General features: G+C 57.5%; 60 protein-coding genes, 1 tRNA gene and 1 other annotated feature (1 of these 62 running past the window's edge). Of the genes, 26 read left to right on the top strand and 35 right to left on the bottom strand.

Going from position 1 to position 57,287, the window contains the following annotated elements; translation table 11 throughout:
* Window positions 1-31: 31 nt before the first annotated feature.
* The 5 genes from BGO89_04235 to BGO89_04215 form a co-directional block, all read right to left on the bottom strand.
* Window positions 32-493 (bottom strand): GNAT family N-acetyltransferase, encoded by a 462-nt coding sequence (locus tag BGO89_04235; GenBank protein ID OJX60780.1) that lies wholly within the window; start codon window positions 491-493, stop codon window positions 32-34.
* 666 nt (window positions 494-1,159) lie between these two features.
* Window positions 1,160-1,561 carry an acyl-CoA thioesterase gene (locus BGO89_04230; protein OJX60971.1) on the bottom strand — a complete coding sequence of 134 codons (402 nt, stop codon included), beginning with the start codon at window positions 1,559-1,561 and terminating at the stop codon, window positions 1,160-1,162.
* Window positions 1,562-1,671: 110 nt separating this feature from the next.
* On the bottom strand, window positions 1,672-4,023 hold the full coding sequence (locus tag BGO89_04225) for a ribonucleoside-diphosphate reductase subunit alpha (protein OJX60779.1): 2,352 nt from the start codon (window positions 4,021-4,023) through the stop codon (window positions 1,672-1,674).
* Window positions 4,024-4,047: 24 nt separating this feature from the next.
* Window positions 4,048-5,055, bottom strand: coding sequence for a ribonucleoside-diphosphate reductase (locus BGO89_04220; protein OJX60778.1), 1,008 nt, complete (start codon window positions 5,053-5,055; stop codon window positions 4,048-4,050).
* A 145-nt stretch (window positions 5,056-5,200) separates the two neighbouring features.
* Window positions 5,201-5,447: a binding site (cobalamin riboswitch), on the bottom strand.
* Between the two features lie 128 nt (window positions 5,448-5,575).
* Complete coding sequence (locus tag BGO89_04215; protein ID OJX60777.1) at window positions 5,576-6,229, bottom strand: hypothetical protein; 654 nt, start codon at window positions 6,227-6,229, stop codon at window positions 5,576-5,578.
* 138 nt (window positions 6,230-6,367) lie between these two features.
* Here BGO89_04215 and BGO89_04210 point away from each other — a divergent pair, with 138 nt between their 5' ends.
* On the top strand, window positions 6,368-7,171 hold the full coding sequence (locus BGO89_04210; GenBank protein ID OJX60776.1) for a hypothetical protein: 804 nt from the start codon (window positions 6,368-6,370) through the stop codon (window positions 7,169-7,171).
* A 96-nt stretch (window positions 7,172-7,267) separates the two neighbouring features.
* On the top strand, window positions 7,268-7,720 hold the full coding sequence (locus BGO89_04205; protein OJX60775.1) for a hypothetical protein: 453 nt from the start codon (window positions 7,268-7,270) through the stop codon (window positions 7,718-7,720).
* Between the two features lie 4 nt (window positions 7,721-7,724).
* On the opposite strand, the gene BGO89_04200 is transcribed toward BGO89_04205, so the two are convergent.
* Window positions 7,725-8,930, bottom strand: a complete 1,206-nt coding sequence (locus tag BGO89_04200) for a hypothetical protein (protein ID OJX60774.1) — start codon at window positions 8,928-8,930, stop codon at window positions 7,725-7,727.
* Between the two features lie 167 nt (window positions 8,931-9,097).
* Here BGO89_04200 and BGO89_04195 point away from each other — a divergent pair, with 167 nt between their 5' ends.
* The gene (locus BGO89_04195) at window positions 9,098-9,808 is read left to right on the top strand and encodes a disulfide bond formation protein DsbA (GenBank protein ID OJX60970.1); all 711 of its coding nucleotides are present in this window, start codon (window positions 9,098-9,100) and stop codon (window positions 9,806-9,808) included.
* Between the two features lie 29 nt (window positions 9,809-9,837).
* Window positions 9,838-10,524, top strand: coding sequence for an endonuclease V (locus BGO89_04190; GenBank protein ID OJX60969.1), 687 nt, complete (start codon window positions 9,838-9,840; stop codon window positions 10,522-10,524).
* 100 nt (window positions 10,525-10,624) lie between these two features.
* On the opposite strand, the gene BGO89_04185 is transcribed toward BGO89_04190, so the two are convergent.
* From BGO89_04185 to BGO89_04165, 5 genes are all read right to left on the bottom strand, one after another.
* Window positions 10,625-12,130, bottom strand: a complete 1,506-nt coding sequence (locus BGO89_04185; GenBank protein ID OJX60773.1) for a hypothetical protein — start codon at window positions 12,128-12,130, stop codon at window positions 10,625-10,627.
* 13 nt (window positions 12,131-12,143) lie between these two features.
* Window positions 12,144-13,022 carry a hypothetical protein gene (locus BGO89_04180; protein ID OJX60772.1) on the bottom strand — a complete coding sequence of 293 codons (879 nt, stop codon included), beginning with the start codon at window positions 13,020-13,022 and terminating at the stop codon, window positions 12,144-12,146.
* A 220-nt stretch (window positions 13,023-13,242) separates the two neighbouring features.
* The gene (locus BGO89_04175; protein ID OJX60771.1) at window positions 13,243-14,538 is read right to left on the bottom strand and encodes a hypothetical protein; all 1,296 of its coding nucleotides are present in this window, start codon (window positions 14,536-14,538) and stop codon (window positions 13,243-13,245) included.
* Window positions 14,539-14,814: 276 nt separating this feature from the next.
* Window positions 14,815-15,168: a hypothetical protein gene (locus BGO89_04170; protein OJX60770.1), complete on the bottom strand. Its 354-nt coding sequence runs from the start codon at window positions 15,166-15,168 to the stop codon at window positions 14,815-14,817.
* Window positions 15,169-15,191: 23 nt separating this feature from the next.
* Window positions 15,192-15,815 carry a hypothetical protein gene (locus tag BGO89_04165; protein ID OJX60769.1) on the bottom strand — a complete coding sequence of 208 codons (624 nt, stop codon included), beginning with the start codon at window positions 15,813-15,815 and terminating at the stop codon, window positions 15,192-15,194.
* 143 nt (window positions 15,816-15,958) lie between these two features.
* Between BGO89_04165 and BGO89_04160 the strand changes: the two genes are divergently transcribed.
* Window positions 15,959-17,200 carry a hypothetical protein gene (locus BGO89_04160; protein ID OJX60768.1) on the top strand — a complete coding sequence of 414 codons (1,242 nt, stop codon included), beginning with the start codon at window positions 15,959-15,961 and terminating at the stop codon, window positions 17,198-17,200.
* Here the strand turns inward: BGO89_04160 and BGO89_04155 are convergent, their stop codons facing one another.
* On the bottom strand, window positions 17,201-18,973 hold the full coding sequence (locus tag BGO89_04155; protein OJX60767.1) for a hypothetical protein: 1,773 nt from the start codon (window positions 18,971-18,973) through the stop codon (window positions 17,201-17,203).
* Between the two features lie 265 nt (window positions 18,974-19,238).
* Here BGO89_04155 and BGO89_04150 point away from each other — a divergent pair, with 265 nt between their 5' ends.
* A complete protein-coding gene (locus BGO89_04150) occupies window positions 19,239-19,424 on the top strand; it encodes a hypothetical protein (protein OJX60766.1) in 186 nt (61 codons plus the stop codon).
* Between the two features lie 71 nt (window positions 19,425-19,495).
* Complete coding sequence (locus tag BGO89_04145) at window positions 19,496-20,086, top strand: hypothetical protein (protein OJX60968.1); 591 nt, start codon at window positions 19,496-19,498, stop codon at window positions 20,084-20,086.
* A gap of 7 nt (window positions 20,087-20,093) precedes the next feature.
* Here the strand turns inward: BGO89_04145 and BGO89_04140 are convergent, their stop codons facing one another.
* Window positions 20,094-20,675, bottom strand: a complete 582-nt coding sequence (locus tag BGO89_04140) for a protogloblin ApPgb (protein OJX60765.1) — start codon at window positions 20,673-20,675, stop codon at window positions 20,094-20,096.
* Between the two features lie 157 nt (window positions 20,676-20,832).
* Window positions 20,833-21,477: a hypothetical protein gene (locus tag BGO89_04135; protein OJX60764.1), complete on the bottom strand. Its 645-nt coding sequence runs from the start codon at window positions 21,475-21,477 to the stop codon at window positions 20,833-20,835.
* Window positions 21,478-21,999: 522 nt separating this feature from the next.
* On the opposite strand from BGO89_04135, the gene BGO89_04130 reads away from it, so the two are divergent.
* Window positions 22,000-22,419, top strand: a complete 420-nt coding sequence (locus tag BGO89_04130) for a polyketide cyclase (GenBank protein ID OJX60967.1) — start codon at window positions 22,000-22,002, stop codon at window positions 22,417-22,419.
* Window positions 22,420-22,734: 315 nt separating this feature from the next.
* On the opposite strand, the gene BGO89_04125 is transcribed toward BGO89_04130, so the two are convergent.
* The gene (locus BGO89_04125) at window positions 22,735-23,364 is read right to left on the bottom strand and encodes an SAM-dependent methyltransferase (protein OJX60763.1); all 630 of its coding nucleotides are present in this window, start codon (window positions 23,362-23,364) and stop codon (window positions 22,735-22,737) included.
* A gap of 58 nt (window positions 23,365-23,422) precedes the next feature.
* On the opposite strand from BGO89_04125, the gene BGO89_04120 reads away from it, so the two are divergent.
* Window positions 23,423-23,671, top strand: coding sequence for a hypothetical protein (locus BGO89_04120; GenBank protein ID OJX60762.1), 249 nt, complete (start codon window positions 23,423-23,425; stop codon window positions 23,669-23,671).
* Between the two features lie 51 nt (window positions 23,672-23,722).
* Here BGO89_04120 and BGO89_04115 read toward each other — a convergent pair whose 3' ends face one another.
* The 3 genes from BGO89_04115 to BGO89_04105 all read right to left on the bottom strand — a co-directional run bounded on the left by BGO89_04115 (window position 23,723) and on the right by BGO89_04105 (window position 26,277).
* Complete coding sequence (locus BGO89_04115) at window positions 23,723-24,484, bottom strand: hypothetical protein (protein ID OJX60966.1); 762 nt, start codon at window positions 24,482-24,484, stop codon at window positions 23,723-23,725.
* A 178-nt stretch (window positions 24,485-24,662) separates the two neighbouring features.
* Window positions 24,663-25,478, bottom strand: coding sequence for a hypothetical protein (locus BGO89_04110; protein ID OJX60965.1), 816 nt, complete (start codon window positions 25,476-25,478; stop codon window positions 24,663-24,665).
* A 454-nt stretch (window positions 25,479-25,932) separates the two neighbouring features.
* Window positions 25,933-26,277: a hypothetical protein gene (locus BGO89_04105; protein OJX60761.1), complete on the bottom strand. Its 345-nt coding sequence runs from the start codon at window positions 26,275-26,277 to the stop codon at window positions 25,933-25,935.
* 249 nt (window positions 26,278-26,526) lie between these two features.
* On the opposite strand from BGO89_04105, the gene BGO89_04100 reads away from it, so the two are divergent.
* The 5 genes from BGO89_04100 to BGO89_04080 all read left to right on the top strand — a co-directional run bounded on the left by BGO89_04100 (window position 26,527) and on the right by BGO89_04080 (window position 29,739).
* On the top strand, window positions 26,527-26,871 hold the full coding sequence (locus BGO89_04100; GenBank protein OJX60760.1) for a hypothetical protein: 345 nt from the start codon (window positions 26,527-26,529) through the stop codon (window positions 26,869-26,871).
* A 187-nt stretch (window positions 26,872-27,058) separates the two neighbouring features.
* Entirely contained in the window at window positions 27,059-27,340 is a 282-nt protein-coding gene (locus BGO89_04095; protein ID OJX60759.1) for a hypothetical protein, read from the top strand.
* Between the two features lie 327 nt (window positions 27,341-27,667).
* Window positions 27,668-28,048 carry a hypothetical protein gene (locus BGO89_04090; GenBank protein ID OJX60758.1) on the top strand — a complete coding sequence of 127 codons (381 nt, stop codon included), beginning with the start codon at window positions 27,668-27,670 and terminating at the stop codon, window positions 28,046-28,048.
* Window position 28,049: 1 nt separating this feature from the next.
* A complete protein-coding gene (locus tag BGO89_04085; protein ID OJX60757.1) occupies window positions 28,050-28,688 on the top strand; it encodes a hypothetical protein in 639 nt (212 codons plus the stop codon).
* Between the two features lie 106 nt (window positions 28,689-28,794).
* Window positions 28,795-29,739, top strand: coding sequence for a hypothetical protein (locus BGO89_04080; GenBank protein OJX60756.1), 945 nt, complete (start codon window positions 28,795-28,797; stop codon window positions 29,737-29,739).
* A gap of 833 nt (window positions 29,740-30,572) precedes the next feature.
* Here the strand turns inward: BGO89_04080 and BGO89_04075 are convergent.
* The 7 genes from BGO89_04075 to BGO89_04045 form a co-directional block, all read right to left on the bottom strand.
* Window positions 30,573-31,451, bottom strand: coding sequence for a hypothetical protein (locus BGO89_04075; GenBank protein OJX60755.1), 879 nt, complete (start codon window positions 31,449-31,451; stop codon window positions 30,573-30,575).
* A 78-nt stretch (window positions 31,452-31,529) separates the two neighbouring features.
* Window positions 31,530-32,366 (bottom strand): hypothetical protein, encoded by an 837-nt coding sequence (locus tag BGO89_04070; GenBank protein OJX60754.1) that lies wholly within the window; start codon window positions 32,364-32,366, stop codon window positions 31,530-31,532.
* A gap of 47 nt (window positions 32,367-32,413) precedes the next feature.
* Window positions 32,414-32,704 carry a hypothetical protein gene (locus BGO89_04065; protein OJX60753.1) on the bottom strand — a complete coding sequence of 97 codons (291 nt, stop codon included), beginning with the start codon at window positions 32,702-32,704 and terminating at the stop codon, window positions 32,414-32,416.
* A 269-nt stretch (window positions 32,705-32,973) separates the two neighbouring features.
* A tRNA-Phe gene (locus BGO89_04060) sits at window positions 32,974-33,049 on the bottom strand.
* A 590-nt stretch (window positions 33,050-33,639) separates the two neighbouring features.
* On the bottom strand, window positions 33,640-34,014 hold the full coding sequence (locus BGO89_04055; GenBank protein ID OJX60752.1) for a DoxX-like family protein: 375 nt from the start codon (window positions 34,012-34,014) through the stop codon (window positions 33,640-33,642).
* Between the two features lie 3 nt (window positions 34,015-34,017).
* Window positions 34,018-34,485: an ATPase gene (locus BGO89_04050; protein ID OJX60751.1), complete on the bottom strand. Its 468-nt coding sequence runs from the start codon at window positions 34,483-34,485 to the stop codon at window positions 34,018-34,020.
* Window positions 34,486-34,721: 236 nt separating this feature from the next.
* A complete protein-coding gene (locus BGO89_04045) occupies window positions 34,722-35,054 on the bottom strand; it encodes a transcriptional regulator (GenBank protein ID OJX60750.1) in 333 nt (110 codons plus the stop codon).
* 452 nt (window positions 35,055-35,506) lie between these two features.
* Between BGO89_04045 and BGO89_04040 the strand changes: the two genes are divergently transcribed.
* The 9 genes from BGO89_04040 (at window position 35,507) to BGO89_04000 (ending at window position 42,915) form a co-directional block, all read left to right on the top strand.
* Window positions 35,507-35,941 (top strand): hypothetical protein, encoded by a 435-nt coding sequence (locus BGO89_04040; GenBank protein OJX60749.1) that lies wholly within the window; start codon window positions 35,507-35,509, stop codon window positions 35,939-35,941.
* A gap of 80 nt (window positions 35,942-36,021) precedes the next feature.
* Window positions 36,022-36,732 (top strand): hypothetical protein, encoded by a 711-nt coding sequence (locus BGO89_04035; protein ID OJX60748.1) that lies wholly within the window; start codon window positions 36,022-36,024, stop codon window positions 36,730-36,732.
* Window positions 36,732-37,181 carry a hypothetical protein gene (locus BGO89_04030; protein ID OJX60747.1) on the top strand — a complete coding sequence of 150 codons (450 nt, stop codon included), beginning with the start codon at window positions 36,732-36,734 and terminating at the stop codon, window positions 37,179-37,181. Before BGO89_04035 ends, BGO89_04030 begins: the two co-directional genes overlap by 1 nt.
* On the top strand, window positions 37,178-39,130 hold the full coding sequence (locus BGO89_04025; protein ID OJX60746.1) for a nitrous oxide reductase: 1,953 nt from the start codon (window positions 37,178-37,180) through the stop codon (window positions 39,128-39,130). Before BGO89_04030 ends, BGO89_04025 begins: the two co-directional genes overlap by 4 nt.
* A gap of 10 nt (window positions 39,131-39,140) precedes the next feature.
* Window positions 39,141-39,719, top strand: a complete 579-nt coding sequence (locus BGO89_04020; protein OJX60745.1) for a hypothetical protein — start codon at window positions 39,141-39,143, stop codon at window positions 39,717-39,719.
* Window positions 39,716-40,210 (top strand): hypothetical protein, encoded by a 495-nt coding sequence (locus BGO89_04015; GenBank protein ID OJX60744.1) that lies wholly within the window; start codon window positions 39,716-39,718, stop codon window positions 40,208-40,210. Before BGO89_04020 ends, BGO89_04015 begins: the two co-directional genes overlap by 4 nt.
* A 4-nt stretch (window positions 40,211-40,214) precedes the next feature.
* On the top strand, window positions 40,215-41,459 hold the full coding sequence (locus BGO89_04010; GenBank protein ID OJX60964.1) for a hypothetical protein: 1,245 nt from the start codon (window positions 40,215-40,217) through the stop codon (window positions 41,457-41,459).
* Entirely contained in the window at window positions 41,456-42,142 is a 687-nt protein-coding gene (locus tag BGO89_04005) for a hypothetical protein (GenBank protein ID OJX60743.1), read from the top strand. The genes BGO89_04010 and BGO89_04005 overlap by 4 nt, the downstream gene beginning before the upstream one ends.
* Window positions 42,139-42,915: a hypothetical protein gene (locus BGO89_04000; protein OJX60742.1), complete on the top strand. Its 777-nt coding sequence runs from the start codon at window positions 42,139-42,141 to the stop codon at window positions 42,913-42,915. The genes BGO89_04005 and BGO89_04000 overlap by 4 nt, the downstream gene beginning before the upstream one ends.
* A gap of 37 nt (window positions 42,916-42,952) precedes the next feature.
* Here BGO89_04000 and BGO89_03995 read toward each other — a convergent pair whose 3' ends face one another.
* Entirely contained in the window at window positions 42,953-43,336 is a 384-nt protein-coding gene (locus tag BGO89_03995; protein OJX60963.1) for a hypothetical protein, read from the bottom strand.
* Between the two features lie 286 nt (window positions 43,337-43,622).
* On the opposite strand from BGO89_03995, the gene BGO89_03990 reads away from it, so the two are divergent.
* On the top strand, window positions 43,623-44,120 hold the full coding sequence (locus BGO89_03990) for a damage-inducible protein DinB (protein ID OJX60741.1): 498 nt from the start codon (window positions 43,623-43,625) through the stop codon (window positions 44,118-44,120).
* A gap of 299 nt (window positions 44,121-44,419) precedes the next feature.
* Here BGO89_03990 and BGO89_03985 read toward each other — a convergent pair whose 3' ends face one another.
* The 6 genes from BGO89_03985 to BGO89_03960 all read right to left on the bottom strand — a co-directional run bounded on the left by BGO89_03985 (window position 44,420) and on the right by BGO89_03960 (window position 49,666).
* Entirely contained in the window at window positions 44,420-44,737 is a 318-nt protein-coding gene (locus BGO89_03985) for a QacE family quaternary ammonium compound efflux SMR transporter (protein OJX60740.1), read from the bottom strand.
* Window positions 44,738-44,952: 215 nt separating this feature from the next.
* A complete protein-coding gene (locus BGO89_03980; GenBank protein OJX60739.1) occupies window positions 44,953-45,921 on the bottom strand; it encodes a hypothetical protein in 969 nt (322 codons plus the stop codon).
* Between the two features lie 39 nt (window positions 45,922-45,960).
* Entirely contained in the window at window positions 45,961-47,061 is a 1,101-nt protein-coding gene (locus BGO89_03975) for a 23S rRNA (adenine(2503)-C(2))-methyltransferase (GenBank protein ID OJX60738.1), read from the bottom strand.
* Between the two features lie 17 nt (window positions 47,062-47,078).
* A complete protein-coding gene (locus tag BGO89_03970) occupies window positions 47,079-48,224 on the bottom strand; it encodes a hypothetical protein (protein OJX60737.1) in 1,146 nt (381 codons plus the stop codon).
* A complete protein-coding gene (locus BGO89_03965; GenBank protein OJX60736.1) occupies window positions 48,214-48,903 on the bottom strand; it encodes a hypothetical protein in 690 nt (229 codons plus the stop codon). The genes BGO89_03970 and BGO89_03965 overlap by 11 nt, the downstream gene beginning before the upstream one ends.
* A gap of 43 nt (window positions 48,904-48,946) precedes the next feature.
* On the bottom strand, window positions 48,947-49,666 hold the full coding sequence (locus tag BGO89_03960; protein OJX60735.1) for a hypothetical protein: 720 nt from the start codon (window positions 49,664-49,666) through the stop codon (window positions 48,947-48,949).
* Between the two features lie 133 nt (window positions 49,667-49,799).
* Here BGO89_03960 and BGO89_03955 point away from each other — a divergent pair, with 133 nt between their 5' ends.
* Both BGO89_03955 and BGO89_03950 read left to right on the top strand, forming a co-directional pair.
* Window positions 49,800-50,354, top strand: a complete 555-nt coding sequence (locus BGO89_03955; GenBank protein OJX60734.1) for a hypothetical protein — start codon at window positions 49,800-49,802, stop codon at window positions 50,352-50,354.
* A complete protein-coding gene (locus tag BGO89_03950) occupies window positions 50,351-51,268 on the top strand; it encodes a hypothetical protein (GenBank protein OJX60733.1) in 918 nt (305 codons plus the stop codon). Before BGO89_03955 ends, BGO89_03950 begins: the two co-directional genes overlap by 4 nt.
* A 73-nt stretch (window positions 51,269-51,341) precedes the next feature.
* Here the strand turns inward: BGO89_03950 and BGO89_03945 are convergent, their stop codons facing one another.
* The 3 genes from BGO89_03945 to BGO89_03935 form a co-directional block, all read right to left on the bottom strand.
* On the bottom strand, window positions 51,342-53,339 hold the full coding sequence (locus tag BGO89_03945) for a hypothetical protein (GenBank protein OJX60732.1): 1,998 nt from the start codon (window positions 53,337-53,339) through the stop codon (window positions 51,342-51,344).
* 23 nt (window positions 53,340-53,362) lie between these two features.
* Window positions 53,363-55,159 (bottom strand): hypothetical protein, encoded by a 1,797-nt coding sequence (locus BGO89_03940; GenBank protein ID OJX60731.1) that lies wholly within the window; start codon window positions 55,157-55,159, stop codon window positions 53,363-53,365.
* A gap of 62 nt (window positions 55,160-55,221) precedes the next feature.
* A protein-coding gene (locus BGO89_03935) for a hypothetical protein (protein OJX60730.1) crosses the window boundary here: on the bottom strand, window positions 55,222-57,287 show its 3' portion. 7 nt of this gene lie beyond the right edge of the window; the window shows 2,066 of its 2,073 coding nt (coding positions 8-2,073); the start codon falls outside the window, past its right edge — the gene reads right to left on this strand; its stop codon occupies window positions 55,222-55,224.

Raw genomic sequence — 57,287 nt, 5'->3', positions numbered from 1 at the left:
CGGGCGCTGACGGCGGCGGATTCACCGTTCGCTACGGAATATCCTTCTTCATGCAGACACTGTTGATCACACCGACGTACTGGTCGTAGTTCGGGATGATGTGGAAGCCCGATCCACGGTAGAGTCCGATGGCGGCCGTCTGCGTCTTTCCCGTTTCGAGAATCAGTGACGTATATCCCAGGTCCCGGGCCCATCGTTCGAGTTCGGAAAGTACTGCTCTCGAAATGCCCTTGCCTCTGTGTTCACGGGATACGAACATGCGTTTGACTTCGATCGCCGCATCGTCATACCGCTTCAGTGCGCCACAGCCCGTCGGTTCGCCGTCGTAGTAGGCAATGACGACATACCTGATGTCGTCGACCTGGTTGTACTGGGCGTAGTAGTCCGCTTCGTCTCCGTCATTGTCCCTCAGTTCGCGATCGAGATGCAGTATGAGGGACCGGAAGTCCGCATTCGTGGAGTCCGAACGAACGAGGAGCACATGCTGATCCATTGTTTCCCGCGATGAATGGTCACCCGACGATGCACGAAACTATGGAATCATGGACAGTTCCGGATCGTGCGCCCGGAACATATGATTCTATCGATATGGAACATCGCACGATGTTTTCATGCCGATGATGCCACGCAGCAGACGGATCCGCAGAATCCCCTGACCTGACTGACTGCGTGGCCGGGTAAAAGGTGAGAATGGAATCATCGTCGGTCATCGGTCGACCGATACCGTCGTTCGTGATCGCTTCGTCCTGCCATGTCGTGTACTGCACCGATCCCGTCCACCGGATCGAAGACGGGAGAGCTCGATTGCCGGCATACCGTTGAACGCCGGTATGTCTATCGAGCATGAATCACTGTGCGATGTGACCGGATCGTTCACCGGATGTCATCGCCTGCACCATGCACGGCAATATTAGGCAGACATGATTACCCGATGCAAGCCGCGACGACGAGCAACACACATGCTACGAATGCGGCCGAGACGTCGACGTCATACATGCAACGACGATGATCGGATTGGACCACCCTATCGATCAAATGATCGTCCTCCTTCATCAAGAGAACCTCATCATTCATCGATTCTCGGTGAATGGCGGCGATGGATATCCTATGGCGGATCGATCGACATATCGAGGCATGGAAAGTTTTCCACACGGCCCGTTCATTCGCCGTCCTGCCCTGTCAGGATCTTCGTCGGACGTTTGTTCTCGTCGAGTGCGACGAACGTGAACATGCCTCCGACGGCTTTCTCGCGGCTGTGCGAATACATCTGTTCCACGATGACGTCGACCTGGATCTTCAGGCTCGTGTTCCCGACGTGTACGACCTTCGCGATGAGTTCGATGATGGTTCCCGCCGGTATCGGTTGCTTGAAGTCGACCCTGTCCGACGATATCGTCACGACACGCATGCGCGTGAATCGTGTCGCGGCGATGAAGGCGATCTCATCCATCATGTAGAGAACGGCACCGCCGAACATCGTGTCGTAGTGATTGGTCGTATCGGGAAAGACGGCCTTGAAGACGCGTGTCTCCGATTCAACGATACGTTGCTGCAGATCCATGTCGATATCCTTTTCGTGTTGTCCTGTCCGTTCGGATGTACGATGCTCTATGGAACGCATCGACGAAGCACAGGCAGGTATTCATGTATCGTCGATGCATGACGTCGAACTCAGGCACTGCATGCGAGGCATGCCGGATCGTCGATCAGGCATGCCTGTGCTTCCATGACGGTTGCATCCGTACCTGCGGTCCTGAGCGCTTCCACGTCGACGGTGAACTTGATGGCGTCGGCCGCGGCCTTCGTCCTCAGATAGTACATGCCGGTCTTGAGACCGAGCTTCCAGGCATGGAAGTGCATCGACGTCAGACGCGCCGGCGTAGGGTCCTGCAGATGGATGTTGAGACTCTGGCTCTGATCGATATAGGCTCCTCGCGCCGCGGCCATGTCGAGAATCGTTCTCTGCTTGATCTCCCACACCGTCTTGTACAGTTCCCTGATGTGGAGTGGGATCTCGTCGATGTGCTGGACTGATCCGTTGGCGGCGATGAGCTTCTGCTTCATACCCTCGTTCCACAGTCCGAGGCCGATCAGGTCATTGAGAAGATACTTGTTGACGACGATGAACTCGCCCGCAAGAACACGACGGGTATAGATGTTGGACGTGAAGGGTTCGAAGCATTCATTGTTGCCCATGATCTGCGACGTGGAGGCCGTCGGCATCGGAGCCACCAGAAGGGAGTTCCTCACACCGTGTCGTACGATGCGCTCCTTGAGTAAGGCCCAGTCCCATCGCGACGACGGCACGGCATCCCACATGTCGTACTGAAGCACTCCCTTCGATACCGGTGATCCTTCATACGTTTCGTATGGACCGTCGCGCTCGGCGAGCTCGTTCGACGACGTCAGTGCCGCATGATAGATGGTCTCGAAGATCTCCGCATTCAGCCTCTGTGCTTCATCGGACTCGAACGGAAGACGCAACATGACGAAGACATCGGCCAACCCCTGGACGCCGATGCCGATCGGGCGATGGCGCATGTTCGACCGTCTCGCTTCTTCCACGGGATAGTGGTTCCGGTCGATGACGGCATTGAGATTCCGGGTCACGGTCTTCGTCACGTCGAACAGCACGTCGTGATCGAACCGCCCGTCGACGACGAACCTGGGCAAGGCGATGGAGGCGAGGTTGCAGACGGCTACCTCATCGGGCGACGAATACTCGATGATTTCCGTACAGAGATTGCTCGACCGTATCGTTCCGAGGTTCTGCTGATTGGACTTTCCGTTGGCGTGATCCTTGTACAGCATGTAGGGCGTGCCCGTCTCCGTCTGCGCTTCGAGGATGGCGAACCACAGTTCCTGCGCCTTCACACGCCTGCGGGCACGGCCTTCCATTTCGTACCGTTCGTACAGACGTTCGAAGTCCTCGCCCCAGCAGTCCGCGAGGCCCGGTGCTTCGTGTGGGCAGAACAGCGACCAGTAGTCGTCGGCCTCGACGCGCTTCATGAACAGATTCGGCGTCCACAAGGCGAAGAACAGATCACGTGCCCGCAGCTCCTCCGCGCCGTGGTTCTTCTTGAGGTCGAGGAATTCGAAGACGTCGGCGTGCCAGGGCTCGAGGTAGATGGCGAAGGCTCCCTTGCGCTTGCCGCCACCCTGATCCACGTAGCGCGCGGTGTCGTTGTAGACGCGCAGCATCGGGATGATGCCGTTCGACGTACCGTTCGTACCGCTGATGTAGGAGTTTGTTGCGCGGATGTCATGGATGCTGAGGCCGATGCCGCCGGCCGACTGCGAGATTTTCGCGCATTGCTTGAGCGTGTCGTAGATACCGTCGATGCTGTCTTCCTTCATCGTCAGAAGGAAGCACGACGACATCTGCGGCTTCGGCGTACCGGCATTGAAGAGCGTCGGCGTGGCATGCGTATACCATCGCTCGGAAAGGAGACGATACGTTTCCATGACGGCATCGATATCGTCGAAGTGGATTCCGACGGCGACACGCATGAGCATATGCTGCGGACGCTCGACGATCTTGCCGTCGAGACGTATCAGATAGGACTTCTCCAGCGTCTTGAATCCGAAGTAGTCGTACGAGAAGTCGCGATCGTAGAGAATCGTCGAATCCAGTACTTCGGCATGGGTCCGTACGACGTCGTACGCTTCGTCCGACAGCAGACCGGCACGTTCTCCCGTCTTCGGATTGACGTAACGATGGATCCGCTCCATCGTCTGCGAGAACGACTTCAGCGTCTCCTTGTGCAGGTTGGAAACGGCGATGCGTGCCGCGAGGATTCCGTAATCCGGATGCGTCGTCATCATCGAGGCCGATACTTCGGCGGCGAGCTGATCCAGTTCGATCGTCGTGACACCGTCATAGAGCCCGTCGATGACCTTCTTCGTGACGATGATGGGATCGACGTGGCGTCGATCGAGACCATAGCTCAGTCGTTCGATCCGCGAAGTGATCTTGTCGAACTTCACGGATTCCATTCTGCCGTCGCGCTTCTGAACGTACATGATTCGTATGCTTCGTAAGTGGTGTCAAAAATCCTCGTCCAGCGTGAAGCTCCTGCCCTCGCCGCCTGCCACGCTGGCCATCACTCCCGACTTCTGGTATTCGCCGACGCGCTTCTCGAAGAAGTTCGTCTTCCCCTGGAGCGAGATCATGTCCATGAAGTCGAAGGGATTCTTCGCATTGTATCGTTTCTTACAATTCAGTGCCACCAGCAATCTGTCCGCAACGAACTCGATATAGTCGCACATCAGATTGGCATTCATGCCGATGAGGGCGACGGGCAGGGCATCCGTGACGAATTCCTTCTCGATCTCCACGGCATCGCAGATGATCCGGGCGACCTGCTCTTCGGGCAGCTTGTTCACGACGTAGTTGTTGTAGAGCAGGCAGGCGAAATCGCAGTGCAGTCCTTCGTCGCGCGAGATCAGCTCGTTCGAGAAGCTGAGTCCCGGCATCAGTCCGCGTTTCTTCATCCAGTAGATGGAACAGAAACTGCCCGAGAAGAAGATACCTTCCACCGCCGCGAAGGCGATCAGGAGTTCCTGGAAATCGGCCCGTTCGATCCAGCGGAGGGCCCACTCGGCCTTCTTCCGTACGCAGGGTACGGTGTCCACGGCATGGAGCAGACGATGCTTCTCCTTCGGATCGCGGATATAGGTGTCGATCAGCAGCGAATACGTTTCCGAGTGCACGTTCTCCATCATGATCTGGAAGCCGTAGAAGAAACGCGCCTCGGGATACTGGACCATCGACAGGAAGTTCTCGGCGAGATTCTCGTTCACGATGCCGTCGCTCGCCGCGAAGAAAGCGAGCACGTGGGAGATGAAATGTCGTTCGCCGTCGGTAAGACGTTCCCAGTCACCCAGGTCATGACTGAGGTCTATCTCCTCGGCCGTCCAGAAACTGGCCTGGGCCTTCTTGTAGAAGTGCCAGATGTCGTGATATCTGATGGGAAAGATGACGAAGCGATCCTTGTTCTCCATCAGGAGCGGTTCGGTCGGTAGTCCAGCGCGTTCCTGCGATTCGGTATGCATGGCTGTCGAAGGATGATGTGAAGGGACATCGATCCTCGCTCGCGGAGGTAACGGGAAGGGGTGGACGATACGTCTCCGCACCTGCTATACAGGTAGGGCATCGCCTGGACAACTTCTCATCACATCCGTTAGCGCGGATGATCGTGAATTGATGAGCGCTGCAGGCAGGTCGTCCGGCTAAGGGGTCGTTCGATCCGGTTCGGCCTTCCCGTCGCACGACACGTGTCGTGTTCTACAGTGGCCTCGTTACATGAACCGGAGCGTCTCCCAATACGGCGGCGCAACCACGCGGGAGTTGGAGCCACGCGGCTCCGCACCCGTCTTCCCTATTATCACCATATCCGCTAAGAATCATGAGCGTGATACGGTGCACCTGCAACGGCGATACGAATTTGTCGAAAAGCGGATAACGCGCACCATGAATATCCGGTGAAGTTATCAACAGGTGGGCCGTGCATGCCGCTGCGGCGTACTCATGAGCATCCGGAAGCCATGGATGAAGGACGCGGACCGTACCTCATCACCCGTACCACTTCACGCGCCATGCCTGGAGCTCCTTCATCCCTCTGCGGAGATTGATGGCGAGCTCCTCGGCGAGTTCGCGCATCTTCGGATGCGCCGTCTTCTCGAGCGCGTCGATGGCCATGTCGATGCCGATACGGTGATGGATCAGCATCATGTCCGTGAAACGGAGATCGTAGTTCGGATCCTTGGTACCGAGCTTGAAGGCCATCGTCGTATCCATCTCCGTCATGACCTTCAGGAGCGAATCCGCGTACGTGCCCTTCGCAGGACGTTCCTCGTCGTACCACGTCCTGCGCCATGCCTTCATCTGGTCGATATTCATCTGGAACATGAGCGACATGTCCTCGGCGAACGTGATGGACTCGGCATGGGCGGCGTTCTGGATGGCGCTCTTCGCCGCCATGATGCCGCATTCGTGATGATTGATCATCATGTCGATGAAGCGCAGGTCGTAGTATCGATCTCGCTCTTCGAGGTGCTTCGTCATCATGGTGTCCATGCGGAGCAGGATCCGGGCGATGTCCTTCGATGTCTCCTTCGAGTCCTCGAGAGCCTCACTGCGATTCATCGGCTCCTTCTGTGGCACGGGCTCTTCGCGGTAGCAGGCCGCCGCGAGTATGGCGACGACGACGATCGATGACAGTTTCATCGGAACCTCCGATCGTTGTGACCGATACGGGAACGCTCATCGTTACAGGCGGTGATATTTACCTGTCGATACAATAGTTCCACCCCTCCGCACTATTTTCGGGTTCCGAACTGGCATCGGCTTCACCCGGATTCCCGCATGCTCTACCGCAAGATTCCACCACCGCCACGACTGACGCCCTTCGTCCGGTTCTTCTGGGTGCTGGAATGCTCCGTATCCGACGTCCCGTATGTCCATCGCACGATGGCCGACGGATGCGCCGAGCTGATCGTCCACTACAAGGGACGCTTCGAAGAGCTCGATGCACCGGGCACGTCCGATGGATATCGTTCCATGGTCCATGCGCAATCACGAACCTTCCGACGCTTCCGCACGAAGGAGGACTTCGGCATCTTCGGCGCCTACCTCTATCCGTTCACCGTTTCCTTCCTGACACGCACACCATCCGTCGATACGAGCGATCATCTCATCGATCTTTCCTCGCTCTTCGGCAGCGATGGCCGTGAGCTCGAGGAACGGTTGATGCTCGCGGAAACGACGGCGCTGCGCGTAGGACTGCTGGCCGGATTCCTCGACAGGAAGCTGTCGGCCATCTCTCCGATGGAAGAACGGATCTTTTCGTCCATCCGACATGTCGTCCACTCTCACGGATCGGACAACGTCGGTCGTCTCGCAGAACGCTTCAACATGTCCACGCGTCAACTGGAGCGAACATTCAAGGATCATGCGGGCTTCAGTCCGAAACTCTTCTCACGCATCGCACGATTCCAGTCGGCGATACGCGAAGGATACGGACCGATCCGCTCGCTGACCGACCTTGCACTGAACTGCGGTTACTACGATCAGTCGCATTTCATCCACGAGTTCAAGGCATTCTCGGGGCATCATCCACGAGCCTTCTTCATCGACAACGGCGAAGGCAGGTTGATCGCCGAAGCCTGACGCCGTATCGTACGATGTCGCATTCGTACAATTCCCGTGCTATCCCGCCCTGTAGCTTTGTCGCGTATCGTTTCAACTACAACCAGGAGTGTCATCATGGCCTCGTCGACGAAGAACAATCCAGCACCGCCCGACCACAGTATCGTCGCACCCTATCTCATGGTGGACAACGTGGAAGCACAGATCGCCTTCCTCCAGACCGTCTTCGATGCCGAAGCCGGAGAAGCGCTGAAGGATCCGCAAGGAATCATCCAGCACGGTGAAGTACGGATCGGCGATACCAACATCATGATGGGAACGTCGTCGGAACGCTGGCCGGCGACCAGGACGATGTGCTACATCTTCGTCGACGACGTCGACGACACCTATAGACGTGCGCTCGCAGCCGGTGCCACGTCGGTCATGGAACCCGATGACCGTTTCTACGGACATCGTGAAGGTGGGGTCCTCGACATGCACGGCAATACGTGGTGGATCGCCCGATTCCTCCGCGAAGTTCCGATGGAGGAAATGGAGCGCAAGCTCGCAGAGATGTATTCGAAACCTTGACGGATCAATCCGTGGCCGGCCGTTCGAAGGGCGACGTCATCGCATCCCATGGCGTGGGGCCCGATGCGCGGCCGGCACCGGTGGAATCGAGTCGATGCATCCAGCCCTCGTTGAACAGCTCGGCAGCGGCAGGATCATCGGGAAGACCGGCAGGAATGGATGTGTACCGGAGTTCCATGCTCAGGCCGGGTATCGTGGCATTGACCGCGGTGGAGAGGAGGTCGAGATGCGATACTATCTGCGGCGCCTGGGCTACGAGCAGGAGCATGTTACCGCGACGCGAGATCTCCGAGCGACTTGCGATATCCATGACCTTGACCGGTACATGCATCCGGAGATTCATGATGATCCAGATACGCACCTTCACCGGCGTCGATACGCCATAGTATCGCATACGATCCACCAGACGCCTGTAGTCCGAAATCGTAAGCGCCGTAAGAATGTTGGCAACCGTACCACCGTCCGAATGGACATGGTTGTCGATCAACAGCGATGGAAAGATTCCCGGAATCGCAGACGATGCCTGGAGCAGGGTATGGACGCGTCGCCGTGAGGCCTCGGCCGTATCCTTCAGCTCGTCGGAGAAACTCCATATCCTCCCGACTCCGAGATCCATGTCGGCTGTCGATACGGCTACCTGGCGATCCTTGTCGAACTCCGAACGCAGGCGGGTAGCGAGTCGGGCATCGACGACCCGGGCCAGCGTGGCCTCGTATCGCTCGACGTTCAGAACACCGCCATTGGGATGCAGCCAGAACAGATAGTCTATCGATGGCGTGATCGTTCTCGTCGCCTCGCGATAGAGGGAGGACAACTGCTCGAGGTCGTCCCGGGTTCCGAGCAATGCGAGTGGCGCTTGCAGGGCGCCCGTACTGACACCGGTCACGAGGTCGAAGTCCGGCATCCCGCCGTCGCTCCTCCCCTTCCATGCCTTGAGAAAGCCTGCGCCGTAGGCGCCATTCTGTCCGCCACCCGACAGCATCAGGATATCGAGGGTCCCGTCGTTCCGGCGTGCCGCACGCCGGGCCAGACGCTCGATGATGCTGTCGACCGTAGCCCGATTGACCGAACGAGCCACGTTGGCGTCGGATCGCAGCTCCGGTACCGTGATATCGGGACGATGGACGGAGGCACAGGAGATACCGACGAGGGTCGTGGTCAGAATAGCCAGGTATACGGAAACCGATATCGTCCGATCGTGATTCGTCATCGATGATAATCCAGTGATGTAATGAATATCCACCCTCGTTCGTCATAGCAGTGCAAACGTACGCATGTAACCACGTTGCCTCGGCATTCACGATCGTTCATGAACGTCCGGTAACGATTCCCGCATACATCGTCATCATCATCGCAATACGAATCATGTCATCTCCCATCACCGTCGAAATCTGGTCCGACATCGTATGTCCGTTCTGCTACATCGGCAAACGGCATTTCGAACAGGCTCTGCAACGCTTCGATCATGCCGCCGACGTGAAGATCGTCTGGCGCAGCTATCAGCTCGATCCCGACGCCACGTACGTCGCAGGACGCAGCGTCCATGAAGCCCTTGCCGAGAAGAAGGGATGGACGCTCGACCATGCGATGCAGGCCGGTGCACACGTGACGTCCATGGCCCAGCAGGCCGGGCTGAACTACGATTTCGACCGCACCATTCCTGCCAATACGTTCGATGCGCATCGCCTCATCCATCTCGCTGCGAAGCACGGACTCCAGGATGCAGCGGAAGAGCGCCTCTTCTCGGCCTATTTCACGGAAGGCAGGAATATCGGTGACCGCGATACGCTCGTAGCACTTGGTGTCGAGCTCGGTCTCGATGCGGGCGAGGTAGGACGCATGCTCGACGACGGTTCGCTTGCCGACGAGGTTCGGCAGGACATCGTCGAGGCTTCCCGCATCGGCGTACGCGGTGTACCGTTCTTCGTCTTCGATCGCAAGTATGCCGTCTCCGGTGCGCAACCGAACGACGTCTTCCTCCAGACCCTCCAGCGCTCATGGGATGAAGCCCATCAGGCGATGACCATCGTCGATGTCCCTTCGGCCTCCGGTGCCGTGTGCACCGACGAAGGTTGTACGACGGACTGACGAGCTGCAGGTATCCGAACGGCACCACGATGAACGAATCCGGACAACTCCATCCATGGAACGTCACACCGACCGAAGCTGTCGCTCTCCAGCGACAGCTTCGGGAGCGTATCCGCGTCGAGCCGTTGAGGCATCCGGTGCGGACGATCGCCGGTTGCGACATCTCGTTCAACAAGTTCGAGGAAGCCGTCTATGCCGGAATCGTCGTCCTGAACATCGATACGCTCGAAGTCGTCGATCAGGCAGGCATCGTCTCCACGACGACGTTCCCCTACGTGCCGGGCCTCCTCACCTTTCGGGAAGGTCCATCGTTGCTGGAGGCCTGGAACGGTCTCCACACATTGCCCGACGTCGTCATGTTCGACGGTCACGGCATGGCTCACCCGCGACGCATGGGCATCGCAGCACATATGGGTCTCTGGCTCGATCGCCCGACCTTCGGCTGCGGCAAATCGATCCTCGTCGGTGCATTCGATGATCTCCCACCCGAGCGTGGATCGCGGTCACCACTCGTTCACAAGGACGAGGAAATAGGCGTCGCCCTGCGTACGAAGAACAAGGTCGGTCCGGTCTTCATATCGACCGGCCACCTCATCGATCTCGATTCGGCCGTCGACCTTACGCTACGATGCCATACGGGATATCGCATTCCCGAACCGACACGCAGGGCACACCTGCTCGTGAACGAATTACGGCTGGCGCACAAGACGCGGTAGCATCTACCTCTGAGCCTGGCCCCAAACGGAACATGCCGTACCCATATCCTGAGTACGGCATGCATCGACGATATACGTGATTACTATTCGGCCTGGGCGCCTATTCCGCTCCGTCCTGCACCGCCCGTGCGACGGCCACGGCACCGATGTCCTGTCCTTGCTTGAGACCGACGGTACAGTCGATACGCACATGGATGCAGCCATAGACGCGGCTGTCACCCGCTTCACGGGCCATCATCATGTAGCCCTGGCTGTACGACGGGAAGAAGTGTCCGAGTACCGTCGCAGCGGCACCGCTGAAGGTCGAGTGGCCGCTGGAGTATCCGGGGAAGTTCGGCAGACCGATCGGCATACGGACGACGTTGTCGATCGTGATCGGGCGCGCCGTGTTGTACTTGTACTTCGTATACCAGCAGACGACGGCGGCATCGTGGAGCGACGTCGAGGTATAGGCCATGACGCGAGCCATGCGGATCATGCTGAAGCGTGCTTCGCGCAGGCGCTCGGCCGCGAAGAGGTGCCAGTGGATCGGAGGCGTGAACGTTCCCTCTCCATCGGACCAATAGTTCGCGATACGTATCTGTTCGCGTGTGCGGCCCACCGAGATGCTGCGCATCTCATCCATGTCCGTGTCGTAGACGGCCGTTCCTTCGGATGGAGGCGGCCCCGGATCGAAGGATGCGGCATCGGTGATGTTCCACGGCTTCACTTCGCCGAAGAACGGAAGCATGGGCGGGCGCGTCGGCGTTTCGGTGCTTCTCCATTTCGGCCACGTCGTCACCATCGCGGCGTCCACGGCCTTCCATCGAGCCTGATCGTCGGCCTTGCTGAAGCCGTCGTTCTTCGCACGATCGATGAGCAGCGCCGCAACGCGGCGTCCGAGCGAGTCGCCTCCGGCGATATCGGATGGACGAGCCAGACCTGCCGCCACTCTCGACGACGTACATTCCTGCAACTGCGCTTCGAGATAGGCGCGTTCACCCGGATAGAAGAACGACACGATTTCTACCGTGACGCGGGACACGACGGCATCCTCATTGGGATAGGATGGTGTACCCGACGATGGGCCTGCCGTCACGATCGTCGGATCGACGGTCGACGGCGCCGGACGACGGTGTTGATACTTCAGCCTCCACGCCCAGATGAGAGCGTCGTACTGCCCGGCATTCACGAGTGCATAGAGACGTGCGGTGAAGGGCGGTGAAGCGAAGGGCTTGTTGGGATCGGGAAGGAAACGTCCGGTGAACGTACCATTCGGCGTACGCTCGGCGAGCGGCGCAACATTATAGCGGGCAACGATGTTACGCGTCAATTCGTTCCATCGCAGGTAGGTACCGGTATTCCACGTGCGGATGGCCTTGTTCTGGGCTTCCGTCCGGTTGGCGATGGCTTCCTTCACGGCGCTGATGCCTTCATCGGCGGCGGGTGGAGCGGAGATCAGGCTATCGCCTCCGCTCAGGACGAAAAGGGGATTCCATGCGATGGCAGCGCTGTCCGTCGACGAGGGAACGAGGTCGCCGTATTGCGGTCCCTCTACGGGCGAATCGCAGGAAATGCAGATTCCCACCACAAGAACGCAGGCGAGTACGAGACGTATCATGGACATTCAGGTCTGATTGTTAAAGTCCGCCCCACACGGGCAGATTGTAGATGATGCCACCGCTGACGCGGGTGGCCTGGCCGACGTTGCGGCCGTCCAATGTTCCGGCGATACCGGCCATCAGCGAGAAGTTCGGGATCAGGTTGTAGACCAGCGTCCCACCCACGCGAACGAAGTTCTGTCCGTTCGACGGGAAGGCCACGCCTGGACCGATACTGGTACCGGACTGTGCGACCTGGCTCTGTACCCATACGTCGCCGTACCATGACGTAAGGGCGATGCCCGCACGCGCCGAAATCTCGAACGCATCGGGAACGTCGACGTCGAAGCCTCTGTCGACCGATACCTTGCCGCGACCGATGTAACCCGCCTGGGCGGAGATGAAGGGTCCGGACCAGGCGCGATACTGGACGATCAGCCGTCCATCGATCGACGTCGCCCCATGTCCCACCGTCACCGGTTGATCCGTAGGATAGTTCGTTACGGGAAAGCCTACGGCACCGGCTACCATGACGTCCAACTGTCCGTCATCGAACGTCGTGTAGTACGGTCGTGCCCGCAGGGCGAAGGAAAGATCCTGGAGTGCACCCACGGGCGCCCAGAATCCGGCATTGGACGAAGCCCGTACCCAGGGAACGTTGGCCACGACGTCAAGCCAGGATGTGATGCCGGATACGGCATACATGCTCACGCTCGACGTGCTGATGGTCCCCAGACCAGGATTCGTCGTTTCACGATTGGCGATGTAGTACTTGTCGTACCATTCGCTCGAATAGGAAAGGGCAACGGTCGTTCTACCTGCCCCTTGCATGAAGCCCCCGAGCAACCCCTGGGCATGGAGTGCCGGCGCCAGGCATAACCACAGTGCGGCACCGATACAGCATGATTTGATGTTCATGGGCCCAAACTTAGACGTTGACCCTGCCTTCCTCAAGAATTATTGCACGGAATAGAACATATATTCCTTAACTGCCGTGATTCGAAGTGGGGTGAGGCGATCACGTGCTCGAGGGCAAATCAATCGACATGCGTCGAACCCCGCCGAACGCATCCCTATGACTTCCACTCCAGAGCCACCCTGCTGATCACGTTCCGCAGCGGATCGGGATGACGGGCTGTTATCGCAGGAAGCTGAGATGGAGACGTGAGGACTCGGGATTGAGGCATTCCCTGATCCGCCTGAATGACGTATATCCCGAACGACCACTAGAGTAGCCGGCTTCGTAATAGTATGAAAGTTCCTTACTCGCGACGAGATCACGGCCTTCGACGTCAATCATCGCATCGCCTTTCTCCGTATAACGGATTGGAACGTCCATCAAATCCAGCCTCAACGTCCCCGTCGCCCAGCTCACTCCACGCGAGTCATAGTCTACGATTTTCAGATGCATGCTGGCAAGACCACTCTTGCTCTTGTTCACAAACCATCCCGCCAGCTCCACCGACCCACCACGCCCAGTGATACGGATAGTATCTCCATCCTTGACGCTATTCGATTGGATCCAGAACGTAATGGGCCGCCATACGTACTCCCCCTCTGTGATATCGGCCTCGTGACTTGAAGGTATGACACGCCAATGAACGTTGAAATCACCCTCCACGAGCAGGTGCATCATGAAGGTACCGGGCTTGGATACAGGATCTCCATTCCGGATGGAAACGGTTGCGATCGTTCCGCGTTCGCTGCCGGATTCGAGTTCCACATCGTATGTACCCGGGTCGAGATCCGAGAACTGCACCGATATCGCTTTGTCGCTCATACGCTGAGCACGTGTGGACGCCCTCCTGCCGCCACGTATCAACGTAACTGTCATGTTCTCACCACTCTCCATGGCGACACCATGTATCGTCAAACCGACGTCGCTGTATTGAGACGACACGACGACGTCAGGCTGCTGAACATTAATGGGTTGTCGTATAGCATGATACAGCGCCTCGGCCGGATCATACACGACAAGCTCGATATCACCATACACGAAGGGTAGTGCATAGTAGTCCGGGCGTACAGGATGGGATTGCAGCCGGTGTAATGTCGGCCCATCCTTGCAGAACAAGCCATCCATCCACGGAAATACCCTCTTCAGCGAATACTTTTCGATGATACCATGACATCTCCCCGCCACGGCAACGCCCCACGTCGGAACGATGACATCGTCACCATAGACATAGAGCATCGTATCGACCAATACCCGGCCATCGCTGCCGTGCAACACGATCCTGCCGCTCCGCGACCTGGACGACGTAGCGACGACGATGCGTCCATGCTCTCGCTCAACCGATACCGGCAACAACTCCACCGCCTTCGAATACAGTATTGCACTAGGCAATGTCACTACGGTGTCCATTCCTGTCGCCGTGAGTATGATGGCCTCACCCGGGCGGATCGACGCTCCGATCCCGGTGATACGCAACATCCGTTGTTCCGGTGTGTGCCGTTCAGGTTCGTCGGGATGACGGCATCCCGCTATGCAGGCGGCAATTGCCAGGACTACAGCATAAAGGATTCGATGATATCGCATATGCACCTCCATGGTGCAACATGACGATATCGGAATACCGTGACACCTTTACAGAACCTATACTGCAGCGCGTCCGGTATCGCCTACACTCCGACTGCAACACTACCCTCATCGGAATAATTGCCGACCTGTAGATTGTATACGGCGATGGAATCCGTCGATATCGCCCTCCTACCTCTTTTCCAGAGCCACCCTGCTGATCTCGTTCAGCAGCGGATCGGGATGACGATTGAACTCGTACGGATATCCCCAGTACAACAGTTTGTCGTTCTCGAACACGGCCAGATAGTCCGCCGTGATGTCGCCGAGCTGAAGATCGAACAGCAGCACCTTGAATGCCCGCGACGGATCGGATTTGAGGTTGATAGTATAGATATCCTTCGGGCTTCTCGTGGACAGTTCCAGAACCTGGACCTCCGGCATGCCTTTCTGGAACATGTTGGAGTCGTTGATCGAGAAACCGCCACAGGCCTGCAGAAGGACGGCGACGAGGAACAGGGCTCCACGTTTCAGTATCGTATGCATCGATCGTACTTTCGTTCGTTGGTTCAGAATCCTTGCAGGAACAGTTGGGTGTAGATGATCGGAGCCAGCTCGAGCACTTCGGGATCGTCGGATTTCGAGAAGTCTCCCATCATGCCCCAGTACCGGAGTCTGTCGTCCTGGTAGAGGAAGTAGACATTGGCCTTGACGTCGGATTTCACCCGCCTCGACGTCGTCTCCTGCTGACCCGGCTTGATGTATCCGTTGTTGTCTCTCTGGACGAACGGATTTCTCGTATACTCGGTCTTGCTGGTCTGCGCGACCTGCAACGGATAGAATTCGACGGTATAGTTCCCGCTCCTGACCGGAAGCCGGAGAGGATTGTCAGGAGATATGGACAGGAGATCGAGAACGCTCTCGTGCTGCATCCCCTTCCGGAGCCTGTTCAACTGATTGTGGGTAACGTAGGGTGGGGCGCATCCTGCGATCATCACCACGCAGGACAGCAACGCGAAGGATATTCTGGCACTCATTCCGATCCAGGATAAACTGAGGGGACGACAGAAACCGCGATCATACCGAAATTCCTCGACAAGTAATGGATGGATACGACGATGTCCCATGATGCACGATGAACGGCCTTGCGACATGAACGTCTGCAGGATCGTCCTTCCATAGCCGACGTTCATGGAACCGTCGACGAGGGCAATTGTTCAAGTACCGGAATCGGGAAGAATGCAGGACAAGTGCGAACGATCCGATGCGCATCGTTCGCTGCCATCGGATGCGATGTCATGCATAGTGTATCGAATACACCGACGGAGAACCATCGATGAAATATTCCTTTCTCTTCGCCTCGATTCTGGCCGTCTCCTCCTGCTTCAATCCGTTCAACAAGGAGCAGCCTGCCCTGACGCCTCAGCGCGATCTCGGCCTTACGGCCCGGCGCCTTGTCGTACCGGAGAAGTTCTCGAAGGAGATCACGATCACCGAGTCCGTCTTCCTTCCACATGGCTTCACGGCGAAGGTCTTCTATGCAGGACGGCTGGACAAGGCCCGGTTCATGGCATGGTCTCCCGACAGCGTCCTGCATGTCGCCAACAAGTCCAGCGGGGAGATCCTGGCACTGCCCGACCGGAATCATGACGGCGAAGCCGATACGGCCATCGTCGTTGCACGCGATCTGCATCTTCCGCACGACCTGAAGTTCCATGCCGGAGCCCTGTACGTCGCCGAGGAACGACGCGTCGTCCGTCTCACGGATAACGACGGTGACGGCATCTACGAACGCCGGACCGTCTTCATCGACGACATCGCCCAGGGCGCCGAACAACCCGGCGGTGGGCACGACACACGTACCATCGTCTTCGATCCGCAGCATCACGCGATGTATCTGTCCATCGGCTCTTCGTGCAACGTCTGCCGCGAGGACGGACGAGCCATCATCGAACGATATGCCGAGGACGGAACGGGACGACGCGTCTATGCGAGGGGCGTACGCAATGCCGTCGGCATGGCCCTGCATCCGCGAACCGGACGACTCTGGGCGACCAACAACGGAAGCGACTGGCAGGGCGACGACATTCCGCCGGAATGGATCGACGAGGTCCGCGATGGCGGGTTCTACGGTCATCCTTTCGCATGGGGTGACGGCAGATTCTTCGACTTCACGATTCTCGTCGGTGGATATCGCGACCTCCTCCCCATCACCGCTGCGGACAGCACCCTTGTACGGAGCATGAAGCATCCGGCTGCCCTCGTACAGGCTCACACCGCACCGATGGCCATCGAATTCCCCAATCCCTCGTTCTCCGAGCGATTCAGGAGCGGAGCCTTCGTATCGCTGCGCGGTTCATGGAACAGGCGCGTGCCCGCAGGCTACAAGGTCATCTATCTTCACATGAAGGCGGACAGTGCGGTCGACTACGTCTCCGACTTCCTTACCGGATTCACGACGAAGAACCGATCCTGGGCACGGCCCGTCGGCCTCGCTACCGACAGTCGTGGCAACCTCTACGTCAGTAGTGATGCGAACAAGGAATTCATCGCCATCGTGTCACCGTCGAAGGAATGATCAGGGCAGCGGTTGCGTCGCGACGAAGAGCCCCTGATCGCGCGTCAGAAGATGCAGACGGTCATGGCTGTCGAATCTCGCCGACATGACGTAGTTGCTCTGCGAAGTGAAGCCGGTGAGCGTCAAAGGCTTCGTTCCATCGCTGCCGGAACTGCCCTGACGGAACGCACCGAGTTCGCCGTAGGCGATGAAGCGGTTACGGCTGTCGAAGACGAATCCCGGAGCCGCGGTCTGCACCTCCGTCCACGTCGTGCCGCCGTCCGTCGAACGCTGATACGTCCGGAAGTTCACCGTCTGGCCGTAAAGCAGTCCGGTAGCATCCTCGACGATCGAGACGTAGTTGATTCCATTCGTGAGACGTATCGCAGTACCATCCGGACGGACACGTACGAGCATGCCGTTCGTATGCGTCGCAAGATCGTCACGATATGTCGTGATCGAAACGATCAGGTCCCCACTCCTCGCTCCCAGCACAGCGGGCAGGCCGATGGTACCGATGCCGCTGTACAGATAGTCCGGCATGGGCGCTTCCTTCCACGACGTACCCCCATCGACGGAAAGGAAGGTGGACGATACCTGCGACAGGAAAATCGTTCCTTGCGGTGTCGTGGCCATCGTGGAGAAGCCCGATTGCCCACCGAGCGTCTTCCAGCCCGATGACGTCTTCCGGAACAGTGTTCTGTCGGCAAGAATGAGGAGGTTGCCTTCGGCATCGAATCCGAAGGACTGTATCGACTCCACCGAGCCGATCCCTGCGGGAACGAACGAACGTCCATTGTCGGTCGAGATAGCCACACCACCGGATGCGGTCTCGCCCTGTGCGACGGCGATCACCGAACCCTTCATGGCGAAGTCGTACCCTTGTGCAAAGTAGATATGCTGCCATGTCATGCCTCCATCCGTGGACTTCGCCACGGTCATCGGTCTGTCGGTCAGCGTCGTGGCACCGCGATTGACGAGGGCATAGAGGATACCATCGGCACCCTCGACGATCTTCGAGAAGTATGGTGGGTTGTTGAACTGCGAGAGATCGGTGAAGCTCGCTCCGCCGTCGGTCGACAATCGTAGTCCACCACCGCCCGGAACGTAGTAGAGGATGTGGCCATTGCTTCTGCGTACGAGTTCACCACCGTAGTTGGCTAACGGAGCCGGGTACGATGTCCAGGTCGCGCCACGGTCCGGTGAGGAATAGAATCCCTGCGGACTGCTCAGGTACATTTCACCCGATGGGCCGAAGGCCAGACCACCGCCGTAGAGGAAGCCGGAGGGCAATGGAATGGTCGTCCACGTCGTCCCACGATCGGCACTCGTGTAGAGCGTCATTCTCGCCGGATAGGTGTAGACGCGCAGATACGGTTCTCCGGTCGGAGAAACGGACAACGTGACCTTTTCCGTCTGTGCGGTGCGAATCTGGACGTCCACGGCCTTCGGTGTGCCACCGATATGGTCGATCACGAACAGGGCGTCGCGCGTGAGGGCGTATATCTCGCCACCACCGCCTACCACGACCGATTCGTAGCGTGCGTTCGAATGCATGAGGGACGGGGTGCCGCCGGAGATCGGAACGGAATAGATCTTGTCGTCGATCACGGCTACGAGCCTGCTCGCATCGAGGATGTCGACGCTCACGACGTTCCCCTTCGCTGCAGGGAGATCGGTGAGTCTGGTCATGGCCAGTTCACCGGGTGCGGCAGGTGTCGACGGTTCCGAAGACATCCCGCAACCATGCAGGAACGCCGCGGCCAGGGCGAAGAGAAGCAGACGATGCACCATGATCACTTTCGACGATTGGGGGAGACGGGACGCAGCACCAGGAGTGCCGGCAACACACCGATACGATCCAATCTTAACCCGGAACCGCCCCACAGCCCGTACTACCTTACTACTACTTTGGGCACTTCAAGTACCGTCCTGTTGCCACGTGCCGCTTGAACGCCGCCATGTAGCATATGGCCGAACCCTCGACCACGAAGTGGGGCATGTTCCATCTCATCCTTTCCTCGACGTCCGGTATCGTCCGATGGATGAGATTCCTGAAATGATTCAGGATAGGTCGGACGAATGGCTCGGAGCGGGCGATATATTCATCGACCTTTTCGGAGTCGGTGGTTCGGGTTATCCTGCTCATTCTAACTCCAGACGGCACAGGATACGCAGGAACGGCGGCCATTCCCTCGTTCGGATCACGCAGTCTCGCGATCCGGCCGCCACCGTACCAGAATAGAGGAGGATCGGCTTCCCGTGTCTTTCGCATGTGAATGTCAGGAGTGCCGACTATCTTGCGGTCAAGGAGTCATCGTGGCAACGGAACAGCAGGATCTCGCGTCGAAGATAGTACTGGCACTGGAGCGTCTCGGACAGCTCCAGCGGCAGTCACTATGGCAGATCGCGGTGGAGAAGGAACTGAGCCCGATCCAGGCACAGATCCTGATCTTCATCGGCAGTCATGACCGCAGTCTGGCGACCGTCACCTATCTCGCACGTGAGTTCGCCGTCACCAAGGCGACGGTCAGCGATGCCGTGGCCACGCTCGTCCGCAAGGGACTGCTCGTCAAGACGGCCCACGCCGAGGACCGACGAATCGAAGTCCTTTCCCTCACCGCTACCGGCAAGCGCACCTTCAATGCCATCGCCGACTATCAGCAGCCCACCGTCGACACCGTACGGGAGCTCACCGAGGCCCAGCGTTCACAGCTCTGGTCGTCGTTGTCCACGTTGATCCATCGTCTGCAGACGCAGGACCTCGCGGTGGCCCAGCGCATGTGCTATACGTGCGCGTTCTTCCGTCCGAGTTCCCGACGTCCGTACTGCCGGTTACTGGAAGTAGCGCTCTCTCCCTCCGACATCAGGCTCGACTGCCCGGAGCACGAGACCGCCGACGTCTGACGCAGGATCAGAAGTCGCCCTCTTTCACATAGGGGTACGTCCAGAGAATAGTCGTCAGGGTCAGTGCCTTCAGCCATGATGCCATCATTCCGTCGATATCACTGTCGCTGGCGCCACCCTCGACCAGGAACGGACGAACGGTGAGGGTAAGCGGAACGATGAAGGCGACGATGTAGCGATAGTGGATGATGGGCACCGAGTTCACACCGTCGGTGATGTTCTTCTTCGCGCGATGATGACGAAGTGCCACTTCGTACTGATAGTCGAGCCATTCCTGATCGTAGCTCCTGTTGCACGTATCCCGCACCCATTGTCCGAACCGGACCCGTACTGCCTGCAGGTAGTCACCGTTCGGTACGCCGCCCGAGGTGAAGTAGTGGAGGAGATGGTCGTTGCCTCCCACGAAGCCGTACCAGACGTCGAGCAAGGCATCGATCCGCGATTCGAGAATCGTTCCCATACGACGGAGATTGGCGACGTCCGCGTCGTCGAACAGTACCGTCTTCTTCAGCAGATCCAGATCCTTCACCGACACCGGTGAAGAGGCGACGGAGCCGTATGCGTATCCGGCGATATTCGTTCCCATCATACCCTCGTGTTGTTGTGTTGTGGATCATCGGCGGACAATAGTAAGGATTCCTAACTATATATCCAATCACACCACAATGACGAATGCATGGATGGCCATAAACGAAAAGACCCCGCCGAAGCGGGGCCTACGATCCATCACCGTTTCCGAACGACGATCATTTCAGCGTATAGGACCTCAGCTCGGCCGTTGTCGTCTTGACCGACCCGCCGCCTGCCGACGAATAGTCGACGTGCTTCACCAGACCGACACTTCTCGACCAGTAGAATGCACCCGACGATATCGAAACGAACTGCGGACCGAGTAAGTAGCCCGTGCTGTACCGGACGATCATGATGTCGTTGAAGGTACCCGCCGGAACAATCACGCTCGTATCACGCTCCTTCATCGTCCACATATGCAGGACACGTGCCGACTTCGTCGGCACCCATTGTCCCCATGCCTCGTCGTAGGCCTTGCTGACGTCGACGAAGCTCGTCACCGTATCGCCGATCATGTTCATGAAGGCCTGGCCTTCGATGAGGAGGTCATCGTGACGCAGGAAGGCATTCCTCGTCAAGGCACCCGATACGGACAGCAGCGCATAGGTGTGCCCATAGGCCGTCGTATCACCCACGACCTTGTACTTGACCGAGTCCGTACCATTGTAGGTATAGACCCACTCGTTCCCTATCGAGAGAGGCATGTATTCGCTGGATTCATGGCCCGGCCCCGTCGGCATATTGTCGTTGTCCTTGGTACAGGATGACAGGACCAGTATGCCGGCGAGCAGCCAACCGGCCGTGACGAGAAGATGATTCATTGTGTTGTCCAGGTTAAGGAATGATCGAGGTTCTATCGTGTATCGAAGTCGATATGGATCCATGCGCCGATCTCGTGGGCAAGATAGTGTCTTTTCATGCAGGTGTGCAGATGTAGTCTTACGGAATCGTTCGAATCCGATATCATATCCTCGAGTCTCGCACCATCCCCGGAACAGGGGAGGAGCCATCACCAGACCGCATGGATACTGGCCTCACGGAGATCATGCTCCACACTATCGCAAGGTATCGTCCGATATCGCCTCACACCGTCTGTTGACATATTGTTGACTCCTGACATGCCGTAACGACCGCTCCATATCATCAGATCATGACCTCGTACGGCGATCGTTCGGTGAAGACCACCGTCTCACCACGTGAAGGTCACGGACCGACCGCCTCCCGTCTCCGATGCCGATCGGAACCATCGCCTGCGTCATCCGGTACAGAACTGGCCGATGACTGTGTACTTTCGGCGTATGTTCGCGGCATTCTCCACTTCACATTCTTCTGCGAGGCTTCCGATGAGCAAGATCACGAGTATCACCATCGAAACCACCGTCGACGCTCCCGTCGAGAAAGTCTGGGAACGCTGGACGCGTCCGGAACATATCACCAGGTGGAATGCCGCGTCGGACGACTGGCATACTCCAACTGCCACCAACGACCTCCGGCCGGGCGGCACCTTCACCAGCCGTATGGAAGCCCGTGACGGCAGCATGGGATTCGACTTCGGCGGAACCTATGACGACGTCGACCATCACCGTCACATCAGCTATACCATGGGCGATGGTCGTCGGGTCTCCGTCACCTTCGACAGTAACGGTGACAGAACGAAGGTCGTCGAAACCTTCGATGCCGAAACGGAGAACTCGCTCGAGATGCAACGTGCCGGCTGGCAGGCCATTCTCGACAACTTCAAGAAGTACACGGAAGGAACGTAGTAGCCGCCAGATCTGATGTCCGGTCCGCCAGCCCCGGTGCACCGAACGACGGTACGATATGGAGCCTGACCCTTTACCGGATTCCATCGTCTCCGTATCCGCGTTATGCCGAACTCGTATGATCATTGATCCCGACGTCTGTGCTGGTGCAGGCGTCGGACGGGCTTCGTCGCGTTCCGTCTTCAATCGCTCGTCGCCCTCCATGGAGCGATGGATGAGATAGAGGAGTATCGAGGCCTGACCACATGGCATCACACCATCGTGGTACGATGACGAATATCGACCTGATGCTGGTCGGAGACCTGAATGTCATGCCTACCCGGTCTTCCGGAACAGACAGAACAGAAAGTTCTGCGTCGTCGCGAACGGCGTCGTGTGATCTTCCCGTTTGCACCACAGTCGTTCGAAACCGTTTCCGACCGTGGTCGTCATCGTCTCTTCCGAATATTGCGTCACATCGAGAGCGCTGCATCGCTTCGGCCCATCGACGGAGAACGTTCCGAGGAACAGATGTCCTCCTGTCCGGATGCTCTTGTGTGCGATGGCTACATACTTCTCGACGTCGTTCGCATTCGTCAGGAAGTGAAGGGCCGCGCGATCGTGCCAGAAGTCGAACCGCATATCGGGTTCGTACTCGGTGATATCGCTCACGATCCACCGCACGAGATCCGCTCGCTCGCCCAGTCTCGTCTTCGCATTCTCGATAGCTTGTGCTGAAATATCCAGCACCGTCACGTTCGTGAAGCCTTTGTCCAGCAGGGTGTCCACGAGATAGCTGTCGCCTCCACCCACGTCGATGATCGCCGCATCGTACGGAAGCCGTACCGATGCGATGGCGTTCATCGACGCCGCCGGATATTTCTGATACCAGCTTCGCTCCCGTTCGCCCTTCGTGGCGAAGACGGTGTTCCAGTGAGTGGGGCGGGGTATTTCTTCGTTATTCATGTAGTCGCTATTGGTCGTTCGGGATCACGCCGGCACACTATCCAACGGGATCGGTAGTATGGCGGCCGGCTCCGGCAAAACTCGTGAAATGTGGCATGCTTCGACTGCCGCCGGTCCTCGGCACCTGCCATGTCCCGGGGAGAAGTTCGCTAATGATGAATCCGATGGCATACCGTACGTCACCATCCGATCGGTCGACATTGAGTATTGGGAGGGGGAGAGCGCCCGCTGCGGAACATTTCGACTTCCGCAGGTTATGAAGCGCCTGGACGTCGTACGGATCATGGATACCAGGAGTCCGCGATAGCTCCACGGTCGGGCGTACCGCTATCACCACCGAAAAACGAGCAATATCCTATCAGCCTTTCCCGCGATTCTCCTCGATAGCAGTCTTCAGCCTTTCGATCGTCAATGCAGGTACCTCTCTATGTAGCATGGCATGGCAGTTCGGACAGACGGGACGTAGATCGTTGTCGGCATCGAGGACATATTCCTTCCCGATACTGCTTAGTTCTTTGAGATGATGTACATGAATGAAATCTCTACCAAGTTCACCATACACTCTTCCGAAATCGAATGAGCAAACTGCGCAATTCACTCCCCATCTATCTATGCATCGCCTTCGGGCAAAGCTGCTTCTTTCGTATCTGTTTACCGTAACTGTAGTTCTCAGACCTTCACGGACGAGATGAGCAAACTCGACAACACTATCGTCGTTCCCGACGCTTTCCACAGCCGGCAGTAGAGACCATACTATCCTGACCGGTCTGGAATCATATGCCTCCTCGCATGACCCTAGCCCAGCGAACGTAAAAGGATCGCGAGAATCATTCCGATAGAAGATATAGATGTCCCCGACCGGATAGAGGAGCATCTGTATAGATGCATTCGATAGTCTCAATCCATTCCTGGCATACCAGGTGAGCAGTCCGCCGTCCATACTGTTCCGGTAATCATGCCCGGTACGGCCTGCCGTCCCGACATTGCAGAAAATGAAATGATCACCGCGGAAGAACACCATCCCGGTATACCAACTCCCTCCATGTATCTCCTCAGGAAGGCCAACCATACGAAACACGTCTTTTCTGAAGTACTTATGATCGACGATGAAGCTATACATCATTCTACCGGTCGGATTCTTGTTACCTGTCGAGATATAGAACTGATTCCGGTGTAAAAATACCGAATTGCCGTTCTTCGACTGGAGGACTTCATCTCATCGGTATACGACAGCAGGAGATACCAGTTCATGGCATCGGTATCGTGAATGGCGTCGATTTATCGGACCAGTACGAAGTTTAGAAATTCTGTGAATTGATAGTTATCTGTGCCAGGTATACAGAAGCGGGTGGCCTGTATCCGTGCCTGCTGTGCGGTCTTTGCGTGTTGTACATCCTCTTCCATCGTTGCGATAGAACCTCGGCATCCTTGAGCGTCAGGAATATCTCGGCGTCGAGAACTTCTCGTCTGTACGTGCCTACTAAGCTCTCGGCACTGCCGTTCTGCCAAGGCTTGCCCGGATCGATATAGGCCATCTGTACCCCTCTGCGTTGAGCCCACGCCTGCTCGGCAGAGGCGGTTAACTGTCCTCCGTTATCACAGCGGGCATACGCTGGCTTGCCGTACGTGTCCACCAACCGGTCCAATACAGCCTCCACATTCCGGGCCTTGAACGATGACGCTACGGCGATCTCCAGGCCGTAGGCCGTGGCCTCGTCCTTGACCAACAGGGACATGAAACGCCTGCCGTTCTGTAACCTGCCCTCGGCAAAGTCCATGCACCAGACTGTGTTGGCTATCTCGGCAGAAGGATTGATCCGCATGCCACGCTTGATCTTGCGGTGCTTACGACGCCAGAGCGCTGAGAAGCCCATCTTCTGCCATAGACGCCGTACCCTGCCCAAGCTGCTCCCTTCGCCCTGTTCACGCAACCAGCCATGCACCAGACGATAGCCCCAGGCAGGGTGCTCACGCGATACGGCTTGGATGCGGTCACATAAGGAGGCGGTCTTCGATGGCAGCAGATGGCGGTAGTGGTACATCGATCGCGATACGTGTACCAGATGGCAACTCCGCCGCTGGCCTACACCACGTTCTTGCGCATGACGGGCCATGGCAACGCGCTCGGTGACCGTCACCACTTTTTTTGCATTGATTTCCTTCATCACCTCGATTTCCAGATCGCGTTCAGCGACGAGTTTCTTCAGACGCGAATTCTCCTGTTGCAGATGTTTCAGTTCAGCCACCTGGCTGGCTTCCATCGTCCCGTACTTCTTCCGCCACAGGTAGATCGTCTGTTCCGATACCTTATGCTTCTTCGACGTCTCAGGAACGCCATGAGCTTGCGATTCCCCTACGATACTTACGATCTGTTCTTCTGTGAACCTAACCTTCTTCATCCAGTCTCCTTTGAGCCATGGACTTTGACAGCTTGGAACACGCTCCGGCGTCCTCCACGATAGCAGAGGTCCGTACCTACCTTCGAGAGAATACCTCGGAACGGATTAGTCCGAAAGCAGGTGGTGTCCATGAGATCACACAAAGCCTGAAAGCTCATCGGGTGTTGGTTCATCGCGGAATGCCTGACAGTACTCTACCGATAACGTCGTGGACATAGGCCAAGCCAGCGACGAATTCCTTTGACTCTGAAGATAGCTTGGAAGCATAGTCCATCGCCCGCTTGGCTTCCTGACGCAGGTGACTGCGGATGTACGGATCGAGGATCAACGGAAGACCCTTTTCCGTGAGGACGAAGGACCGTTGGACACGGTCGTATTCGATGGGAGCATCGAGGACGTGTACGAGATAATCCAGATGGCGCGCTACCGTACGGGGAGAAACTTGGAGGTCATCGGCTACTGTAGCTACCGTGACCTTCCTACCAAGTTTGAGAAGCTCCACGATTCTTCCCATTCGGTAGAGGGTTGGTCTGCTCGCTATCGTATCCTTGATCCTCACCAGTACCCGAAGCAGGCGGCTGTAAACCGTCGTCCCCCCGGGAAAAACAAAGGGAAAATCAGGGACGCAGCACACATCCCGAGTCCCAACCAAGGAGGAGAAAAAAATATAACCAGTGCATCCTCCTGACTTCGACGTGGCCAACGACTCCATAGACGGGTTTGAGAGTCATCGGGTGAGCCCTACGGTAGGTTTCTGTACGTCGTGCCCCTTGACCAGCACAAGAGCCTTGGTTCCGGTAGTCTTCTCCATCACGAACGTCCCGAGAAAGCCATCACCTTCGAAGACGAAGCCTGTGACCCGGACGTTCTTGATCGTCTTCGTAACGCTTGGGAGCCACACATTCCGCTTCGTGTCGTACGGGGTGTAACTGTAGCTGGCCTTGATCTTCTTGCCTTCCAGAAGTATCGTCAGGCGCCACTCACCTTCCCCTTCCCCGAAGTAGTAGAAGACGTGGTAGTTGGCGGGGGTGTAGTCATCAACGAAGAGCGTAAAGTCCGAAGCGTTCTGCGTTTCCCAGCCACGCTGGACTTGGAAGTCTTACCCTAAGCACTTCTCGGACGATCCGAGACTCAATATCCAGACTGAGACGATGACGACTACACGATAGATGGATGCACGTGCCATTGCAGAGACCATAGATGATTGGTATTACTCTGCCGCCAAAATACGTGAAAGAATTCATTTACTCCTATAGGAGTAATAGCTGACTCCTTGCTCGGATAGCTTGGTCGGTATGGCGAGACCACTCAAGGAATTGGTGATACCTAAGGGACAGAAGGTCAGTACAGCGCAAGCTCTTGGGGTACTGATCCGTGAACGGAGACTTGAATTGGGTCTCTCACAGGAAGCCGTATCGGACGAAGGGTTGGAGCAAGCGTACGTCTCGAAACTCGAACGGGGCGAGTCCGAGATCAGCCTGAACTCCTTCCTACTGCTGGCACCTAAGCTCCAGCTCACACCAGTAGAATTGCTCCAACGGCTCTTGAATACCTTAGAAAAGACAGGTAGTAGTTAGAGGCAAAAGTATACGAGGATCGCCGACAGGCTCTGATTCCTCCCCTCCTTTTTGTTCATCAGTCTCGACCTCAAGAACTGGTCGAAAATGGCTGGAACGACAATGTACGGCCGTAGCGCACTGAAGGTTGGCATGTACTCGATCACTCCGAAGAGCTGATTTTTTTACAGATACTTACAGTCCGTAACTACTTAGCTTGCAAAGACATACCTGTATGTGACGCAATATATGCGGTTGTAATACTCTACCTATGGGTCAGTCTGCGGATGGGAATTTGGTTCTTTGGCGAGAGTGTGGTATTCTTGTACCACACCATCGGAGGACGCCATGAAACCAACAACATATGGGGAGCGAATACGCGAACTGCGCTTGCAGGCCGACATCTCGTTGCGCCAGTTCTGTGTGGCCATGGAGGTAGACGCCAGTAATTGGTCCAAGGTAGAGCGGGGTATCCTACCGCCACCACGGGAAGAGAGTTTTTATGCCACACTAGCGGCTGTACTCAACCTAGCCCAAGGAAGTGAAGAGATGAATGAGTTACGCGATAGGGCCGCAATGGAAACAGGTACCCTTCCAGCGGACATTAAGGATGATCCCGAAATGCTGGGACTGCTGCCCGTGTTCTTCAGAACGTTGCGTAACGATAAGCCCACAATGGAGGAGCTTGAAAAGGCAATGAAGATCGTGAAATCAGCATACGAGGGATGACATGGACGACAGACTTTTCCCATCAGGAACACCGACAACCAAAGAGGAAGTGCGACGCATAGCCGACGATGTTCGTAAAGTGTTCGGCCGTACCGAGGACATCCTTAACGTCGAACTACTCGTCGAAAAGGACCTCGGTATGAACATCATACCACACAAGGGGCTACTTGAGGAAGTTGGTGCGGAGGCAATCCTACTGTGGAACCTAACAGACATCATCATTGACGAAGCTGGCTTCAGCGCAAGCCGCAGACGACGCTTCCGGTTTTCATTGGCGCATGAGGTTGGCCATGCAATCCTTCACCGAAGCCTTGCGCACCTCCATCGACCTAAAAGCCGTAAAGAATACGTTCTGATGACTCAGAACATGAATTCCATGTACCATGCTCTCTTCGAATGGCAAGCCAATGAATTTGCTGGGAGAATTTTGGTGCCTAAGCACAGACTGGAAGCACATTTGGAGGCACAACGTGTCTTCGTAACAGCAGCCGCACAAATGGTTGGTGGTTCCATACCCCAGTTATCGGAAATACTCTCGATGGGGCTATCCGATATATTTGATGTCTCCCAAGAGGTGATTGGAATTCGACTCCGTGAAGAGGGCGTCCTATTGCCGTTTGTACACTCTGGAATATCCTGAGGTCTGTCACATGTACGTACCAGTACTCCAATGTCGAGAAGATGAATGCCGAGCACTGAAGGACTTGGGTTCTTCGACACGCAACCTTGTTGTACCTCTTCTTGAAATGACAGGGCTTACAGAAAAGCATGTCGGATATTTCAAGACCTTCCAGAAGGATTGGACTGGAAAATTCTACTTCGACCCACGTCCGTACTACACGGAAGTTGAAAGAACCGATGAGCACAACGTCGTCATGCTCAAGTGTATTGGTTCACTGTCGGATCGGACATCTTTGATCCCAGTTCTCTACCTTGATGAGAGTCCTACATCGCTCGCTACAATCGGTGCACTCTGCAACAGTTTGAATCTTGATGTGTGCTTACGGCTAACTGCGTACAACCTTGCTACAAAAGAAAACCTGAGGCAAGCTGTATCAGATTTTCTTCAGAAGACTGGAGTACCGGTTGAAAGAGTCCATCTTCTGTTCGACTATGGCCGTCACGTTCGACAGGCAGAGACCAAGACCCTCGTTAACAACTTTGTCAAGCATATGACCACACTACGGAAGCTTGGCAAGTGGTCTACTGTAATCCTTCACGCTTCTTGTATGCCCGCCGATTTGAGTGACATACGTCCCGGTAGGTATGACATGCCACGTGTTGACCTTGCATTGTGGATTGGTGTATGCGACTCGGCCACGTTCAAGGATGTAGTTTATAGCGACCGTACTATCATGTACCCACAGATACCACTTGATGAGTCAGAGAAAGCTTTTCTCATGATGACAGCTTCTGTGAAGTATACGACTAAGGATTCGGTGATCATCTACCGTGGTCGGAAGATTCTCGGAAAGAAAGCGGGTGGGTTTGAACAGTACATCGACCATGCAAAAGCTATCATAGCTGACCCTACGTTCTTTGGTCGAGACTTCAGCAAAGGGGATGAGATGATCGACGACATTGCAGCCTCTATTCCCAAGAAGGGGAAACTTCCCACTGGGAATACGCGGCAGTGGCGACGTGCAGGAATGAGTCATCACATGACCTTGACCGCCGATCAAGTTTCGTAGAAAGCCGCTGCCAAAGAACCTTCCGAACAATGGTGCTGATCATCTTCGACGACACTTCAGCCAATAGGAGTTCAAGGAGCTTCGGTTTGTGAACTCTGGCAACACTACCCTGTCCTAGACCAAGGCTTTCGATGGTAGATACAAGTTCAGATTTCCACAGCAGTTGCAGACTCGTAGTCGCACACACGTTTGGATTTTGTTGACCCTGTCGTTCGCAGTGATAAGCAATACCGTCGTCCACGACAATGGACCACCAATCGGGTACCATGTTGCGGGCAGTTTGCAGATGCTTGGGTACCACAACCAATGTCATTCTATCAAAAACAGAAGAAAATGAACTCGCCTGCTTGGGTAAGCGTGCCAGTGTATCTACATCCGACTTGATTTCGTATCCGGAAAGGCACCTACGGTTGACTGTCGCAATGTCAACCCTATGCTCACCGTAAGAAACACCAAGTTCGTGCACGATCACAGTGCTTGTATTGCGGGCAGCTCTCCGTAAACGATTCTCTGACCGTACACGCAGCACCTTATCGTTAGCGATCGTCTTCCTCTGAGTATTCATGGTATCGTTCCACTGTTGCGTTCCTTGAAAAGAAAGCCTCGGATTGAATCCCGCATCAAGCGGAGAAAGGAGGTACCAATGGCAAGAAACACAGGAAAAGGGTCCAGAGTAGGTTCCGTAAACAACCGTTCTCAAACCCGGACTTCCGGCGGCGGATACGTCAAACGCGATACTAGCACAGGTCGGTTTGTCGACGTGAAATCCGACGGCAAGCCATTCAAGGGTGTTGCCCAAGAACCAGACGGCAGAAGAGACTAGGAATTTCTCGTCAATCTAACATCTGTATACAGTCCTTCCGAGGCTTTCTTTTCAAGGAACCATTCTGAAGCGGCTGCAAATTTACGATACAACTTCCGTGTCCGATCCACAGGCTCCCACATGTACCATTTTCGCTTTTAGGTACAGGGGCCATCAAGTGTTCGACGCATCTTCGGATGAAATCGGTACTCTCCCAACCCTCAGTCGGCGCACCGAATCCAAGGAGATCCAGCATTTCCACACTCTCCTTCAGAGCTTTCTTCTGATGAACAGTTATGTCACCATTGGCCTGCCATTGGTCGAACATCCTTTCCAACTGAACTCTACCATACTGTCGAAGTCCACAGCTAGCCAGTATCCTTTGCAGAACCAAGGGCGTGCAAGGATGAAAGTCGTCAGTTGCCCGTTGGCTACCTTGTTCCACTCTGATAGCCTCCAACTGCTGTGCGAATACAGTCAGGAGAACATTCCAATGTTCACGGTTGGCCAAGTCTCGTACGTAAAGTGCGTTGGGCTTGTGAAGAGCCTTCCCTTGGAGTGTGTACTCCACACGTGCAGGTATCAACCCCATGAAGTAGGAGAGGTCTTCACCTGCCATGCTCAACGCTTCCTGACCTTCTGCTAGGATTTTCTGATACTTGTTGTAGAAGCTGAGGTCTCTGGTCATCAGCTTTGAGTTGCGTGAGTTCTTGTATACCCTTCCTCCATCGTCCTTTGTCTCACCATGGAAGAAGGCCAGAGTGCCAAGCCCATTGAAGATCACGTTTGGAGGGATCGAGCATCCGGCGGTAACGTTCACTTCAAGGTAGTATACCCTTCCCAACAGGTAGTCAATCTCCAGCCAATCCGAAATCTTAGCAATGACCTGTGGAAGTTCAGAGTATGACACGGGTATTACATTGCTCTTCCGAAGTATCCTTGGAAGAGTAATCTCAACTCTCAGTTTGATCTTGCCCCGGTTGTATTGTCAGTGTAGCTGATCTCTGTGTTGAGAAAATAGGTGTTGTTCGAACTGTACAGGTGTCATGTAATTGATCGATGAGTGGATGCGTTGTCGGTTGTAGAAGACGTGCGTCCATCGGTAGACTTCGTTTCTCGCATGTCGTAGATCGTCGAAGAGGAGTGGACGTCCGAGTTCGGTTTTCATCCGTGCCCAGAACGATTCCATCGGAGCGTTGTCGTAGCAGTTCCCCCTTCCACTCATACTCTGGATGATGTTACGTTTGGCCAGCTCGGTCCTGAAGACGTCAGCACCGTATTGACTGCCACGGTCGGAATGGAAGATGAGAGGATCGTGAGGTAGTGCCCTACGAACACGGCACGCATCATCAAGAGCCCGTAGTAGTGTTCTGGTCTGCATTGAATGCGAGACGACGATTCCAAGGATGCGACGTGAGCACAGATCCATGATAGCCACCGCATAGGCTTTGCCATTACGACACGGTAGCTCCGTGTAGTCGCTGAGCCATACCTGATCCACCTGCTTGACGGCGAACGCGCGCTGAAGGAGATTCCTGGCCGGCGCCAGTGTCTTCGATGCATCCGTCGTCGGTCTGAATCTGCGTTTGACCAATGCTTTCAAGCCTGCTTCCTGCATCAGCCGTGCTACCGTCTTGCGACTGATCCGTTCTCCAGCTCGCCGCAGGGCATACGTCATACGAGGACTGCCATACGTACCTCTGCTGGCCAGGTGAATGCCTGCCATACGCTCCACTAGCTGCCTTCTGCGGACTGTACGTTTCGAGGGGGCTCTATGCCGCCACACATGGTACGCCTGACGGCTGATACCCAGGGCACTGCACATGAGCTTCAGAGGCCACTTCGCCCGATGATCTTCGACAAAACGGCACTTCATTTCGGGCGTTGCGAGAAGGAAGCCAGACCGACCGCCTCCTTTAGCACGTCCCGCTCCATCTCGGCACGTTTCAATGCACGTTCCAGGTCACGTATCCGCTGCTTGTCCGACTTCTCCGTCTCATCCACTGTCTTCTGACCCGCATCCAGTATCCACCGGCGCAATGTTTCCTCGGCTATGCCTAAATCTCGCGCCACTCGTGTATACGGTCGTTTCTCTTCGACGACCAAACGTACGGCTTCTCGCTTGAATGCCTCGTCGTAGCGTTTCCCGCGTTCATTTGCCATTGTTGTCTCCTTCCGGTAATGGAAGTTCGAGACAAGCACACTGTCAACCAAATGGGGGGAACATCAGCTGGCCTCATGCCCTGTAGTACCGTTTCTCGATCCCATATTCCTCACCCTAGTCTGTGGTAGTGGCAACAGGTAGGGGTAACTCTACTGGAAAAGGTGGCAAAAGTTGCACAACGGGGAGAAAGCCCTCTTCTCTGGGATTGGCTCTAACTCTAGGAAACACCGACGTTTGACCACAAACAAAAAACCCCGCGAAAGCGGGGTTGTGGTCAGGGAGGGAGTTGAACCCCCGACACATGGATTTTCAGTCCATTGCTCTACCAACTGAGCTACCTGACCATGTTCCTGTCCGAAGACAGGCCACAAATATACGGACTTTCGGAATTCTACAGCGACATTTGACGGCTACCGTTGTCGCCTGTCCGTGAAACGCTGGCTGAGCGGACGCCTGCGGTGACGCTGGTGGCCATCGGCGGGATTGACGTCGCCACTGCCCGACGATGCTCAGCGCGTTCACCCTTGGCACTATTGGACTGTCCTGCGGGTTCCCGGTCGATCGTGGTCGGACCGGCCTCATTGCCCAGTATCATTGACCGGGGATACCCCGGATACTTATTGGTATACGAGACGTCGTCTTCGTTCAGCACCCGTTCTGCCTCGTGCCCCACCGCTCGATGACCTGGACTGGCCGCCAACTACCCGGAGCGAGGCTGTACCGCTTCAACCCCATAGAATCGCGGGCTATACACCGCACTACCTGCTTGGAATGGGCGCAAAGCAACTCTTGAACCTGGCATCGACGCTATTATCCTCAGCCTTTTTTGTGACGCATGTACGCCTGTGTTGATACCCACGACCACCACACAGCCTCCTGATATGGGACCGTCGGAAGCTACCTCGCTGACTCCTCACCTATACTGCCCACACCTTCATCCCCTCACCCGCCTCCCCTCCGGTCTGAAGTACCACGAGAGGACGGTAAGGACGAGCAGGAGGATAGGAGGAAATACCTCCCCCATCCCGTCGCCCACCACGATCCGGGAGAACAATGCACCCGACATGGCGAAGAAGAAGCCGGCATAGGCCCATTCCTTGACGATCGGATATCGTGGTACGAGAACTGCCACGACACCAAGCAGCTTCCAGATGCCGAGGATGGTCAGGATGTAGGCCGGATATCCCAGACGCGTGATGTTCACGACTTCGTCCTCCACATGAAGGAGTTGCACGAGGCCGGTCGACACCATACCGAGCGAGAGCCAGAGCGTTGCGATCCAGTAGATGATCCTGTTGCGTTTGCTCATGTGCTACCTCGCTGCAGCTGCGACGTCCTGCAGCTTGTCGTGGGCCATGTTGATGCCGTGCGCCATGCCGAACTGGAGCATGCGATCGCGCTGCTCTCCTGAGCGGTAGACGATGTGCATGGTGAGCTTGCTGGTTTCGTCCGTGAGCGCTTCGAAATCGAGGTATTCGATCTGCGGGTCGAGACCGGCATTCTCCATCTCGAAGGTGCGGACGATGCGACGGTCCTGACCGAAGTCGTGGATGGTTCCGTGCGCTTCGAAGAGGACCTTACCACCGGCGTCCGACGTTCGGAAGCGCCAGCCGCCATGTGCGTGGTTGTCGAGCTCGATGACCTTTGTCCCCATCCATTGTTCGACGAGCTCCGGGACGGTATAGGCCTTGAAAAGCAGCTCGACGGGAAGATCGAATTCCCGCGTGATATGCAGCTCCTGTGCGCCGTCGGCGGCTTCGACCTTGGTCTTGCGTGCCATGGATCATCCTTCGTTGATGTGTTGGTTTCGTTCGTGTCTTCGGATTGCAGCTATATCCGACCCGCCGTCGTCCTCGGTGGTTCTTCGACGAGCGCCGTATCACGTGGGTATCGTTCGGCTATGGCTCTCTTCCTGGTTCCTTATCGTCGGGACAGTGATCCGTGCACCAGGCCGTCGTCACATTCGGATACCTTTCCCGCCCATAGTCTTCATGAGATCACGACGACGATATCGTATCATGTAGCCTTCCTGCCGGTTCCGTATGCCTTCATGACGGTTTCGAGCTTGTCGAACCGCTCGTCCCACATGGCCCGGAAACGTTCGATGAAATCGGCGACTTCCTTCATCTTCCCTGCTTCGAGATGATAGTGGACCTCCCTGCCGATGGACTCCTGACGCAGCAGCTCGCATTCGGTGAGGATCTGGAGGTGCCTGGAAATGGTCGGGCGGGCGGTGTTGAAGTTTGCCGCGATGGCACCGGCCGTCATCGCCTGCGAGGCGAGGAGGAGCAGGATGGCACGCCGTGTCGGATCGGCCAGTGCCTGGAATACGTCTCTGCGGAGGTTCATGGCTTGTCTCGAATTCTTCGTGCTGTGGTTTCACCGTTGAAGGAATCGATCATGTAGTCATTTGACTACAAATATACATGTAGGCATTCGACTACGCAATGGTCGACTGGCGAAAGAACGGAAAAGAACCGAACTCAGCACGGCGATCTCAACGGCGTTGACGCGGGAGCGGCTACGATGGGTCGGGAATGTTCTTTGCAGGTATCTGCGATGATCCGGCTGCCGGCCCTAATCCCCGCGAGTATCGACGCAGGAATGGCAGACGGGAGTCCTGGAATAGTGCCGTGAATAGTGCCGTTAGGAATAGTGGATGATCTGACTATCGACAGCCTCGATCTCGCCAGTATCGACAAGATGTATACCGTCGAGGTCCGGGAATGTCGTTCGACCGGTATTGACAATCGGAAGGATCGGGCTATATTTGTGACACGCGACTCACAAATCAATCCCGTATGCTTCCGAAGACAACCACATATGCCATTCAGGCCCTTGCCTACGTGGCGATCAACACGAAGGATACGGAGTACGTTCCGATCGGACGGATGGCAACGGATCTCGGAATTCCCTACCACTTCCTGAAGCGTATCGTGGCCAAGCTCGCCAGCGAGGGGATGCTGAGGTCCTTCAGGAGCTCGACGGGTGGAGTGGCTCTGGCCAAGGATGCATCACGGATCACGTTGTTCGATGTAATCGCGACGGTGGACGATACGACGTTGTTCACCGAATGTCTCCTTGGTCTTCCGGGTTGCGGTGAAGCAAGACAATGTCCGATGCACGCAGTCTGGGCGGTCGAGCGGAACCGTCTTCGCCAGATGTTCGAGTCGACGACGGTCGCCGACCTTGCCGGACGGGTTTCGCGTGATGGATTCCGAATCTCGTTTTCCTGAGCTCCGTGCCGTCGCCACGGCACTGTGCTGACACATATATATGTGACTTGTGACTCACTCATAGCTGAAAGGACGTTATCATGCTCTCCAGCAAAGACACCATCGCCGAGATCATCCGAAAGAGCCCGGAATCGATCGGCATCTTTCGAAAGCTCGGCATCGACTACTGCTGCGGTGCCGGTGCGACGCTCGACGTCGCGGCCAGGAAGGCCGGCGTCGAACTCGACGTCGTCGAACAGGAGTTCGAACGCGCGACGGCGGCCGATTCCTTCCTGCCTCCACGTGTTCATTCATGGGAACCGGGATTCCTCGCCGAATTCATCGAGCAGAACCATCACGGATACGAGCGCTTGACCATACCGACGGTCGTGACGCTTCTCGACAAGGTGATTTCGAAACACGGTGAACGCTTCCCGGAGCTGCAGGCCATCCGCATCGTATTCGCGGACATGGCGGACGCACTGCTCCAGCACTTCGACGACGAGGAAAAGACGGTCTTCGTCGTGGCCAGGACGCAGTACGGCGGACAATCCGACGACGTCCGCGCGATGTGCGATCGGCACGAAGCCGATCACCTCACGATCTCCCGCAAGATCGATCGCCTGCGTACGCTGACGAACGACTTCACGGCTCCCGCATCGGCATGCACGACACATAAGCATACTTATGCCATATTAGCGGAGTTTATCGACGATCTCCGTCAGCATGTATACCTTGAAAACGCCGTACTGTTCCCCGCTCTTCGCAATAACGTTTCCCAAACACCTTTTCCACGATACGGAGTACTGTGATGATACTGCATAGAGCACTCGCAATGCTCGCGACGACTGTCCTCGTAACGGCCTGCGGTGCGAACATGGAATCGAAGACCGATGCAGCGGCTGAAACGCCGAAGGCAGAGAAAAAGGTCTACGGCAAGATCACGAAGGTCGACGTCGGACCGACGATCGACGAAACGATGGTCAAGGCAGGACACGACGTGTTCGAAACGAAATGCTCCGCCTGCCACAAGATGGACGAGCGCTACGTGGGCCCACCACTCGGAGCCGTCACGACGCGCCGGACTCCGGAATACGTGATGAACATGATCCTCGATACCGAAACCATGGTCCGAAACGACGATACGGTAAAATGCCTGCTGCAGGAATATCTCGTACAGATGCCGAACCAGAGTGTCGACGAAAAGGATGCACGTAACGTTCTAGAATATCTCCGGAAAGAAGGAACCGAACGAAAATGAAATCACCCCTTCGCATGGTATCGGCAGCGCTCGCCTATACCACCCTGGCATTCGGCATCGTCGCCTGTTCGTCGAACGGCGATGCGTCGATCGGCAACACGGCCGATGCCGCCTCGAAAACATACGTCGCACCAGGCAAGTACGACGAGTTCTACAACTTCGTATCCGGTGGCTTCTCCGGACAGCTTGCCGTCTACGGACTTCCCAGCGGCCGGCTCCTCCGCGTCATTCCGGTGTTCTCCGTCGATCCCGAAAAAGCCTGGGGATTCTCCGAAGAGACCAAACCCATGCTGATGACGTCGCACGGATTCATGCCCTGGGACGACTTCCATCATCCCGAACTGTCCATGACGGACGGTGTTCCCAATGGCAAATGGATCTTCGGCAACGCCAACAACACACCACGTGTCGCTCGCATCGATCTCACGGAGTTCAGGACGAAGGAAATCATCGAGATCCCCAATTCGTCGGGAAATCACTCATCTCCCTTCACGACCGAAAACTCGGAATATGTGGTGGCAGGTACGAGGTTCTCCATTCCCATCCCGAACGACGATGTGCCCATCGCCGATCGTGACAAGTTCCGCGGAGCCCTGAGCTTCATCAAGGTCGACAAGACGACGGGACAGATGGAACTGGCCTTCCAGCTCCTCGTACCGGGCTTCGACTACGACCTTGCCCATGCCGGCAAGGGACCTTCGCATGACTGGATGTTCTTCTCCTGCTACAATTCAGAGAAGGCAGGAACGATGCAGGAGATCAACGCAAGCCAGAACGACAAGGACTTCATCGCCGCCGTCAACTGGAAGAAGTGCGAAGAATACGTCGCTCAGGGAAAGGCGAAGGAAATGGCCGCGATGTATGCGCACAACACCTTCGACGACGCGACGCAGACGGCACGGCATACGATGAAGACATCCGTGAAGGTCCTCGATGCATCGGAACTCTCCGACATCATCTACTACATGCCGACGCCGAAGTCTCCCCACGGATGCGACATCGATCCTTCGGGCGAATACATCGTCGGTGGTGGAAAGCTCGCTACCGTGATTCCCGTCATGTCGTACTCGAAGATGATCAAAGCCATCGGATCCAAGAAATTCGACAAGGTAATCGACAACATCCCGGTACTCAACTACAAGGAATGTCTTGCAGGAGAGGTACAGAAACCCGGACTCGGCCCACTGCACACGGAGTTCGACGGCAACGGCTATGCCTATACGTCGATGTTCGTATCCTCGGAAATCGTCAAATGGTCGCTCAAGGACTTCAGCGTCGTCGATCGCGTACCGACCTACTACAGCATCGGCCATCTGATGATTCCTGGTGGCGACTCGAAGAAGCCCTATGGCAAGTACGTCGTCGCCTACAACAAGATCACGAAGGACAGGTATCTGCCCACCGGACCCGAGCTGACGCAGTCGGCACAGCTCTTCGATATCTCCGGCGACAAGATGAAGCTCATCCTCGACTTCCCGACCATCGGCGAGCCGCACTACGCACAAGCCGTTCCCGCGACGCTCATCAAGGACAAGTCGAAGAAGATCTATCCTCTTGCAGAGAACAAGCATCCCTACTCCGTGAAGTCGGAAAAAGAAACCCGCGTCGAGCGTAAAGGCAACGAAGTCCACGTCTACGGCTCGGCCATACGTTCGCACTTCAAGCCCGACAACATCGAAGGCATCCGCGTCGGTGACAAGGTCTACTTCCACGTCACCAACCTCGAACAGGACTGGGACGTACCGCACGGCTTCTCCATCATCGGCAACAACAACTCCGAGCTTCTCATCATGCCCGGAGAGACGCTCACGATAACGTGGGAACCGAAACGCCCGGGCATCCATCCGTTCTACTGTACGGACTTCTGCTCGGCGCTCCACCAGGAGATGACCGGCTATGTCCGCGTGTCTCCGAGTGGATCGAACGGACAACTCGTCTGGAACAAGTGAGTCCATCATCATGAAGTCCACATCACGATTTCTCGCGGTCGTCGGCACTCTCCTCCCCCTTGCCCTCTTCTTCCTTCCAATGTGGCGCATCGATCTCGGTGCGCCACAGTATCCGCCACCCGGATTGGGCATCCGCATCCATATCGATCGCGTAGAGGGTGCTGAACCGAACGATCTCGCGAACATCAACAATCTCAACCACTACATCGGCATGAAGCGGATCGAACCGGACGCGATACCGGAGCTCGACATCATGCCATGGGTCGTCGGCGTGATGTCGGCCCTCGGAGTCGTCGTGGGCCTGTTCGGCAGACGACGGCTCCTGGTGGCCTGGATCGTTCTCATGGCCATCGCGGGCGGCATAGGACTCTACGACTTCTACAAATGGGAGTACGACTATGGCCACGATCTCGATCCTCATGCCATCATCAAGATCGAAGGCATGAACTATCAACCGCCGCTCATCGGTACGAAGGTGCTCCTGAACTTCACCGCCACGTCCTTGCCGGACACGGGATTCTACGTGATGTCGGTCGGTGTCGTACTGGTTGCCGTCTCCGTCTATACATCACGACCACGGAAGTCATGAAAGCCACGATCATGAACATCTGCAGCCTGCCACTCCGTGCCTGTGCCTTCCTCATGATCCTGACCGGTCTGGTCATCGTCACCGGATGCAGCTCGCCCGAGCCCCGTGCGGTTTCCTACGGACAGGAAGACTGTGCTTCGTGCAGGATGCGCATCACTGATCGCAAGTTCGCCGCGGAACTCGTTACCGTAACGGGCAAGACATACGTCTTCGATGCGCCGGAATGCATGCTCGGCTTCGTCCGCACGGGTACGACGGTACGGACCGACGACGTGCATTCACTGTGGGTGACGGACTTCGTCCATCCCGGAACGCTGATCGATGCGAAGATGGCCCACTACCTCGAAAGCGAGATGATCCATTCGCCGATGGGGATGAATACCGCGGCATTCGGCACCGCCTCGGATCGCGACCGTGCGGCCCTGAGTTTTCCGGGCACCTCGAGGGACTACGATGCCGTCTACGAGCTTGCGGCAGACTATGCAGAGTAAGGACATGATACACCGCATCCCGCATCTGCTTCGGATCGTGACGGGTATGCTCATTCTCGTTCAGACCGCATTCGCGGACCTGCATATCGCGACGCCATCACGGTTGGACGATGTCCTTGCGACGGCCCGTGCACACGATACCGTCATCATCGATGGTCTTCATCGCGGGTCGTCGTTCCGGGTCACCAGGCCACTCGTCATCATCGGCCACAAGGCCATCGTCGATGCAGAAGGTCGCGGAGGGAGCGTCTTCACGATCTCGTCGGACAGTGTGGAGATACGTAACGTCACGATCCGGAACGTACGCGTCGACTACACCGAGGACAATGCCGCGATCAAGCTCGACGCCGTTCGCCACGTCGTCGTGGCATCGTGTACGGTCGACAACGGATTCTTCGGCATCTACCTTTCCCGCTCACGTGACTGTACGATAACGGGCAATGTCCTTCGATCCCGATCCCGCGACGAGTCGTCGTCGGGCAACGGCATCCATCTGTGGACGTCGGTGAACATCTCCATCACGGACAATCACTGCGAGGGTTGGCGCGATGGTATCTACTTCGAATTCGTTCACCGCGGGACCGTCCGCAACAACACCAGCACGAACAACGTCCGCTACGGACTGCACTTCATGTTCAGCGATTCGTGCACCTACGCAGACAACGCCTTCCTCCGTAACGGAGCGGGCGTCGCCGTCATGTTCACGCGGTGGATACTGATGGAGCGCAACAGGTTCGCCGACAACTGGGGCGCAGCGTCGTACGGACTCCTCCTGAAGGAGATCACCGACTGCCATCTTCGGGACTGCGTCTTCGAGGGTAACAGCATCGGTATCCATGCCGAAGGGTCGATGAGGATGCTCGTGGAATCGACGCGATTCATCGGCAACGGATATGCCGTCCGGATCCTCGGCAACTGCACGGACAACACCGTTACGACCTGCGAGTTCGACGGAAACACCTTCGACGTGACGACGAACACGTCCTCGTCGCTGAACGACTTCGACGGAAACTACTGGTCCGCATACCGCGGCTACGATCTCGATCGGGACGGCACAGGTGACGTAGCGCACACACCGGTTCGCCTCTATGCCTACCTCGTCGAGTCCATACCCTCATCGATTCTCCTGATGCACTCCACCTTCATCGACGTGCTCGACGTCATCGAACGCATGCTGCCATCGATCACACCGCGGAACCTCATCGACCGGCGTCCCTTGATGATCCCGTACCGAAGGGCGGGGACATGATTCCAGGCACGGAGGCTCTCGTCAAACGATTCGGCCCGCTCACCGTCCTCGACGGTATCACGACCGAATTCCAGCCATCATCGGTGACGGCCATCGTCGGACCGAACGGAAGCGGAAAGTCCACGTTCATGAAGTGTGCCGTATCGCTCGTCACACCGACGTCCGGACGTGTCTATGGATTCGACCGGGAACGTATCGGCGCCATGGCACAGACGGGACGCTATCCCGACAATCTGACTCCGACGGACATCTTCCGTCTGGTACGGAACATCAGACGCAGCCCTGTCCCCCATCTGAACGAACTCATCGATGTCTTCGACCTCGGGCCGCATGTCGACAAGGCCATGCGAACACTCTCGGGAGGAACCCGGCAGAAGGTAGGCGCCGTCATCGCACTGATGGACGACGTGGACATCCTGCTTCTCGACGAGCCGACGGCCGGGCTCGACCCCGTCGCCGCTTCGCGGCTCAAGGACATCGTCGCAACGCGCCGCAATCGCGGAGCGACCGTCCTCGTGACATCGCATATCCTTTCGGACCTCCAGGAACTCGCGGACAGGCTTCTCTTCCTCCTCGACGGAAGAATCGTCCATGATGGAAGCATCGACGCCGTGCTACAGGCGACGCAACGTCCGACGCTCGAGCGTGCCGTCGCCGAACTCATGACGCGAGGTTCCGTATGACGTTCACGTTGTTACGGGCAGTCCTCACGGATTCGTTGCGAAGCCGTTGGGTGATCGTCTATGCCGTCTTCTTCGCCCTGGTCACCGAGGGTCTGCTTTACTTCACGTCGGGTGAAGCGCGAGTCACGATCGGCCTCATGAACGTCGTTCTCCTGCTCCTGCCCCTCGGGTCCATCATCTTCGGCACGATGCACATTCACGACAGTCGCGATTTTCTCGAGCTCGTCCTCGTTCAACCCGTGAAGCGCACTGCCGTGTACCATGCCTTGTGGCTCGGAGTGGTGTTGCCCTTCCTTGCGGCCTTCACCCTCGGCACGGCCGTTCCGATGGCGATTCACGGCAAGCTCTTCGCCCCGATATCGCTCGTCGTCCTTCTTGCGGGCAATCTCGTCACGATGGTCTTCTTCGCCATCGCCTACGTCGTCGGTCTGGCCTTTCGTGAGAAGGCGACGGCCATGGGAGTCGGCTTCCTCGTCTGGCTGCTTCTCGGTGTGGTATACGACGGTCTCATCCTTGCGACGACGGTCGCATTCACGAACTATCCCATGGAGGTTCCGACGGTCGTCATGATCACGGCGAATCCGATCGACCTCGCCCGCATCTTCATCATGCTGACCTTCGATCAGGCGGCCTTGCTCGGACAGACGGGAGCGGTGTTCCGGCAGTTCTACGGAAGCCTCCTCGGTTCGACCGTGGCGGTTCTCTGCCTGCTCCTCTGGATCGGCATACCGTATCTCATCGCACTGCGCATGTTCCGGCGGCGCGACTGGTAGGACACGAACCGCATCGTTCGACCGGCATACTTGTCCGTTACAGCTTCACCGACACCTTGAATACGATCTTCCTGACCGCTACGTCCGGCGGCTGTGGCGCATGGGCGTCGTTCGGATGGAGCACGAGCGCGGTACCCGGCTCGAGAAGGATGAGACTCGACGGCATGTCGTCGTAGAGGATGATGTCGGAGTCGGCCGCGTAGTCGGCGCGGAGCATGGTGCACGTTTCCAGCGGACGCCACAGGACGGGAAAGGAGCCGGTGACGGCGAGCTGGACGTCGATGTAGGCACGATGCGCTTCGAGAGGATTGACGTCGTCCCTGGCCGAGTCGTCGGCGACGATGGCATAGAGTCTGTCGCCGTCGATATCATGGCGTCCGGCCTCCAGCGTTGTGAGGTCGTGCCCGCCGAGGAAGGTCAGGACCCGGTTCCACCAGGAAAGGTGGCCGAAGGCCGTCGTATCGGTAAGATGGGCGAGGATCATGGATGTACGGATGCTGATGTATCCATGCAAAGTACGTCCTGCCGGCGAGGCACGACGATTACATTTTCATCATGAGGCCAACCATTGGGGCCGTCCGATCGTCGCTGGAGGCAGGAATGGATTCCGCACCTGTCCCAACCCTCCTGCCATAGGGTTGTCAGTAGGTGTCGCGAACTTCGTAGCAGACAGTTCGATATCCACTATTTATCTGAAAGGGCCGACGATGAACAGACTCGAACGATTCGCACTCGAAATGGAACGCGAAGCCGAGATCACGCGCAAGATGCTTGACCGTGTACCGAATGACAAGTTCGACTGGCGTCCCCATCCGAAGAGCATGAACATCCGGGAACTTGCCGGCCATGTGGCCGAAATGCCCGGCTGGGTCTCCATGGTACTGACGACGGAAGAACTGGACTTCGCAACGAATCCGTATACGACCCCGGCCGTCAACAATACGGCCGAAGTCAAGGCCTATCATGAGAACTCCCTCAGCGATGCCCTGGCGCGCCTGAAGGAAGCGAAGGAATCGTCGCTCGAGGAAATGTGGACGATGCGCAATGGCGACACGATCTACGATCGTTCGAGCAAGGAAGACGTGATCCGCATGACTCTCAGCCAGACGATTCACCACCGCGCCCAGCTTGGCGTCTTCCTGCGTCTGCTCGACGTACCGATCCCCGGCAGCTACGGTCCGAGTGCCGACGATTCCGGCATGTAAGCGAACGATGCACGAAACGATCCGGTCGTCGCCCATCATATGAGCGGCGAATCACGGAAGACACACCGATGCTTCCCCGCTTTCACATCGTGCTGCATGTCCTCCACGCAAGGCGGCGCAGGTACCGCTACGGTAGCTGCGCCGCCGAGGCGTTTCGACAGGGTTCATGGCGATGCCGTCATCGGATGTGGATGGTATCCGACGATGTCGGCGGAAACCCTGCACACGAATAGCAGGCATATGATCGATGATCATACCTCTATGTCGTACACTACAGCATCATACGATGAACGCCACCGTCATCCGTGCGTCATCTTCAGACCGACGAGGCCACCGATGATGAGCGCTACGCACAGCATGCGCACGACCGTTACCGGTTCCTGGAAAAGGATGATTCCGAGAATGACGGTACCGACGGTACCGATGCCCGTCCATATCGCATAGGCGGTGCCCGCAGGCAGGGTCTTCATGGCGATGCCGAGAAGGACCATGCTGATGACGACGGACAGGACGGTGAGGATGGTAGGCAGGGGCTTCGTGAAACCGTCGGTGTACTTCATACCGATGGCGAAGCCGACTTCGAAGATGCCCGCAACGATGAGAATGAGCCAGGCCATATTGCACCCAATATGGTAGGTGGGGCCGTCCCCAGTGTGCGAAGGAGCGGTAGGGTCGTCCCTACTTCCATGACTGACTCCGAAGATACGGGATCGTATCGGAACGGGTAGAATGACGTCGAGCGCCGGACATCGGGAACGTCATCCGTCCGATGAATTCGACGACGGCAGAAACAGGAGTCATCCCGCCGATGAACGTGCGGCGAACCGTTCGCTCAGAATGGCGTCCATGCGAAGGCCACGGTAGGAACCACGGCAGGGGCCGTGAGGACGGTCATTCCGAAGTCCATGGAGAATGCGGTGTTGGCGAGGCGCAGCCCCAGATAGAGTGCCGTGTTGCTGGGACGTGTGATGTCGGCATTCCAGAGCTCGCCTACGACGTGGATGTCGTGTCTGTCCTCGATACGTGAGTCCAGACCGAGGCCGACACCGATCTTGCCCGATGCATAGGTGAGGTTGAAGGGGTCGATGATCCGTCCCGCATGGAAGGTATAGACGTCGGGTCCGGCCACCTTGGCGAACATCATGGTGGTGACGCTCGAGCGCTTGCCCGTGAACGTGGCCACAGCGAAGATGTTGGCGAGGAAGTTCGCATCGTTGAGCCATCCCGCTGCCATGCCGACGGCATAGTACTGCTTGCCACCTTCGACGATACCGTTGTCCCCCGCATAGACGGTAGCCTTGGCCGTGACGGCCGACACCTGCTGATCGAACGGAATGCCTGGCACCGCCGTTCTTCCCGCCGTGATACTGACGACGTCACCGATACCGACGCCACCGTAGAGGAAGAGCAGTTCCCAGAGACCGAGGAAGTGATCCTTGCCGATGGGTTCCGCGGTGGGCATGATGTAGAGCCGGTGGTGTTGCCGGTATGAACGCTCCTGCGTACCGATCCATGCGATCTGGTGCAGATAGACCTTGGCGCGACCGATCTCCGTACCGAGACGGATGAACGTACCTTCGGCATCGTTGGCGATCTCGCGGACGGGGCCGGAAAGGAGGTCTCCGTTGTGGAGCCGGACGAAATAGACGACCTCTTCGGCGATATCGATGTCGTCCACGAGGTCGATGATGGCCTGGTCGACACTGTCACGATGCACCTGGGCGTACGCCGTGGCATGCAGGGATAGCAGGAAGAGGACGATCGATACGACGACGGCAAGCTTACGCACTCGATTCTCCATGTTCTCGGCAAAGTGATGTGGCGCCGCCGGCCTGTCGTATCAGGCTACCGACGAGAAGGCCAGTTGTCCGCATGCAGCATCGATATCCAGGCCGCTGGACGAACGGATGAGCACTCGTGCCCCTTCCTGACGCAACCCATCGATGAACCACTGGAACCGACGCGGCGACGTCGGCCGTAGTGTGGCTGCGAAGCCCGTCGGGTTCGTGAAGTCGATTTCGTGAAACGGTATGACGTTGATCTTGGACGGAATACGTCGTGCGATCTTGGCCAGGCGTTTCACGTCCTCCTCCGTGTCGTTCACGCCATCGAAAAGGATGTATTCGTAGGTCACGCTCTTCCGTGTCTTGCGGTAATAGTATTCTATAGCGTCCATCAGTTCCGTCAGGCGGAACTTGCGCGCGATGGGCATGAGCTGCTCACGCACGCCTTGCGTGGTGGCGTGCAGTGACACGGCGAGCTTGATGATCCGTTCTTCGTCGGCCATGCGGATGATGCCGGGAACCACGCCGGCGGTCGACAAGGTAGTACGCCGCGGCGCCACCATGTCGTTGCGCTGGTCGTTGAAGATCTCGACGGCCTTCATCACGTTGTCGTAGTTGTTCATGGGTTCGCCCATTCCCATGAAGACGATGTTCGTGATCTTCTTCGGACTATACCGTTCGGCCTGCAGGAACTGATCCACGATCTCGCCCGGAGAAAGATTGCGCGTGAGCTTGAGCGAAGCCGTCGCGCAGAACTTGCAGCCGAGGTTGCATCCCACCTGCGTGCTGATGCACAACGTACGACGTCGCGGATGACCGTCCTCTTCCACGAGCTCGCTCGGTATCAGTACGCTTTCCACGGCGCGGCCGTCGACGAGGTCGAAGAGGAATTTCTTCGTGCCGTCGTCCGATTCCTGCATGGTATCGAGGGTGACACTGCGCGAACGCAGTTCGGAAGAGAGCTTGTCCCGCAACGTCTGGGGCAGGATCGTCATGTCCTGCACATCGTCCACCCGTTGCCCGTACAGGGCCTCGTAGACCTGCTTGGCACGGTACTTCTTCTCGCCGATGGAAAGGAACATCGTCTCGAGGTCGGGAAGAGGAAGGCCTTTCAGTTCGGGAGGGCCGGGAAGGATGTCGCGTACGGGGGTTTTCATCCCACGAAAATACGACTTTAGCCAGCGGCCGTCACGAGGCGGGCCGCTTCCTCGCCCACCGTGCTTCCCAGGGCCACCCCCATGCCGTTGCAGCCGAAGGCCACGACGATGCGTGGATGGACGTGTTCGACGTGCGGACGCTTGTCGGCGGAAAAGCCCATGGTGCCGGCCCAGCGCCGCTCGATGACGTAGTCACGGCCGGGAAGGATGGTCCGGTCCAGCAGGCGCTCGAGCTGTTCCTGGACGACCGGCGTGACGTCCATGACCCTTGTGCGCTCGCCGTCGATGTCGAGGTTCCGGCCACCGCCGAACAGCACCCGCTCCCCGACACTCCGGAAGTAGTAGAACCCTGCGTCGAAATGGAACGATCCCCGGAACGGAAGACCCGGTACGGGACTCGTGACCAGGACCTGGCCACGTGCCGGAACGATGTCGAGGCCAATGCCCGGACAAAGGTCACCGATGCAGGCATTCGTGGCGACCACGACGTTTCCGGCCGCGATCGAACGCGGCCCGTATGCAGTCTCGATCGTGAGCCGTATCGAAGCCGGCTCGGATTCCCCATCGAGACTGGAAACCAGTGCTCCCGTGGCGACGTGGATTCCATGTTCGCGGGCGAGGCGTCCGAGAGTGGCGGCCATGCGGCCGCTATGGAGCGTGCCTTCGTGGGGAATGGCGACCAGGGCACGAACACCGTCGAACCCATACCGTGCGATCAGGTCGTCCCGACGTACGAAGGCAGGACCATGCAGCAGCGGTTCGAGCAGGGCATTCAGTTCGTCGATGCGATGCAGGCTCTCGTCGTCGGACATGAACAGTTCATGTCCACCATGCTGTTCGTATCCCAGTGCTTCGTCCGTGCATCGGCGGCGAAGAGCCGTAAGACCGTCGATACGTTTCCGCACGACGTCGATGGCATTGTCCTTGCCGCCCATCGCCGTGATGTCGTGCCACAGTTCGGACAACGAGCCGAAACATGCGAAGCCCGCATTACGTGTGGATGCACCGGTCGGAATCAGTCCACGTTCGAGGACGGCGATGCGGAACGAAGGATTCTGTTCGACGAGCGAAAGGGCCGTCGACATGCCGATGATGCCGCCGCCGATGACGGCGACATCATACGACATGAGATGATCCGCTTCCCAGTAGCTGTCACTGAACATTCCGTACGGGCGTCACGACCGACGCGCTGCGTGTGATGAAGCGTGCGCTGTGGACAGTAAGACTACGTCCGACGAGGGTGGGATTGTTGACGTCGAAGCCCGGAGGCACGAACTGTCCCTGCGTAGGAACGAAGTTGTCCGGCCATACTCCACGGAGCTTGCCGTTGAAGTAACCTTCGTAGCCGGTGATGGCGCCATTCGCGTCACGGCGCACCTTGGTGATGACCGTCGTGCCGGATACGGCGTAGAAGGCGCCGCCCTTCGTCGGTCCGGAATTCGGAGCCGTGACGTTGACGACGGCGCCGTCCGTCACGGTAGCGCTGAATCCACCGAAGTCTCCCATCGCCACCTGCGCCGTCTTCCAGGGATATTCTCCCGGCTCCGTCGGCAGCGTATGGAAGGCGATGCTGATGGATGCACCATTCTCGGTACCCGTGTATTGTCCGAACAGCCGGATACCACCATCCGTAACGGTATCGTTCACGAATTCGCGGCCGACCATCACGACGCTGTCACCCGACATGATTGCCTTGGCGCTCAGCATCCATTCGACCATCGTCGTATCGGACGTACTCCGCGGTACGCGGGTACTCAGCTCGAGGTCAGGATGAGGTCCCGTCGGTCCATCCTCGCATCCGGCAGTACCGAGAGCGAGCATACACACGGCGGCCAGCGTCAATCCAGTTCTTTTCATAGTCTTGGTTCCTTGTGTAGTTCGTTCGTTAGAAAGCGAGGTTGAAGAGATAGCTTGCACCGATGCTCACGCTGGCAGGAACCATGTTCTCCACGGTGGTGACGCCGGTCTTGGGGTATCCGAGCCTGTCGACGGCCGTTCCCATCGTATACTGACCATCATTATAAATTCCGCCAACGAAGTAGCGGGCCAGGATTTCGACGTTGAGTACGCCCAGATCGTTCTCCAGAACCTTGATCGCGCCACCGATACGGATATCGATGGCCGTCTTCAGCGTCGTCTTGTCCACGGTGAATTCCGGGCCGCCCGACGGTTCCATCGTGGCCTTCATCGGGATGTTAATACCGGCGCCGACGAGGAAACCGGCCAGGTTGATGGTGGGAGCGATCGTGAGGTAGCGATAGCGTTCGATGAAGTATCCGTTCCAGTTCGACTCGCCGCCGTAGAATTCGAACGGACGCATCCGGGTGCTGAACTGGGTCACGCCGACGTCGAGGCGGGCTCCGAGGCTCGTCTTCGAGCCGAAGGGGGCGTAGATGGCCACGCCGTAGCCGGGAAGGGCCATGAAGTCGGGGTTGACCTTCCGGCCTTCCGCGTTCACGGTATTGATACCTCCGCCCACGAAGTGGAGCGATGGACCGACTTTCAGGACGTAGTCCACGGACGGGGCCATCGTCATCCCGTCCTGGGCCAGGGCAGTCAGCCCCGTTACCGTCATCATGAATACGGTGGAAAGCAATTTGCGCATATTCCGCACCTGGATCGTTATTATAAGTGGATAGCAACAAGCGACTTGGGGGCAAAGATAATCATGTTGACCTTCCACGGAATCCGGATTGTAACGAATCAATCCTGCACGGATTCTTGGCCTACAACGCTCAATGAACATGACCTACACCTTGTTATCAGATGAGGAATTGTTCGGACTGGTACGGGACGAAGCGGATGAACAAGCATTCCGTACCCTGTTCCGACGCTATGACAAGCGCCTGTACGCGTATTGCCTGCGTGCGTTGGGGACTCATGATGAGGCGCAGGACATGTTCCAGACGATCGCGCTGACGGTATTCGACAAGCGCGCGTCTTTCTCCGACGGTTCCTTTGCTGCTTGGTTGTTCACGATCGCCCGTAACTACTGCCTGAAATCGCTGCGTGGACGGAAACACACGCTGGAGCTTACGGACGACGTACTCCCGATCGAGGAAGACACATCCCATAGACAGGATTTCATGCTTCGCCAGGCCCTGCATAACGCGCTGGCCGAGTTACCGACGGAGTTCCGCGAAGCACTTGAAATGAAGTATTTCGATGATCTTCCCTATGAAGACATCGCCCGCGCCCTGAACATCTCCGTGTCCCTCGCCAAGGTACGCGTGTTCCGGGCCAAGAAGATGATCCAAACCACGATGTCCCCGATTTTGAACGAGCTACGATGACAAACGACGAACTGTTGGCCGGCTTCCTCGATCGCTCCCTGAGCGAAGATGGGCTGCTGGAATTCGAGGCACGCCAGACGGCGTCCCCCGAGTTCGCACAGACCGTCCGGGAAATGCTCGCCGTCGAATCCGTCCTCCGTACGGCTACCCCGGTCATCGCCATCCCCACGGCCTTCCTGCAGGATGTCGAGAATACCGTCGCCGAACGGGTAATCTCGGCGACCTCCTCCAAGGGTATCCTGTCCGGCCTGTCGTCCATCTGGACATGGATAGGCGGAGCGGCGCTGGTAGCGGTCGGTATCGGTACGTACTCGCTGTACCGTGGCCCGGCGACGTCCAATCAGCCGATGGCGGATCCTGCCGCCCGGCAGCAACAGGTCATCGTAGCGACGAAGATCGAGGATGAGCCCGCGGTCCTGCCTGCACCATCGACGACGAGCCAACCTGCCACGGCCACCGTGAAGCAGAACGACGAGCGCCCGGACATGAAGTCCGTCACGCCCACACCGGAACCCATCGCCGTCAACAAACAACCCGCACCCGTCTCCCTCGATGCCATCAGCCCGGCATCGACACTGGAAAACCTCAAGAAAGACTACAACGCCGCCATCTCCGCGGACAACGACGTACAGGGCGCACAGATCGCCCTCGAGATCGGACGCCATCTCAGCAGCAGGATGAAGAACTACGACGAGAGCGAGCGCTACCTGCGCCTGGCCCTGACCCACGCCCGTGGCGTCCGGGTGCCCCAGTACGAGGTGGATGCCCTGGGTGAGCTCGGACTGCTGGCGAAGGAACGCGGCAACATGACCGAAGCCGCCGGACTGCTCAAGCAGGCAGTCAGTACAGGGAACGCTTCCGGCATCGGCACGAAGAAGTACGCCACCGCTCTGGAAAGTCTGGACGGCAGATAGAACAGCGAATCGGAAAGAGTGCCCTACCTACGTGTGTGTGTGTATGTAGAGTGAAAGAGCGGCGGCCCGTGTATCACGGCCGCCGTTCTTCTTTTACGTACACTTCCGCATGACGATAGAAGTCGCGCTCGGCTGCGGCAAGACCGCTCCTGAACCACACGTCGGCCTGCTCGGAACTGCCGGGCGGATACTCTTCCACACGTGTCCATGCCGTCGTGGACGGCGTCGACGTCTCAGGTACCATGAGATAGGGTGGCACGACGAGCTTGAGGACTTCGAGCTGTTCCTCGACGATATCGAGCGAGATGTCCGTCACCGACGCATTCCTGAGACCGATACGGCCCGGTGCACTGCGTACGGACGATCCTTCCTTGTCGGTCACGAACAGTTCCACCAGCGTCATGTCCCTCATCGCCACGCGGGCGTCGAGGTCCTGATTCATATCCCAGTCGATACTGTCGGGCAGGTCTCCCTTGCCGTCGAAGACCCGTACCTGGCGTCCCTGCTGCTGCATCATGCGTATGGACCATGATGCCACACCGGCTTCACTGACGACGTCGGGCGAGACCCTGACCTTCGGCAACTGCGTTTCCGACGTCGTATCGACGACCGTGAGCGGTCTGAACAATGTCTCGCTCGTATCCGACATCAATACCCAGGGTTGCTGGGAGGACTGGCCGCGGCGCACGGAGATGGGGATACGGCGGGCAGGGATGCCGAACGTCGTCGTGAGATAGTCCCGCACCGTTTCGCAACGCCGCATGGCGTTCCGTCGTCCTTCCGCCGTACCGTCGTCATACGCATCCAGCTGCATGCTTCCGCCCGAGGCCAGGAGCCTGCTTCCCACGACGTTGAGGACCTGGTACTGCCAGTGAGATCCGCTGCCGATACGGATGGCGGTTTCTTCCTTCCATCTCGCTGCGGACCGTTTGTTAAGGCGCACGTACCTGTCCGGAAGTACCGTGACCGAATCCTCGTCGAAAGCCACGGCCGGAATCACCGGTATGATGCGGGTACGTCGCACGCGATGCGTCCGCACCTGGGCGTCATCGCTCACGACCCCCTTGGCACTCACGAAGGCAACCTGGACGGAAGCCCTCAAAACCGTCGGTGGCTTGGGTACGAGTCGTCGGTATTGCTCCTTCACGAGGGTGCGGATCGTATCACCGATGACGAACTGTTCCACCGTCCTGTCGGCGAACTGCGTGGTGATGGTCTTGACGTCACGGCTCAGCACGACGGTGGTATCGCGTACGATGTCGGTGATCCGTACGGTGTCACGCCGTGGCACCGGCCCAGGTGCCCTGTAACGGATACCCACGCCGAGACGCAATCCCGAAAAACGCAGGGAGGTATTGTCGACGACGTCGGACAGGGCGAAGGCATAGGACATGGACGGTACGATGAGCAGCGTGCTGTCGGCGACCAGCGGGAACATCCCCTCCGCACCCAATGAAATCATGGGAATGGTCGTGCGGGCATTGGGAACGCCGCCCTCGCCTGTACGCTGTTCCACGCTGCCGTCCGTGAACTGCAAGCCGTCCGGATCGCTGAAGCGCTGCGTCTGCGTATAGGTGCTGCCCGTCAAGAACGTCACCGGCACGGCGAACTCGAGTCCCAGCCATCGTAGTGGTTCGTATCTGACGTAGGGTTCGGCGGAGAACCATGTGAAGGACGTCACGAGCTTATGCTGCAGGGTCGCCAGATAGACGCCTTGCTCCGTCGCGATGGGAATACGTTCGGGTGCGGCCGTCGTGGCCGTACTTCCCGCATATCCCAATCGCAGTCCTCCGTGCAGGTCGCCGAACAACCGCATATCTCCTGCGATGGCGAAGGACGGTCGTGCGGACCACGTACCTTGTCCGGAATATCTGAGGGGCTCACGGGACGGAGGGACGGGAATACCGGGAATGGTCGTGAAGGACGAACTGCTCCCCATGAGTGTGATACCGCCGGATGCTGTCACGGACCACGGGGACTGTGCCTGGGCATGCCTGGAACAGAGAATGAGGACTATCGCACAGAGCGACAGATATGAAACGACGATTCCCAATACGGTTCTGTGGGGCATGCACTACAAAAATAGGGGGAAGCTTACTGCACCACGAACATGCGTACCACACTCGACACCGTAGCTCCGCGGTCGTCCCGCACCAGAAGACGCGCGTAGTATGTTCCCGGAGAGAGGGCCAGCCGTGAACCGGTTCCCGACATGACCGTAAACGTCCTGATTCCTGCCCGTACGTCGTCCGTCAGATCGGCGACGACCTGCCCGACGGGCGTGACGATCTGCAGGGATCCGGCAGCGGCGGGCAGAACCGGAATCGTGATCGTGGACGATGCCGCGACCGGATTCGGTTCTACCGAAATCTGCAGTCCTCCCCGTAACGTATTCACCAGACGGCGTCCCGAGAGATAGTCCCAGACGTCGGTAAGCTTGACATGTACCGGATTGGTCCTGAAACGCCTGTCGTCGTTCGTACCGGCCAGATGCATGACGATATCATCAGGAGTGATGGCCGTATTATCGTCGTCACCAAGAACGGCGACGAACCGGATCTTCATCACGTCGGTTTCCGGACCGTCGATGATGATGCCTGCGTTATTCTTCCTGAACGTATAACCTGCCGTATCGCCGATGGCCACACGGCCACCCTCACCTGTCTCGTCCAGTGGAACGAGCACCGTCGCATTGTACTTGAGCGTCGCGGCGATCGACGAATAGCGCACGGGTTCGTCGATAGGATCGTTCGTCCGCGCCTTCAGGACCAGCGTCACCGTATCCCCCGTCCGTACGCTCGTCGTTTCCGGACCGAGACGCAGTGAAAGGCTGACCGGACGCGGAACGACCTGGGTGGTGGCGTTGATGATCGTGGAATCGACGACGATTCCTTCCTCGTTGCTCCTGCGCAGGATGAAGGACTGGTTGAAGTTCGCCATCGTCGTCGGCATGCAGACGAACTTGACGATGACGGTCGTATCCAGGCTCAGGCCGATGGGTGCGACGAGAGTCGCGACGACGGGACCCGTCGGCGGCGATACCGTACTGTTGACGGCATAGCCGTAACGTCTCGTCGGTGCCGGCTTCAGTTTGATGAAGGCGCTGTCGAGGATGACCTTGCCGATCATCACCGAATCCGAATCGAACCGCATGGTCGCGTCCTGGATCTTCTGCCGGAAGGCGCTGCCCTTCACGTTGACGATGAAGGTATCGAGGACGGCCGTGTTCCATGATCGTATCATGAGCGCACGTCCGCTGTAGTCGCCTTCGACGAGAGGGGAATATCCTACACGCAGTCCGAGGGCATCGTTCTCCCTGACAGGGCTGCTGCCCGACATCACCCTGAATCCACGCCCCAGATCCTGTTCCTCGATTCTCCATTTGATGTCCGGCCCCCAACCTTCCCTGGGCTCCATCCAGCGCCAGCTGGATGTCGTATCTCCCGTGATCCACGTACCGAAATCGATGTCCACGCTGCGCGTAAGGCTGCGACCTTCACCCCGCAACGTGATCCATATCGTATCGTTCACAGGCAGGATTGCCGGAACGCGTGCAAGCGTCAGCACACGTGTCGATCGTCCGACCGACAGTGGCCAATAGTCGACGACCACGTTAACGGAACCATTGACGATACGAAAGCGATACGGCTGCTGGACGAAGAACGGCATTCCCGGCTGACCGCCCGGGATCACACGGAACTCCCCGCCGCCACTGTACCCATTGAGACGAATGCTGTCCCGTTTGGCCAGCCCGATCGTGACCACACCGTAGTCGAGCGACGTATCCCGCTGTATCCTGTCACGGTCCTTCCCTTCCGTCGCCGAAGCGGCGACGGAGAAGAACACGATCATGACGATCGGCAGGACAAAGCGCAGAAGGACAGACAACATAGAGCTCTCCGATGGTCAAGAATCCATCGAATCGAGGATTGTTACAACGGTTGATGAACGGTTCAGCGGGCGATAAGGACACATGTATTGCCGTTCCACTGCTGTTCGACGACCTTCCCGCTGCCCCGGATACGGACGTCGAATCCCGCACTGTGGAGAGCCGTGACCGCACGACGCAGAGGGAAGCCCCTGACGTCGGGACGTACCATCGCCGCAGGTGCGGAAGCCTGCTGTTCGACAGTGACGGCACTCCCGCGTTCGACGCGTTTGCCTCGCTCGGGAATCTGGCGAAGGACGATGCCGGTGCTCGTATCGGCGGTACCGATCTTCAGTCCGAGCCGCTGCAATACGGTATCGGCAGTGCGCATGTCCAGACCTCTGACGTCAGGTACGACGACGGTATCGGCGGATGCCGATGCGGCGATACGATCACGCGTCTGCGGATCGAGGGCCAGCATCGTCATGGTCTTCTGCACGATACGACGGTAGATCGGCGCTGCCGTCGAACCACCGTAGATGCTCACCGTAGGCCTGTCGAGCATCACGATCATCGCCACCCGCGGATTGTCGGCAGGGAAGAACCCCACGAAGGACGCCGTATAGGCCTTCTTCGAATAGGTGCCGTTCTCGAGCTGCTGGGCCGTCCCCGTCTTCCCTGCGATACGTACGCCGGGAATGTGGGCCTCCTTGCCCGTACCGCGTTCGACGACGCCGACGAGCATCTCGGTCAGCAACCGGGCCGTCTGTTCACCGACGACCCGACGAACCATCTGCGGGCGTATTTCACGCTCGGGAGTACCATCGGGTGCACAGAAGGCCTTCACGATATGGGGCTGCATCATCACACCCTTGTTGGCGATGGTGGCGTAGGCATTGACCATCTGCAGGGCCGTGGCGTTGAGCTCGTAACCGTAGGCCATGAACATCTTCGTCGAGGCGTCGAATTCGTTCGGACGCTTGAGGCGACCACGCACCTCGCCCGGAAGGTCGATTCCCGTCGGGATACCGAAGCCGAAGTCACGCACGTACTTGTAGTAGACGCGATCGTTCAGCAGCCGGGTCGACGTCGCGAAGACGATGTTGCTCGACTGCTCCATGGCTTCGGCGAAGGTGACCTGCCCCACGGGATGGTCGTCGCGAATGACGTAGTCCGCCATCTGATACGTTCCGCCGTGACCGTCGACCTTGTCCGATGGCGCGAGCTTGCGCTCCTCGAGCAGGGCCGCCGCCGTGATGGCCTTCATCGTCGAACCCGGTTCGTAGACGTCGGTGATGGCGCGTATGCGGATCGCATCGTCCGACGCCCTGTCCAGATGATTGGGGTCGAAGGTCGGATAGGACGCCATGGCCAGGATGTCGCCTGTCGACGGTTCGATGGCTATGACGGTTCCGCTGGCGGCTCCGGCTTCGCGCACACCGCGCTCGAGTTCCTGTTCGGCTACGCGCTGCATGTCGATGTCGATCGTGAGCTGCAGGGCCGACCCGTCACGTGGCGCTTCGCGCTGGGGATTGATGCCGGGCCTGAGGCGGCCACGGCCGTCCCGAAGCATGACGACGAAGCCGCTCTGTCCACGCAACAACGAATCGTACTGGAGTTCGAGACCCGTCAGACCATTGTTGTCGACGTCCGTCGTTCCGATCACCTGAGCCGCCACCGGCCCATAGACGAAGTGGCGCTTCGGCTCGCGGACACGGATGAGCCCCTTGTCGCGAAGCGTGTCGAGTACGGGAAAGAGAACCGTATTGACGGCCCGTGCCAGCCAGACGAAACGTCCTTCCGTCGACCGTATGCGGTCCATGTACCAGTCGGCCTGCTTGCCGTCTGCGGCGGCAAGGAGCTGGGCCGTCAACTGGGGATGTTCGAGCAGGGTGGGATCGGCGGCAAACGACGTCGTCTTGATCATCGTCGCGACGTCCCGCCGCTGCCGGTCGAGGATACGCCCACGTTCGGCACGCAGCGAGACCTTCGACTCGTACTGCTTCTTCGCCAGCTCGCGATAGCGGGCGCCGTCGATGACCTGCACCCAGAACAGGCGGCCGGCCACGACCGTGAAGGCGATGGCGAAGCCCAGGATGAGCAGCCCCACCTTCCAGCGTATCGGATCGTATGGCGGTTGTTGCGCGTTGT

Source organism: Candidatus Kapaibacterium thiocyanatum (assembly GCA_001899175.1).
GTDB lineage: Bacteria > Bacteroidota > Ignavibacteria > Kapaibacteriales > Kapaibacteriaceae > Kapaibacterium > Kapaibacterium thiocyanatum.
The sequence above is the reverse complement of the archived record's forward strand: the minus strand, read 5'-3'. Positions and strand labels throughout refer to the sequence as shown.

Excerpts from the sequence above, each read along its gene's own strand:
- BGO89_03990 (OJX60741.1), top strand. The coding sequence starts at position 43,623 with ATGAACAGACTCGAACGATTCGCACTCGAAATGGAACGCGAAGCCGAG.
- BGO89_03950 (OJX60733.1), top strand. The coding sequence starts at position 50,351 with ATGACAAACGACGAACTGTTGGCCGGCTTCCTCGATCGCTCCCTGAGC.
- BGO89_03975 (OJX60738.1), bottom strand. The coding sequence starts at position 47,061 with ATGAAAACCCCCGTACGCGACATCCTTCCCGGCCCTCCCGAACTGAAA.
- BGO89_04035 (OJX60748.1), top strand. The coding sequence starts at position 36,022 with ATGCTCTCCAGCAAAGACACCATCGCCGAGATCATCCGAAAGAGCCCG.
- BGO89_04030 (OJX60747.1), top strand. The coding sequence starts at position 36,732 with ATGATACTGCATAGAGCACTCGCAATGCTCGCGACGACTGTCCTCGTA.
- BGO89_04170 (OJX60770.1), bottom strand. The coding sequence starts at position 15,168 with ATGCATACGATACTGAAACGTGGAGCCCTGTTCCTCGTCGCCGTCCTT.
- BGO89_03955 (OJX60734.1), top strand. The coding sequence starts at position 49,800 with ATGAACATGACCTACACCTTGTTATCAGATGAGGAATTGTTCGGACTG.
- BGO89_04165 (OJX60769.1), bottom strand. The coding sequence starts at position 15,815 with ATGAACGTCGGCTATGGAAGGACGATCCTGCAGACGTTCATGTCGCAA.
- BGO89_04235 (OJX60780.1), bottom strand. The coding sequence starts at position 493 with ATGGATCAGCATGTGCTCCTCGTTCGTTCGGACTCCACGAATGCGGAC.
- BGO89_04220 (OJX60778.1), bottom strand. The coding sequence starts at position 5,055 with ATGCATACCGAATCGCAGGAACGCGCTGGACTACCGACCGAACCGCTC.
- BGO89_04005 (OJX60743.1), top strand. The coding sequence starts at position 41,456 with ATGATTCCAGGCACGGAGGCTCTCGTCAAACGATTCGGCCCGCTCACC.
- BGO89_04105 (OJX60761.1), bottom strand. The coding sequence starts at position 26,277 with ATGGGAAGAATCGTGGAGCTTCTCAAACTTGGTAGGAAGGTCACGGTA.
- BGO89_04085 (OJX60757.1), top strand. The coding sequence starts at position 28,050 with ATGGACGACAGACTTTTCCCATCAGGAACACCGACAACCAAAGAGGAA.
- BGO89_04180 (OJX60772.1), bottom strand. The coding sequence starts at position 13,022 with ATGAACATCAAATCATGCTGTATCGGTGCCGCACTGTGGTTATGCCTG.
- BGO89_04095 (OJX60759.1), top strand. The coding sequence starts at position 27,059 with ATGGCGAGACCACTCAAGGAATTGGTGATACCTAAGGGACAGAAGGTC.
- BGO89_04020 (OJX60745.1), top strand. The coding sequence starts at position 39,141 with ATGAAGTCCACATCACGATTTCTCGCGGTCGTCGGCACTCTCCTCCCC.
- BGO89_04190 (OJX60969.1), top strand. The coding sequence starts at position 9,838 with ATGAACGAATCCGGACAACTCCATCCATGGAACGTCACACCGACCGAA.
- BGO89_04200 (OJX60774.1), bottom strand. The coding sequence starts at position 8,930 with ATGACGAATCACGATCGGACGATATCGGTTTCCGTATACCTGGCTATT.
- BGO89_04155 (OJX60767.1), bottom strand. The coding sequence starts at position 18,973 with ATGGTGCATCGTCTGCTTCTCTTCGCCCTGGCCGCGGCGTTCCTGCAT.
- BGO89_04050 (OJX60751.1), bottom strand. The coding sequence starts at position 34,485 with ATGGCACGCAAGACCAAGGTCGAAGCCGCCGACGGCGCACAGGAGCTG.
- BGO89_03945 (OJX60732.1), bottom strand. The coding sequence starts at position 53,339 with ATGCCCCACAGAACCGTATTGGGAATCGTCGTTTCATATCTGTCGCTC.
- BGO89_04110 (OJX60965.1), bottom strand. The coding sequence starts at position 25,478 with ATGGCCCGTCATGCGCAAGAACGTGGTGTAGGCCAGCGGCGGAGTTGC.
- BGO89_04185 (OJX60773.1), bottom strand. The coding sequence starts at position 12,130 with ATGTCCATGATACGTCTCGTACTCGCCTGCGTTCTTGTGGTGGGAATC.
- BGO89_04015 (OJX60744.1), top strand. The coding sequence starts at position 39,716 with ATGAAAGCCACGATCATGAACATCTGCAGCCTGCCACTCCGTGCCTGT.
- BGO89_04120 (OJX60762.1), top strand. The coding sequence starts at position 23,423 with ATGGCGGCCGGCTCCGGCAAAACTCGTGAAATGTGGCATGCTTCGACT.
- BGO89_04160 (OJX60768.1), top strand. The coding sequence starts at position 15,959 with ATGAAATATTCCTTTCTCTTCGCCTCGATTCTGGCCGTCTCCTCCTGC.
- BGO89_04055 (OJX60752.1), bottom strand. The coding sequence starts at position 34,014 with ATGAGCAAACGCAACAGGATCATCTACTGGATCGCAACGCTCTGGCTC.
- BGO89_04150 (OJX60766.1), top strand. The coding sequence starts at position 19,239 with ATGATTCAGGATAGGTCGGACGAATGGCTCGGAGCGGGCGATATATTC.
- BGO89_04130 (OJX60967.1), top strand. The coding sequence starts at position 22,000 with ATGAGCAAGATCACGAGTATCACCATCGAAACCACCGTCGACGCTCCC.
- BGO89_03980 (OJX60739.1), bottom strand. The coding sequence starts at position 45,921 with ATGGAGAATCGAGTGCGTAAGCTTGCCGTCGTCGTATCGATCGTCCTC.
- BGO89_04045 (OJX60750.1), bottom strand. The coding sequence starts at position 35,054 with ATGAACCTCCGCAGAGACGTATTCCAGGCACTGGCCGATCCGACACGG.
- BGO89_04230 (OJX60971.1), bottom strand. The coding sequence starts at position 1,561 with ATGGATCTGCAGCAACGTATCGTTGAATCGGAGACACGCGTCTTCAAG.
- BGO89_04025 (OJX60746.1), top strand. The coding sequence starts at position 37,178 with ATGAAATCACCCCTTCGCATGGTATCGGCAGCGCTCGCCTATACCACC.
- BGO89_03985 (OJX60740.1), bottom strand. The coding sequence starts at position 44,737 with ATGGCCTGGCTCATTCTCATCGTTGCGGGCATCTTCGAAGTCGGCTTC.
- BGO89_04065 (OJX60753.1), bottom strand. The coding sequence starts at position 32,704 with ATGGCAAATGAACGCGGGAAACGCTACGACGAGGCATTCAAGCGAGAA.
- BGO89_04070 (OJX60754.1), bottom strand. The coding sequence starts at position 32,366 with ATGTGCAGTGCCCTGGGTATCAGCCGTCAGGCGTACCATGTGTGGCGG.
- BGO89_04115 (OJX60966.1), bottom strand. The coding sequence starts at position 24,484 with ATGTATAGCTTCATCGTCGATCATAAGTACTTCAGAAAAGACGTGTTT.
- BGO89_04090 (OJX60758.1), top strand. The coding sequence starts at position 27,668 with ATGAAACCAACAACATATGGGGAGCGAATACGCGAACTGCGCTTGCAG.
- BGO89_04205 (OJX60775.1), top strand. The coding sequence starts at position 7,268 with ATGGCCTCGTCGACGAAGAACAATCCAGCACCGCCCGACCACAGTATC.
- BGO89_04000 (OJX60742.1), top strand. The coding sequence starts at position 42,139 with ATGACGTTCACGTTGTTACGGGCAGTCCTCACGGATTCGTTGCGAAGC.
- BGO89_04225 (OJX60779.1), bottom strand. The coding sequence starts at position 4,023 with ATGTACGTTCAGAAGCGCGACGGCAGAATGGAATCCGTGAAGTTCGAC.
- BGO89_04175 (OJX60771.1), bottom strand. The coding sequence starts at position 14,538 with ATGTTGCGTATCACCGGGATCGGAGCGTCGATCCGCCCGGGTGAGGCC.
- BGO89_03970 (OJX60737.1), bottom strand. The coding sequence starts at position 48,224 with ATGTTCAGTGACAGCTACTGGGAAGCGGATCATCTCATGTCGTATGAT.
- BGO89_03940 (OJX60731.1), bottom strand. The coding sequence starts at position 55,159 with ATGTTGTCTGTCCTTCTGCGCTTTGTCCTGCCGATCGTCATGATCGTG.
- BGO89_04135 (OJX60764.1), bottom strand. The coding sequence starts at position 21,477 with ATGAATCATCTTCTCGTCACGGCCGGTTGGCTGCTCGCCGGCATACTG.
- BGO89_03960 (OJX60735.1), bottom strand. The coding sequence starts at position 49,666 with ATGCGCAAATTGCTTTCCACCGTATTCATGATGACGGTAACGGGGCTG.
- BGO89_04125 (OJX60763.1), bottom strand. The coding sequence starts at position 23,364 with ATGAATAACGAAGAAATACCCCGCCCCACTCACTGGAACACCGTCTTC.
- BGO89_04080 (OJX60756.1), top strand. The coding sequence starts at position 28,795 with ATGACAGGGCTTACAGAAAAGCATGTCGGATATTTCAAGACCTTCCAG.
- BGO89_04140 (OJX60765.1), bottom strand. The coding sequence starts at position 20,675 with ATGATGGGAACGAATATCGCCGGATACGCATACGGCTCCGTCGCCTCT.
- BGO89_04210 (OJX60776.1), top strand. The coding sequence starts at position 6,368 with ATGCTCTACCGCAAGATTCCACCACCGCCACGACTGACGCCCTTCGTC.
- BGO89_04040 (OJX60749.1), top strand. The coding sequence starts at position 35,507 with ATGCTTCCGAAGACAACCACATATGCCATTCAGGCCCTTGCCTACGTG.
- BGO89_04010 (OJX60964.1), top strand. The coding sequence starts at position 40,215 with ATGATACACCGCATCCCGCATCTGCTTCGGATCGTGACGGGTATGCTC.
- BGO89_04215 (OJX60777.1), bottom strand. The coding sequence starts at position 6,229 with ATGAAACTGTCATCGATCGTCGTCGTCGCCATACTCGCGGCGGCCTGC.